Here is a 57,671-nt window from a genome sequence, read left to right as displayed (position 1 = left end):
GCTCACGCAGCTTGGCATAGCTGCGCTGAGAGTTGAGGTTGCTGAAGTAGGCGGCCATTCCCGTTTCAAGATTCTCGAAGCGACGGTATTCGCGGCCTGCTGCTCCGATACCACAGCCATGGCTGAAACAGCGCATGCCAAACAGATTGTTGGCATTGCGAGCATGCCCCGAGGTTCCCCAGCCAGATTCCTCGATTGCCTGCACCAGCACCATGTCCAGCGGCAGAGTATCAATACGCAACAGCAAGCGATTCCAGCTGACGCCGATGTCCTCACGCGTCACGTCACACGGCAGGTTGGCCTGATCACACAGCCCATTGAGGCGCTCCTGTTCGCGCTCGCTATAGTCCCGCCCGCCATCACCAGCACGCTTGCGCATCGCCAGCAGCCAATCACGTTGCTCCGCCAAGCGTTGATTTTCGGCAACGATCAAAGGAATCATCAGCTCGAAAAATGCCACCTTGCGCTTGGTGCCCGCGGGAAATACGCGCAGGTCTGGCATCTGCTGCGTACTGTCCTTGGCGACCAACTCATCATCCAGCCGCGCCGCCTGTGCTGCAGAGCCCATGCTTAACGCGATCATGAGCACAATGCCCAGCATCGTCAGCAGCCCTTGCCAGCCACGCACGCTTGCCCGCAACAGCGCACGTCCCCATAGACTCAACATCAAACGCTGCCCCGCGGCCCACTGCACCGGCGGCTGTGGCAAGAAATGGAGGTGCATCATACGCTGCGCTCGCAGTCAGAATGAGGGCATGAAGCAATGCCCAAAAAGAGACAGAGTTCGGAAAGAGGCGCTTGTCAGCGTAGCTCCGAGTGCTGTATGAAACCTCAAAAATACGCTATGGAAAAGGCTGTTTTGCTCATGAAACGCGGAAAGATATGTCAGACGCTGTCGCCAAGCGTCGACTGGAGAACAGGGGATCACAGCACTTGATAACAAAACGCCCCCACAGCCGAAGCTGCGAGGGCGTTTTACCATCAAGATGATGGCACTTTCAGCAATGATTATCTCATTGCAATGTCACGCACTGAGCATGCCATTCAGGCGACGCACATAGGCAGCCGGATCTTCCAATGCGCCACCTTCGGCGATGATGGCCTGGTCCAGCAGTACGTGGGCCAAGTCAGCGAAGTAATCACCCTCTCCACCTTCCAGACGACCAAATAGCGCGTGCTCAGGATTCAGCTCAAGAATCGGCTTCACTTCCGGCAGCGGCTGGCCCGCGGCTTCCATCATCTTGCGCATCTGATAACCCATCTCGTGCTCTGGTAGCACAACGCAGGCCGGGGAGTCAGTCAGACGATGCGTGATGCGCACTTCCTGAACGCTTTCGGCCAGTGCTTCCTTGACGCGCTTGACCAATTCTTCCTTGGACTTGGCGGTCTCTTCCTGTGCTTTCTTCTCTTCTTCGTTCTCGACATCGCCGAGATCGAGATCACCCTTGGCGACATCCGCGAAGGATTTGCCATCGAATTCGGTCAGGTGGCTCATCAGCCACTCGTCGATGCGATCGGTCAGCAGCAGGACTTCAAGGCCTTTCTTGCGGAAGATCTCGAGGTGCGGGCTGGACTTGGCAGCATTGAAGCTATCGGCGACCAGATAGTAGATCTTGCTCTGGCCTTCCTTCATGCGCTCGACGTACTGGGCCAGTGACTGGTCCTGCGTGGTGCTATCAGTATGAGTACTGGAGAAGCGCAGCAGCTCGGCAATCTTCTCGCGATTGGCGAAATCTTCTGCCGGGCCTTCCTTGATCACGGAGCCGAACTGGTTCCAGAAGGTCTGGTACTGCTCCGGGTCCTTGGCCAGCTTCTTGAGCATGTCCAGACCGCGCTTGGTCAGCGCTGACTTGAGCTTGTCGACCTGCGGGTCTTGCTGCAGCAGCTCACGCGATACGTTCAATGACAGATCATTGGTGTCCAACACACCCTTGATGAAGCGCAGGTACAACGGCAGGAACTGTTCAGCGTCATCCATGATGAAGACGCGCTGCACGTAAAGCTTGAGGCCACGTGCAGCTTCGCGCTGGTAAAGATCAAATGGCGCACGACCCGGTACGAACAGCAGGCTGGTGTACTCAAGCTTGCCCTCGACCTTATTGTGGCTCCAGCTCAGCGGATCAGAGAAGTCGTGAGACACATGCTTGTAGAAGTTCTTGTACTCTTCATCGCTGACCTCGGACTTGGAGCGCACCCACAGCGCCGTCGCGGAGTTGGCCGTTTCCCAATGGACCTGCTCATTACCTTCATCGTCTTTCTCGACACGCGGCATGCGCACCGGTAGCTCGATGTGGTCAGAGTACTTGGTGATCAAGCTGCGCAGACGGTGGTCGTCAGCGAACTCGACAGCATCATCCTTGAGGTGCAGCACGATCTCAGTACCACGCTCAGCACGCTCGATATCAGCCACGCTGAATTCACCTTCACCACGCGAGGTCCATTCGACGCCCTGGTCAGTTTCAAGATCAGCACGACGGGTACGCACGATGATCTCATCCGCGACGATGAAACCAGAATAGAAACCGACCCCAAACTGACCGATCAGGCGCGAGTCCTTCTGTTGATCACCGGACATGCTCTTCATGAACTCGGCAGTGCCGGAGCGTGCGATGGTGCCCAGGTTGGCAACCACATCGTCGCGGCTCATGCCAATGCCGTTATCACGCAACGTAATGGTCTTCGCGTCGGTATCGTGCTCGATCTCGATGCGCAGCTCGCTGTCGTTGCCGTAAAGGGCATCGTTGTCCAGCGCCTGATAGCGCAGCTTGTCACAGGCATCGGCAGCATTGGAGACCAGCTCGCGCAGGAAGATTTCGCGATTGGAGTACAGGGAATGAATCATGAGGTGAAGCAGCTGCTTCACTTCGGTCTGGAAGCCGTGCGTTTCAGTATGCGTTGCGGTCGTCATTGCAAGGGACCCCTCGTGGTAGATGCCTGATGTGGATACCCGCAGCCACCAACGTGGCAGCTGTAGCAGGAAAAATCGGCTCATGGTCGCCCACCTTTATCGGCGACAGGTCATACCAGAGCACTCGTGAACCTGATATGGGGCAAGGGTGAGCGATTTCAAGGCACTAGCGGTGGCTAAGGACAAATGAAAAACACCCCTTGGCGCTGTCGCAGCCAAGGGGTGTCGAGTCAATACAGGCTGCTTGATCAGCGGCCGGATCATAAATGCTGCCTCTCACAACACATCAGCCCTCCAACGACTCCAGTACAAAGTGCATGCGAGCACTGGCTACCAGCCTTCCCAGCGATCGCTGCCAAGCGCTGACGCGCACGTTGACCATGCGACGCCCTGCCCGAATCACCTCACACTCGATGCATGTCGCACTGTCACCACGCGCCGTCGCCAGGTAGTCAATGGAGAAGTCGATCAGCTTGGGCAGCCGCGCCTCTTGCCCGGCATGGCTGTAACGCCTGAGTACTTCTAGCGTGGCGGCTGTCTCCATCGCTGCTGCCAGTACGCCACCATGCACGGCGGGCAACAATGGATTGCCGACATTGTCCGGCATTGCTGCCATCTCGTAGCGCACCGCATGCTCTGGCGGTAACTCAGCATCGGCGGTGGGCGCCTCTTCAAGAGCACACAACCCAAGCCCGATCGCCTTTGCATACGGCAAGCTTGCCAGTAACGCCGCCAGCTGAGCATGCGTTCGCTGTTCTTCGACAAAGCGGCGCGCACTCAGCAACCCGCGGGCGTTCTGCTCAACATCAGAGGCAGTCGATGTTGTCTCGCCCAATGGGATATGCGCTGCTGCGCCAGTCGAAACCGCTGAGGAGGAGGCAGCAGTCATCTTGGCAGCCGCCAGTAGCGCCTCGGCAAAGCCAGAGGGAGTATTACGTTCACCCAGTCGCACGAAGTTACCAATGGCGCGGCACAGGAGTCGGCCTGGCTGCTGCCAGATCTGCGCCTCGGTAAACACCATCGATTCGGTCACCCGCAGCACTCGCGCCTCACCATATAGCGGCAGCCCTTCTATACCGGGGCGATAGTGATCAAGGCGCAGGTCCAGTGTCGGGCAGACTTCTGGCATCGGTAATCCAGTGAGCACTGCACTACCACACAGGGTGTCGGCAAACATCGTCAACACACCACCATGTACCAGCCGGCGGTGAGGATCGCCGATCAACGCGGGTTGCCACGGTAGCTGCATGCGTACCGCGGGAGCCTTTACTGTCTCTACCGTGACTCCCAGCCGTTGAGTATGCGGAATGAAAGCGACGAAACGTGACAGCGCATGCTGCCAGGCCACATCCTCCAGCTCACCACCCGCACATGGCACGTCGCGCAGATTGACCACCAGCGTCAGTAAGCTCTGGTGCGTATCTGCGGCCTCTGCCAGTGGCGTAGTACTCACATCCATAACGGCATTGCCATCAGCAAGATAGATACGATGAGGCCGACACCCCACAGCAAGGAACGCAGCAGCGCAATATTGGCCAGATAGCAGGCCCAGTAACCCAAACGCGCCAGCACGAAGATCACCGCAAGCGTAGTAGCAAGCGGGGCGCCAGGGGCGACGATAATGCTGACCAGCACACCAACGGCAAAGATCGGGAACGCCTCGATGCTATTGTGGTGTGCCGCCAACGCTCGTGCACCGAAGCCCTCAAGCATGCGCTGCTGAGCCCGCGGATCATGATTGTCATAACCTCCGGCACGGTGCTGTGCCCAAGCGACTGGCACCTTGGTGAACACCAGCATCAGAGCGGCAAACACCAGACAGGCATAGATAAGCATCGTAAGCTCCTTGGAGTTCATGAAGAGCAGGCAAGCCGGTGCAAGCACCTGACACATGACATTTCAAACTTACGTTTGATATATACCAAGCCGAGCATAAAGCAAAGTCATTGCTGACGGCCATGCGGCCAATGGATAGCGCCAGGCAGTACGGTATAGCGACTGGATGGTCAGACCTGTGGCGGTGTTTCACCCCGCCAGCAGCGATAATCTTCCAGCGCATCATCCAGCTTGCCGAGCAACCAGGTCACGATCACCAAGTCATCCAGCAACCCAAGGCCGACCAGGACATCGGGAATCAAATCCAGCGGTGATATCAGATAAATAAACGCCCCCGCCGCCAGTCCCAGCGCCTTCCACGGCACTGGACGATAACGACCGGAGACGACATCACGAATCAGCGGCCCTAACGTACGCAGTGCCGCGCTCGCCTTGCCCAGAATACGACGACGTCCAAACAGTCGCGTCAACCATAACGCCTTGCCCATACGGAAGACTCCTCGTACTTTCCACAGCATTTACTTTTCATGGCATTTTGCGGCCAGTATCAGATGGTACTGTTATTCAGCGCCATCGGCTGCCACGATGCATATCAACGGGTTCTGGATCGGCAACCCCAGATACCGAGAATCGGGGCACTGAGCCGCTACCACAAGGTCGCAATAGCATTTCGCCCCCTTACCGACAGTCGCAGGAGTCTACAGGTGACACCAGGCATGCTTTCTTCCCATACCGGCCGCGGCATACGCGCACTAGGCCGCCTCGCGACACTGCGTCGCTTGACCGGCCTTGGCCTTCTGCTGGGGTTGAGTCTGCCACTGCAGGCAGCCACTCCCAGCGACCAGAGCTTCCGCGATGCCTTCAATGATGCGCGGGCCAAGCGCTTCAATGAGATCCAGCAGACCGCCGTCAATGGTCACGTACTGGAAGGCTATATCGAGTATCACCAGCTCAAGGCACGCTTGCCCAATGCGACAGCCTCTGAAGTGCTGTCCTTCATCGAGCGTCACGCCGATTCACCGCTGGCAGAGTGGATGCGCGGCCAGGCCATTTCAGCCTACGGCAGTTCCGGACGCTATGATGCGCTACGGGAGGTCAGTGATGGTGAACCTGCAGGTGCCAGCCGTCAGTGTTACTACTACACGGCCCAGCTCTCCAATGATCTGGCAACCGCTTCCAAAGGCGGGCTGAAACTGTGGCACGTCTCGGGCTCTCAGGATTCAGCCTGTGATCCCCTGTTTTCGGCGCTGCGCTCGCGTGGTGTGATTGATGATCAGGCTATCTGGGAGCGCGCCATGCTGGCGTGGGCAGCTGGCCAGGGCAGCATGGTCAGCTATCTAGAGCGCCAATTGCCAAGCAGCTGGCAGCAGGCGATCTCTGCTCGCGCACAACTTGAAGGCAACTTCTCTGCCATCACGCGCATTCCGACCAATCTCGGCCACGGCGGCCATGCCTTTGCCAGCCTGAGCGTCGCCGCGATGCATGGCTTCATTCGCGCCGATACCGAAGCTGCGCTGGAAGCATGGCGCAAGATAAACCCACACATGCCGATGAGCGATGAACAGCGCCATGATGTCGAACGTGACCTGGCCTTCTATTCGCTGGTGCGTAACGTCCCCAATAACCAGGGCTGGGTAGATCAACGTCTAGCAATATTGGACGACGAAGAGCTGTTTGACCTACGCATGCGCAATGCCGTCCGTGAAGGTAACTGGACGGACGTTCGCAAGTGGGTGCTTAAGATGCCGGATCGCTTCAATTCCGAGGCACGCTATCAGTACTGGCTGGGCCGCGCTGACGCCAGCCTTGGTAATCAGCAAGAGGCGCAAGCTGCCTGGGCCCGTGCAGCAGGTGAGCGCAATTTCTTCGGATTCCTTGCCGCTGATCGTATTGGCAAGGCGTATGCGCTGAACCGTGATGACCAGGTCTTCTCCGATGCAGAGATGGCCAATATCGGTGAGCTTCCGGCGGTGAAACGCGTGAAGGCGCTGATGAACATCGACGAGATCGGGCTGGCTCGTTCAGAGTGGTTCAATGCTGCAGCCCAGGCCGATGACGCAGGGGCACGCCGACTAGCCGCCTACGCGCTCAAGCAGCAGTGGTACGACCTGAGTGTATTTGCGACCATTCGCGGCAAGCTATGGGACGGGCTGTCCTGGCGCTTCCCGCCCGCCTGGCAGCAGGACTTCCAGCGCTATGGTGCCAATGCAGGTGTCGATCCGTGGATGCTGATGGCGCTGGCGCGTCGCGAAAGCGCCTTCAATCCGACGGCAACCTCCCCTGTCGGCGCACGTGGTCTGATGCAGCTGATGCCGGGCACCGCAGCCAAGGTAAGTCGTGATCTGGGCCTGTCAGTGCCGAGCAATTCTGCACTGAATGATCCAGATACCAACATCCGCCTCGGCAGCACCTACATTCGTGAGATGATGGACCGCTATTCCGGCAATCGTCTTGCCGCTGCCGCTGCCTACAATGCAGGCCCAGGCCGTGTTGATCGCTGGCTGGCCAATACGCCGGACGAGTACGATCGCTTCGTCGAACGTATCCCGTTCAAGGAAACACGCGAATACGTCAAGGCAGTACTGGCCTACCGCGTTATCTTCGAAAGCCTGGCAAAAGGCTCAAGCGAAGGCGTCAAGGTCGTCAGTGAGCGTGAAGTCAGCCAACGCTATACCACCGCAATGGTCGACCGCCGCTGATTCACTGACGTCAAAAGCCATTGCTTGCAACACAAAAACGCCAGCCTCTCAGGGCTGGCGTTTTTGTGTTTGGCTGACAAAGCACTGATATCAAGCACTCCTATCCGGACCTAGCATGACCCACATCAGGAATCAGTCGTCACGTTGTGCGCGAATCCCCGAGAGCGGCGTAGCACCCTTGGCTGGCTGACTGTCAGCAAGCCGCGGAGAAGAAGGCACATTATTCTGAGGCGCATAACGTCCCAATGCTTCAGCGTAGCTAAGCGGGCGCTCATCACTCTCCCGTGGAGTCTTCTGCCCCTTGGGGGATGATACGCCAGTCTCCAACGGACTTCTGGCTGATAGACCATCACTGTGCTGAGTCTGCAGCGCCCCCGGCCCGCCTTGTGCGCCGGCACTCTGCGAAGAGCGCGGTGAGCGTAGTAACCGCCACGCCAGCAGGATAGCTAGCCCCCAGCTAATCAAGCCTAGCCCGCCGTAAGCAAGCATCGACCAGACATTACCTGGACGGTGCCCCGCATTGACGATAACGACGCGCGACAAATCAATCTCAGGCCAACGCTCCGATAACAGCTCACGCTCATCCCTCGGCAGGTCAGTCTCAGCATGCAGCACCGTCCCGAACAGGCCATCCGGGAATTCGATCAGCGGCGGCACATTTTCAAGACTCTGCACCGAGTCCGTGCGTATCAACACCCCCATCCTCTCGATACGCGGCCACTCGTCAGCGGGAATATTATCGATCCCCCCAAAGGCGCGTGACAGCCCCGCCAACTCCAACAGATAGGGATTCATGTCAGAAATGACCGGATAATACAGCGTCTCGATGCGCTGCCCTTCGCCACTCACGGCGTCCAGTCGGAAGGTCGCGACATGCTCACGATAGACAGCCCAGTGATTGCGCAGCGAGACAAACTGATTGACCGGCAGATTGCCCTGCTCGACCGTCTCCAGATTCAGTGTTTCTGGCCGTGTGGTTGCACGCCCGACCCAGCGTCCTTCATCAACAGCAAATAGCCAGGCAGCGATCCCTGCTACCGCCAGTATCAAGGCGATAAACCCGCCCAATTGGCGACGTAAGGCATGTGAAAGACTCATCCGATTGCATTCCCTGCCTGTGCCAGCCTTGAGGGGCCGGTCTCTGTGTTATGACAACATGACGAATATTCGCGGTTGTCGCTCGCGCCTTGCCAATCGCTATTGGCAATCACCCTGCGCCTTATGGCTTATTCAGCCGTGATGACAAGCGATTGCTCTCATTGCAGTAACGCTGTCGCAAGCGCAGCACTTCAAGCGAACTCGACGACAATGCATCGAGTACATAACGATTACAGGCATGCTCGGCACGTTGTTGGGCAGCCTCGAGCGACTTGCGCGCCTCACGCTGCGCGGCCGTCATGCCTGCGTAAGGGTCGCGTAGCGGCTTGTAGGTGGCGGCTGCCTTGCAGTACATGGTACGCGTCTCAATATGCGCTGCACGACCGCGCTGCTGTAATGCATGGCATGTTTCGACAAACAACCGACTAGCCATACGCGAGCATTTGCGCTGCTCACCAGGACTACCACTTCTACCGATACTCTCACATACGGAAGCACCATCAATACGCCATAACTGGTGGCGAAAATCGATGTTGTAACCGTAATAGAGCACCCGTAGCTGCTGCACACGCGAATCATAGACATCCACGATGTCGCGCGGCTCAAGGTGGGTGACAACCTTGAGAAAGGCCGCCAGGGTCAGTGTCACAGGATCCATGTGTCATGAGGGATACATGTTGTCATCCCTGCTCTCCGTCGCAATGATCGCTATCGCCCACACGGCCTAGCGGCTGAGCGCGAGACGCGCTCCGAGCAGTACCATCACCGAACCGGTGATGCCTTCCATCCAGCGCGACACGCGCGGTTTCGCCAACCAGCGCCCAGCACCGCCGACCATCAGCGTTATGCCAATCTGCCAGATATTGGCAATCACGAAGTGAATGCCAGCCAGCCATAAGGACTTGAGGACTGCGGGATCTGTCGGCGCGATGAATTGCGGCAGAAAGGCCATGTAAAACACCACGGTCTTGGGATTGAGCACATTGGAAAGGAACCCCTCCCGCAGCGGCTGCCAGAGTGACACGTACTGGCGGACGACACCGGCCTCGACCTCAAGCCCACGTGCGCGTCGCGCACTCAGCAAACTCTTCATGCCCAGCCAGATCAAATAGGCAGCACCGATGAGCTTGAGCGCGGAGAAGGCCCACGCCGATTGAAGCAAGATCAACGAGATGCCTGCCGAAGACACTAGTGCATGCACAAAAAGCCCCGCACAGATGGCCAGGCTGGTCAGCACACCATCGCGCAGCCCGCCACGCGAGGTATTGCGTATCACCAACAGCGTATCGACGCCGGGGGTCACGGTCAGCAGAGTAATAGCCACGACAAATGACCAGAAGGCGGTATCAAACTGGATGAAATCAAACATGAACAATGTCCTTCAGACAGATCCACCTCGCACCCCCACGGTACGGACAGACGACCAGTCTAGGCGAGCGAAGACAGCCTGAAAAGTCATCTGCAACATCACCGACTGCAAGGCCGCCAGCACGTAACACTCGTTAATCTGTTTGCCTGAGGGGCACTCACACCCACAGAGTACGCTTCATGATCATTGATGCTCCAACGCCAGGTTCAACCGACTAGCCAAACCCCAGCGGCTGCATCTGCCAGCATCACCAACAACGCTAGCAAGATAACCAGGCCATCCTCCCCAATCAGCCCCAACCCAAGTAGCAATAGCGTGACAGCCGGTAGCGCCGCCGCGAATGGCACTAATTCAAGCGGTACCATGGTCAGTGCCAGCGCGATGGCCAATATGGCAATGGCACGATAGGCAAAGCCCTGTGTCATGAATCTCAACCGCGGCTTGAGCAGGCGATCTATTCGTAGGGTCCAGGGGCGAACGCGCTGTACCCCATGTGTCAGGCGTGTGTGATCGAAGCTGAAATCCGCCAAGCGCTTGGGTAACCACGGTGTACGTCGCCCCAACAGCAGCTGACCGGCAATCAATACGATAAACAACGCACAGGTCGTCGGTACGCCAGGAATGGCACCTGTGGGCAACAACACCAGCAAGGCTGGCAGTACCACCAAGGGCCCAAAGCCGCGTGAATTGAAGTGTTCCAGAATGCTGCCCAACGAGATATCTCCCACTATCTCTCGATCCAACTCTTCCAGCAGTCCGGTAAGACCACTGTCTTTGGCATGCTCACTCATGAGATATCCGTCTCGGGAGAATGGTTTAACGGAGGGGCGCGATACTCGATTGGTACTGAGTCCGCCAGACCTGACGTGCTATCAGCCCACTAGGCGATCGCCCAGCATGCCAACCATAAAGCCTACTGTGGCCCCCAGCGGCGGGGACCAGTGATGGACAACTCGCACCTGAGGCGCAATGTCCTGGAAAATCAGATACAGGATGCCACCGGCAGCAAATGCCATCAGTCCACCCAATACGCCCGGGGCGTCCGCCAACCAGAGATGGCCGGATAAAGCGGCCAACGGTCCCAGCAAAGAGAGCAACAGAAAGGCACCGAGCCCCTGACGTGCACTGAGCCCTGCACCTTCCAGCTCCCGATAGGCATTGAAGCCTTCCGGTAGGTTCTGGGCAGCGATAAATAGCGCCATCAGCATGGCAGCGGCAGGTGATGCTGATGCCAAGGCCCCGAGCGCAATGGCCTCAGGAATGAAATCCATCAACATCGCCAGCAGTTGGCCCTTGGCACCACTACCACGGGCCAACCAGCGATCGACTTGCATGAAGCCGATCGCGCCCAGCAGGAATAACCCCAGCAGCGGCCATACTGACAGCGCTTGCATGGCATGCGGCACCAATACCAACGATACCGCCGCCAATAGAATGCCGCCCCCCAGTGCAGTGATACCGGCAAGCCAGCTGTGTTTGACGTGGCTCTCGTGGCTGCGCTCCAACTGAGCGATAACACCTCCTAACGGAATGCACAGCCCCGCGCCCCAGGCCAATGCTAGCATTCCCCAGGGAATATCCAGACTCACGATGACGCGCTGGATGCTTTGGCAGGCGTCTCACCGAACACACGCATCAATAAACTAGTCCCCACACCCCAGGCGCCGTTGAGTAAAAGTCCACCCACTACCATCGCCGGTGCGACTGCGATTCCTTTCAGCGGAAAGACAATAAGCATGGCAACTGCGGTCGGGCCGATGGCACCGAACAACAGGCTAATCAACCAGTGACTCACCCCCACACGACGACGTACCAATGCCCACAACGGCACGCCCCATAGGCCGCCCCAGAAGGCTAGCGAGATAACCGAAGGTATCCCCAATGGCCCGGTCGGCGTCATGTTGTAAGGTGCCTTGGGGATCAAATCGGTGAGATAGAACACGCCAAACAACCCTTGATGAAAGATCAGAGTCGCCAGAAATGCAGCAGCAAACGCTTTTAGCCAAATCATGTTCATTTCCTTGTTGTGATGGTCATGAGTGACGGGAATAGCCGTACAACTGACGGAACACTCCTTCGGTACTATTGAGTGGCCAAGAGATATCGTATTTAACGCTCATTGATAGACGTTTACTGCACGTTACGCTGTGATACCTGATCATTCAGTGTCCAGAAGTCATACAGCACACCGATAAGGAATAACCCACCAGTACATAGATAGACCAGCCCTGTCAGCCATTTACCCATGTACATGCGATGAATGCCGAAGACCCCAAGGAAGGTCAACAGAATCCAGCTGAGTGAATAATTGATGGGCCCTTCCTGGAAACGAAAATCCGCTTCACGATCCATAGCGGGGATCAGAAATAGGTCGATCAGCCAGCCGATACCCAGCAATCCGAAAGTAAACAACCAAATCGTGCCGGTGACAGGTTTACCGTAGTAAAAGCGATGCGCGCCGAGGAAACCGAAGATCCATAGCAGGTAGCCCATCGTCTTGGAGTGCGTGTCCTGATTCATGGGGGAATCTGTCATGAGTAACGCCTTAGCCGCTCAGCGGCACATGGTAATAATCGAATATTATCAAATGCGGTCTTGGGTCCCGTGAATCAAGGCTTCGGGGTATTGATAACGACACCAGACACGATAACGCCACCCACGCAGCCGCGGGGATGGCGTTGAGAACGACAAGACTTGGCTCAAGACATTATATGACGCCCAATTCACGCAGGCGTTCTTTGAGGTAGGAGTCTGCCGTGTGCTTCTCGGACAACACGACTTCCGGACGCGGGTGCAGGAAAAGCGGTAGCGATAGACGCGACTGGCTAGAGCCCTCCCCCGTGGGGTTGATGACACGGTGAGTCGTCGACGGGAAGTAACCATCACTGGCTTCCTGCAGCATGTCACCCACATTGATGACTAACTGACCCGGATCGCAAGGCACGTCCATCCACTCGCCATTGACATCCATTACCTGCAAACCAGGCTCATTGGCAGCTGGCAGTACGGTCAGTAGATTGATGTCTTCATGCGCGGCAGCACGTACTGCACCCGGCTCTTCGCTGCCGGTCATCGGTGGGTAGTGCAGCACGCGTAGCAGTGTCTGCCCGCTGTCCTTGATCATGTTGGACAGTGGTTCACGGTAAAGCGCAGCGACGTCTGCCGGCGAGTGAGCTTCTACCCAGCTCAAGAGTTCTGCAGCGAACGCTTCTGCCTGACGATAATATTCCATGGCATTGGCACGCAGGCTGTCCGGAATCTTTCCCCACGGGTAGATGTGATAATACTCCTTCAAATCACGTGCCGTGTGACCCTTGGCCGTCTCGGAGACATTCGCCGGGAACAAGCCGTCCTGCGTTTTTGGATCGAAGCGCCATTCAAGCTTGTCTGCACTGGCGAAGAATTCAGCCCATTCGGCGTAGATCTTCTCAACCAGTTCATGGGAAATCGGGTGATTCCTGATCACACCGAAGCCCGTCGTACGCAGGGATTCGACGAATTTTTCGGCGGCATCTGCCGAGCGGTAATCTACGTTCTGGACCTTCATGGCATTTCCATCTATGTTGGCTCTGTGTGAGCATCCTACTTGAGCAGGAAGAAGTCGCCAATACGACAACTGACTAATCGGTCAAGATGCGAACATATGCAGTTTTGGCTGCATGCGTAGGTCAAGCAGGAAAGGATGTCGTCGCAGGACGTAACACGTCTCTCTGGTGGAATTCCCCCTAGCCGCACCAACGCACTCCGGTCTGATGGGCAGACCACCAATATCATCACGTAAGCAAGGAAAGAATCATGGCAACTGGCACAGTCAAGTGGTTTAACGACACTAAAGGTTTCGGCTTCATTTCTCCTGACGACGGCGGCGACGACCTGTTCGCGCATTTCTCTGAAATTCAGTCAGAAGGCTTCAAGTCTCTGCAAGACGGCCAGAAGGTTACCTTCGACGTCACTCAGGGCAAGAAAGGCCTTCAGGCCGCAAACATCAAGGTAGCCTGATCTCCTGATCAGCCTATCCAGGCCGCCTTCAACGGCTGTCTGATGATGGCAAGTAGCATGCAATAGAAAAGCCCGCCGAAAGGCGGGCTTTTTGTGTCTGCAAGGCAGATGCAGGCAAAGCACCTGAAATATTGATCAACGCCAGATGCACAAACGCCAAAGCAGTTAGCCTCGGCGTTTGTATACTTCAAGAAGACATCAGATGGATGCCTTCATCACACCCGTGTCCTGCTGGACACAACTTTACTGGGCGCTATCAACAGATTCGTTGGCTTTCATCTGGGCTTCATCGACCTTGTCATTCGCGGCAGAAGCGGCGGAGTCGCCTGTCTGCTCAGCAGAATCGGTCATTTCAGCAGCCTTTTCCTTGGTGGAAGTATAGGCATCTTTAGCGGCATCGGCAGTTGCGTCAGCAGCGTCGTTCACGCCTTTCTTGGCAGATTCGTAGGTATCAGACGCAGCATTCTTGGTGGATTCGACAGCGCTTTCGCTCTTGGCGCTAGCGTCATCGCCCATCTTGTCAGCAGAAGTGGCAGCGTCGTCAGACATGCTGTCCGCCTTGTCAGAAGCATCGTCGGCCATGTTATCGACCTTGTCAGATGCGTCATCCATGGATTCAGAAGCTTTATCAGCGGCTTGATCCATTTCTTTGCCAGCAGCGTCAGTTGCCTTCTCAGCACTCTGCTGAGCTTGCTCTGCGGAGCTTTCTGCTTTCTGAGCGGACTTGTCAGCATCGCCGTTATCGCAGCCTGCGATGGCCAGAGACAGGCCAGCGGCCAGAGCGGGAATCATCCATTGCTTGAGTTTCATCGTCTTCTCCATGATAGGTGGGGAGTCGCCAACCCCTATTTCCTGCAAGAGGCATTGCAACAAAGGTCGAGTATTCATGCAAGCGAAAGCGTGATCAAACGCTTGGATGACAAAAACATGGTGCTCGATTGGCAGCTTTTCAAGTAATACGGCAAATTAACAGCATGAAAATGTTATCGAACACCATTTCTGATCACTCTCCGATATCTTCGTTCCATACTTCTGGCTGCTCACGAATAAAAGTCTCCATCAGCTCACGACATCGCGGGCTATCCATGACCTCGACATTGACCCCTAAACTGCGCAGATGCTCTTCCGCGCCCATGAAGGTGTGATTCTCACCGACCACGACATGCGGAATACCATATAACTGGATCGCGCCACTGCACATCGGGCACGGGGATAGCGTGGTATAGAGTACAGATTCACGATAGACACGGGCGGGCAGACGGCCAGCATTCTCCAGCGCATCCATCTCGCCATGCAGTACCGCACTGCCTTTCTGTTGACGCTGGTTGTGGCCACGCCCAATGATCTTGCCATCATGAACCAGCACAGAGCCGATCGGCACACCACCTGCCGCATGGCCCTTCTCGGCCTCTTCAATGGCTGCCTGCAGGAAGCGGGCATGATCAGCGTTCGGTTCAGTCATCGTCTTGCTCCGGTAAAGATTGAGAAAATACGGCGAGGAGATTTCGTGCTACCTCCCTGCAATTCGCATCATCAGATCAGATATGTCGTACCAAGAAATAATGCGAGGTACAACACGCGACTCAGCCGAGACCGGCTTCGCCCGTCATCATCTGACGAGCGCGTCGCAGACCTTCATTGCTGGCATTGGTGGGCTCGCCAACTTCACTGGCAAGCTCACGGAAGCTGCCCATCGCACCCAGTAGGGCTGACGCCTCGTAAGGGATGAAAACGCGATCGCCTTCACGCGCCATGTCCGGCAGCATCTGCAGATACTTCTGGCCCAGCATATAACCGATCACCAGCTGTGGGTCATCTGCACCAATGGCATCACGCAGCTGATAGATCGCCTGACGCTCACCTTCAGCACGCAGGACGGACGCTTGCTTGTCACCTTCTGCACGTAATATTGATGAGCGCTTTTCCCCTTCCGCTGTCGCAATCGCAGCCTCACGCTGGCCATTGGCTTCGGTGACGGTGGCACGGCGCTTACGCTCTGCGGCCATCTGCAAACGCATGGCGTCCTCCACCTCTGACGGCATGCTGATGTCCTGGATCTCGACTCGCGTGACCTTGACGCCCCACTTGTCGCCGACCTCATCCATCGTTACCTGCAAAGCGTCGTTGACCTCCTTGCGGCTCTCAAACAATTTGTCCAGCTCCATGCGGCCAATTTCGGAACGCAGACTGGTCTTGGCCAACACCTCGATGGCCTGGGTGAAGTTCTCGACTTCATAGACGGCGCGTTTGGGGTCAACGATCTGGAAATAGAGTGCGCCATTGACAGTGACGGTGACGTTATCCGTGGTCACCACACTCTGGCCCGGGAAATCCATGACGGTTTCACGGCGATCAATACGCGTCTCTTCGACGACGAGTGGCAGGTTGTCACCCTTGACCTGGCGATAGCGACGAATGGTGATGGAGCGTGGCTTGTCGATGAAGGGCACCACCAGATTGATGCCGGATTCCAGCGTACGGTTATAGCTGCCGAGGCGCTCGATCACGACGGCCTCCGACTGCTGCACTATCATCAACCCCTTGGCCAACAGGATGATGACCAGTGCAACGATGATAAGAATTATGACAAGTCCCGGACTGATGATCATGGTGCTTCACTCCCTTGAATGGGCCGCTACCGCGACCTTCATTGGTATCGATCACGTGAAAGGACGTCGTCTCAGGCCGTAGGCACGATACGCTCGACCCGCACCGTAATCCCTTCAATCCCTATGATTCTGACCGTCTCGCCGATCGTCGGCGCTACCTCTCCTTCCCAGCGTAGCGGAAATTCATTGCCCGATAGACGCACGGCAGGCTTGCCTGACACACCAGAGATGACCTGCGCCAGCTGTCCCGCTTCTGCCCCACTACCCAACGTGCCGTAACGCTTGTTGGGCAAGAGCCTAGGGTGAATCTTGCGTACGAACACTGGCACAAGCACCAGTGCCGTCGCGGCAGCACTGAGGAGCTGCAGATTGAGATCGGCACCCAATGCTGCCGCTACTGCGCCGCCGAGTGCACTGACACCCAGTGCCAACAAGATGAATTGGGCACCAAGTAATTCAAGTCCCGCCAGTATCAATGCGAGGATGACCCAGACATGCCAGCCGGCCAGATATTCCATGCAATGGCCTCCCTGAAATAATCAGAAACAAGATGTCGAGAGTAGGCAACAATATGCTGCCATAAACAGCACGAGCGCAGTCGAGTAAACCTCAGACTGCGCTCGTGTACCAGTGGTACGGCCTATGGAAGGCGGGGCTGCACGCTCGATCAGCGCGTCACTGCATTGCCTAACAGTGCTGTATTGTCCGGCGCGACCAGGCGAAGCGCGTTGGGGACGAGGCGAAATTCGCTATCCTCGATCAGGTAGCTCTCACCATCCAGATTCACCGGTAAAGGCTCGCCGCGATAGTGCAGTGAGTCTGTGCGTACATAGCGAACGAAGTCGCCGTTATCCGGCAGAGTTTCCAGCTCTTCGACGACTTCACCGACGCGCGCAATAGGAAAGTCACGAATCACCAGCACATCAAAGTAGCCATCATTCAGCAGTGCGCGCGGTGCCAACTCCTGCCCGCCACCAGCCTGTCGCCCATTGCCTATTGCCAACACGAACAGCGCCGCCTCCTCTTCACTACCTTGTAACGTGAGACGTCCGCGATAAGGCCGGAAGTCCCACGCCTTAAGCACTCCCATCAGGGAATAGGCACCGCCACCGAACAGCTTCTTGAGCCCACCAGGCGTAGAACGGGTCACTTCAGCACCAAAGCCGGCGGATGCCACGTTGATGAAATAGGCATCATCGACGCTCACGATATCTATCTCATGCGCCGAGCCCTCGCAGGCAAGCGCCAATGCCTCGGGTATCGTCAGAGGAACGCTGAGCGACGTGGCGAGATCATTGGCCGTTCCCAGCGGCAATATCGCAAACTCGGGGCGCTGTGCCACAGGATGCTGCATCAATGCATTGGTGACCAGGTTGAGCGTGCCATCTCCCCCGCCGATGACAAGCCGAGTGACCTGCTCGGCAACGGCCTCTTTCACCAGTCGAGCCACGTCCTCCCCTTCGAAGGTCAGACGAACCTCCAGCCCCGCCATGCGCTCACGCTGAGCGAAGATGGCCTCGCGCAGCTCCGGCTGCTGGGCCTTCTCGCCATTAAGTATCACCCGCACACGTGCCGCTGATTCCATGATGTCTCCTTGGCGACATGCAGATCGAGCCAACAGCATACGCTTGTCATGCCAGTTCAATGAACCATCTCGTCATGCTTTATTACTCGATCTGTATCAACTCGATATCAGACCTGACTCACGTACGCGGCACGCCCGGCTGATGACGAGCACCCAGCAACAAGAGCGGCAGAACCATTACCACACTGATCAGGAATAGTCCTTCCTGAGGCGCCAGTGGCGTACTCAAAAGCACGGTGGTCACGATGGCCGAGCCACCCAGCTGGATGCTGCCCAATAACGCAGCCGCCGTACCGGCACGCTCGCCAAAGGCTTCAAGTGCCAGGCTGGAGGCTGCACCAAGGGCAAGTGAGAAGCCGACCGACAGCACACCCACCGGCACCATGAAGGCGGCCGCCGAAAGCGGTAGCCAAGCCAGTGCAGCGCCCTGCATCAGTCCAGATAGCAGAATGATTGCCAGCCCCAGGCGCACCGTCGGCTGACGGCCAAGACGGCTGATAACGCGGGGGGCAAAGAAGAAGGTAATGATATTGATGACGGCATTACCGCCAAACAGTGCGCTGAACTCAAGTTCACTGTGGCCAAGTTGCTCGACCAGCAGCTCAGATGAAGAAGATACGTACAACAGAATGGCGCTCATGGCCGCCATCGCAACCAACGCCTGATACACAAAGCGCCAGCTGGTCAACACTGGACGGTAACGTGCCCAATTATAGAGCGGCCGCACCACGACAGTACTCTGCGGACGGGTTTCCGCGAACAAGCGCCATGCAGCCAGCCCGACACACAGCGCGAAGCCACCCATGAACAAGAAATTGGAGCGCCAGCCGAACTGCACCGCCAGCAGCCCACCGATCACCGGTGCAAGCGCAGGAATGATGCACAAGGCACCATTCAGATAGCTGTACATCTTGGCGCCTTGCTCCGGGGTATAGCAGTCGCGTACCGCCGCGAAGGCGACGGTGACGGTGGCACAGGCACCCAGCCCCTGAAGAATGCGGCCGAAATAGAGCATGCTGATGTCCTGTGCCAACGCACCGACCAGCGCCCCCACCAGATAGACGGTTGCGCCGCCCAGCAGTGCCGGACGCCTTCCATAGAGATCGGTCAACGGCCCCACGAGAATCTGACCAACGCCGACGGCACCTAAAAATAGCGTCACCGTCATCTGCATCACATCACTCGGCTGCGCGAACTCGCGTGCCATCGCTGGCAAGGAAGGCAAATAAATATCGATCGCCAAGGGCGAGAACATTACACAGCCGACCAACAATAGAAGTAGCTGGCGAGCACCAGGCATGGGCCGCGAAGCCGCGGCAGAGGACACAGACATGAGCAATCTCGTGGGTCAGGAATCGGAGCGTAAGCGTCAGGGGAGAGACTGGGAGTGATGGCAAAGCACCAGTCACAAGGCGAAGAGATTAGCGCCTGCGACTTATGCAGCAAAATGATAATATTTCAGGCAAGATATTCCACTGGCGAAAATCATGTCCCCAACGCACTCTCCCATCACAGGCCGACAGCCTCTCAAGCCTACAATGCCGATGGGCACACGTATCGACCTCAATCTATTGCAGGTACTGCAGATACTGTTGGAAGAATGCAGCGTGACACGCGCGGCAAGCCGACTGCATCTCTCACAATCCGCCGTCAGCAAGAGTCTGTCTCGCTTGCGCGCGATGTTTGATGATCCCCTCTTCATTCGTGAGCGCCACGGACTCCGCCCTACTCCACGTGCACAAGCACTGCGTGGCGAGCTGGCCGAGCTACTGTCACGACTGGAATCTCTGAGTGCGCCGCCCACCTTTGCACCCGCCACCAGCCAACGACGCTTTCAGATGGCAGTGCTGGAAAGTGCCTGGTCCACTCTAATGCCCTCTTGTACGCACGCGCTGACCAGCGCACTACCTCACGGCAGCTTTGAAATCAGTCGCTGGCAAGCCGACTGCCTGAGTTTGATGGAAAAGGGGCAATTGGATATTGGCTTGGCGGGTCATGATCACTCCGCCGACACGCCTGGCGAGCCGCCCACCCTGCCGGAAGGTTTCCACTCTCAGATTCTATGGCGCGATGACCATGTGATGCTGGTTCGGCGTGGCCATCCCGTGTTGAACCGCACAACGCCGCTGACGCTTGACGAGTTTGCCGCACTCGATCATGTGCAGGCGACCTGTGAGGGTCGCTCCCGCTGGTCGCTCGATGAACGCCTCGAGTACCATGGCACGCCACGTCGCATCAGTGTGCTGGTGCCCGATTTTCGTGATGCCCTCAGCATTGTGGCCCACAGTGAACTGGTATTCTGCGCCCCCCGTAGCTTTGCCAACGCCAGCAGCGTGCTGCACGGACTAGCCATCTGCGAACTACCCGTTCGCCTGCCAGCCCTCAGCTATCGGCTCATCTGGCACGCCAGTCATGAGCAGGATCCGGGGCATCGCTGGCTGCGCCAATCGCTGATAACACACATCCGCAACACACATGGGGCAGACGCCGCCGTCGCTGATCACTAGAATGGCCGCACGTCTTTTACGTCCGTATGCCCGCGAGGATTTACCGATGCGCTCCATCATCCGCCTGTTCTTCCGCACTCTACGTCTGGTGCTGGCCCCTTTTATGCTGATCAGCGAGAAAATGACGCGGGGCAGCGCTCTTGAACGTAGCCCTGCCGAGCAGGCCAAGGTTGATGCAGAAACGGCCAACCTGGCACTGTATCAATTCTCGACCTGCCCATTCTGCATCAAGGTTCGCAAGCGTATTCATCAGCTGAGCTTGAATATCGAACAACGTGACACCCAGCACAATGCAACACATCGTCAGGCGCTCGAACAGGGCGGCGGTCGCGTCAAGGTGCCGTGCCTGTTGATCACGCACGACGATGGCCGTGAGGAGTGGATGTACGAATCCGACACCATCAATGCCTATCTCCAGCAGCACTTTGGCAGCTCAGTCTGAGCTGACTTTTAAGCCTCAAGCTAACAAAAAACAGCACAGCGCCGCTTATGGGAGCGGCGCTGTGCTGTTTTTCGTCTGAGTCATTATCTCTCTGACGGTTATCGTGCTACATCGGACGGTGCCTCTATCCAGGACTTTCGAGACTCATACACCCCCAATACCACCGCACCGGTCAGTGCCACGGCGCCCATTGTGTGCGCCAATGCCAGATCCAGTGGCAGCCACCACAGTACATTGGCAATACCTAGTCCTGCCTGTAACCCCCAGCACACAAGCGCCCAGCGCCACGGATTGTGTGGTCGCGCTGGAGAGTGCCGCAAAGCACCATTGAGATACTCAGCTTCTCTACGCGCTGACACTTGCCACTCTCGTCGTCCATAGCGACGCTGACGCCAATAAAGCCCCATCAGTACGCCCCCCAGCAGCAAGGCACCACCGCGATGCGCCATGTGAATCGCAGTGCGCGCCTCACCATGCAGTTGGCCATGTAAATAACTGGGGCCAACATCCTGTGTCAGGTGAAAACCTTCCCCCCAATCCATGGTCGGCCATAGGCTGTCATTGCAGCTGGGGAAGCCCGTGCAGGCGAGGCCTGCATAGTTGCTGGAGGTCCAACCGCCCAGTGCCAGCTGCACGATTAGCGCCACCACCGCTGCTGCCACCAACCAGGGCTGATGCAGACGAGTGCGTGGCAGCGCCAGCTCGGCTGAGGCGGTAGACACCAGGTCGTGTAATCGCCGTCGCAAGACCAACCACAATACGCCCAGTAGACTCATGACCGCCAAACCGCCGAGCAAATGAAGTGTCACGACCTGCGGCCACAGCTTGAGCGTCACCGTAAAAGCACCGAAGGCGCCCTGCAGCATCAGCATACCTAGCAATGCCAAGCTGAGAGTGACCGGAAAGCGTGCTCGGGAGTTGTAGTTCACTTCGTTCGAAAATTGCGATGATATCGACACAAGACGCTTCACGCGCCATCCGATGACAACCAGCGCCATTGCCGCCAACCCCAGCAAACTTGCCGCATAGCGGTGAATCATCTCAGCCCAGGCTTTATAGCGCTCAAGAGGATGATGTGGGCTATGCAGATTGGCCGTCTGCGCATCCGGCACCACCAATGCCCCATAACAGCCTGGCCAATCAGGGCAGCCTAGACCGGCGTCCACCAGCCGCGTCCATGCGCCTAGCGCAATGACACAGACAACCAACACCAGCATGACGCTAGTCAACATCAGACTTGCACGCCACGTGCGATACAACTGCCGCTGGACAGATTGCGTATCAAAATGGAGTGAGGGAGACACTGACAAGCGGGAGCGCTTATCGTCCAGGATGAAAGGCGGAGGAGGCACTAACGCTGTACCACGCTGTCCGGAGCGTGCGGAGGAGAGAGAAGAGAGAGAGGGCATGGCACATCTCCTTACTCACAAGACAATGTCTTCAACAGTAGGACATAACCAGTATGGCGCGATCAGCATGACTCAATCAGCGCGGCGCCGCTGGATTACGCTTGAGCAGACGACGCACATCCGTCAGTACTGCCTTGGGCGTTACGTCTGCTCCATACGCCAACACCACTCGCCCCTGCGGATCGATCAAACGCAGGCTCTCTGGCAACGTCGCATCACTCTCGGGTGTCGCGGCAGAATGAAGATCAGCCACTGGCCACTCTCCTAGCGCCCGTTGCTCACCCGGCACTTGGGCATGCTGGAACTCCTGGGCAGCAACGACCAATCGACCGAGTCGCGGCGCCTCCTTGCCTAACGCGCGATGCAATCGCCACCAACGCTCCGCCTGGACCTCAGCCTGCCGAGAATCTTCTGACTCCGGCCAGCTCAGCCAAAAACGCTCTTCATCAGCACCGCGCGCTATCTGTGGTGGCATACCGGTCTCTACAAGCGACGCATCTTGCTCTTCGCCGATATAACGCAGCGACCACTCAGGCAGCGGCGCGACCGCTGGCAGCAACGCACCATTGGCCACTCGTCCATCAGGAATGCCGACTTGTGCGTTGAGCATTGCCCACGCAAGGGGCAGAGGTGCAAATAATAGCCCTAGCAGAGCGACTAGCTTGAGACGCTGGCGCATCACATATGTCATTCACACACCTCCTTCGTGTTAAATGCCACTACTACCATGTTAAACACCACTACTACGCTCAAGCATGACGGGGTATTCAAGGCATGACCGAACATTTATGACCAAGCCTCTCAGACATGATGCTGGTGCAGTGATGATGAACGTTGGCGGCGTGCACCCAGCACCATGACGACAGCCGCTCCCAGACTCAGCCCCAACCACTGCAGGGCATAAGCGTAGTGACGTTCCGGCGTCATGTTGCCGGGCTGCCACCACGGCGCAAACTGCCCAATGCCACTGACCTGATGCAGCACGCCGGCATAGGCCGGTGGACCCAATGCTTGCCACGCGCTCAGGTCTATCTGCTGCAGGCGCTGCCCTTCTCGATTAGGGCCAAATAACGGTCCGCCACTAGTGCCACGACTATCTAGCCACTGCCAACGTCCCCGGATCGCACCTGGCTCCAGCGGCGTGACAACATCCGGATCGACGCGCGGTGCTGGCGTGGGAACGAATCCACGCTCAACCAGCCACCAACGGCCATCCTCTGCTTTGAAAGGCGTTAGCACAGCGACACCGTGGCGCTGGTCAAGCGTGCGGTTATCCAGTAACAGGCTGTGCTGAGGTAACCATTCCCCCCGCAATTCGATCAGGCTGGCACTGGCTGGCGGTGCATCAGGCATTACCAGCTCAGGAGCGCTGGCAGCATCTTCAAGATGCTGGGCGCGTGCCTGACCGCGATTGATCTGCCAGGTACATAGACACAGGCCCAGTACGATCAGCGCACTCCAGAATAGCCACCAGCCACGCCCGACGCGTCGCTCACCAATGGTGGCTGACGCTAACGCATTGCCAGTCGCTGACGATTCTTGAACAGACAATGTATGAGCAGACGACAGGGACGACTTGCGCTCAGGCTCTACGTGGTCTCGACTAAGCGGTAGCGTGTTACGTTCTTTATAGCCCTCTGAAAAGTGCCCTGCCGCCACCTGAGACTCATCCCCAGGCAAAGGAGTTGTCATGTTGCTCAAGTCGCTTATTGCACTGGTCTTCATCGGTATGCTGGCCAGCCTTGTCGCCGGTGCTGGTTTTCTACTTCGTGATGGCAGCCGCAGTCGACGTCTGCTGACTTCTCTCAAGTGGCGAGTGGGTCTCGCTGTCTGTCTGGTAATCCTGCTAGTCATGGGCTTCTCCACCGGAATGCTTGATTAGCACTGGCGATACACGACGTCAGAACACGCATCAAAACACATAGACGAACAAGAACAGGCCAATCCACACGGCGTCGACAAAGTGCCAGTACCAGGCCGCCGCCTCGAAGGCAAAGTGGTGCTCGGTGGAAAAGTGGCCGCGGATCACGCGCACCAGCATGACGGCGAGAATCAATGTGCCAATCGTGACGTGCAGGCCATGAAACCCCGTCAGCAGGAAGAAAGTACCGCCATAGACGCCGGCCTGAAGCGTCAAACCAAGGTGATGCCACGCTTCGTAGTACTCGATGCCCTGCAGCGTCAGGAAGCACACGCCCAGCCCGACCGTACCCGCTAGCCAGTTACGCGCTGTGCGCCGATAGCCCATTTTCAATCCTTCGTGCGCCACCGTCAGGGTGATGCTGGAGCTGACCAGCAGCAATGTATTGGCCAGTGGTAACTGCCAGGGCGACAACACCTCTTTCGGCCCCGAGATAGACGCATCCGGTGGATTCATCAGCGGCCAACTGGCCGTGAAATCTGGCCATAGCAGTGCGGTAACACCCTTGGCACCTTCGCCGTCCAACCACGGCAGTGCGAAGGTACGCACATAAAACAATGCACCGAAGAAGGCAGCAAAGAACATCAGCTCCGAGAAAATGAACCAGCCCATCCCCCATCGGAAGGAGCGGTCCATCTGGTCATCATAAAGACCACTCATCGATTCATGAATGACATCACGAAACCAACCGGCCATCACCAGCATGACCGCCAACAGTCCAATACCCGATAGCCATGCTGCACTGCCATGCACCATCCAGATACCAGTGCCGACCATCATGCTGCCGACCGCCAGCACCCCAAGGATGGGCCAAGCACTATGCGCCGGTACGTAATAGCTGCCACTGCTCATGCATCACCTCCTACGTGCATTATCCTGCCGCACCGCCATGACGCGAAGACCGACCAGCGCCTCTAAGCGTTACACATCATCGTCGTTATCACTTGCTGCCAAAGCCACCGGGTAGAGGGTATATGCCAGTGTCAGATCACGAATGTCTTCGGGGAGGTCAGAGTCGACCTGAAATACCAGTGGCAGCTCACGTCGCTCGCCAGCAGCTAGCGTTTGTTCCTGAAAGCAGAAGCATGTGATCTTCCTCAGATGTAGCGAACCCTCTGACGGGCTGACACTGGGAACTGCTCGACCGCGCACCGCTCTGTCCGCGTGATTGATGAAGACGAAGCGCGCGCTGTACTGCCCGCCAGGATGAATGCGAAAACTCTCATCAAGCGCTTCAAGCGTCCACGGCAAACCCTGCCCTTGCTGAACGATGAAGCGCACTGATATCCAGCGACTCTCATCAATTTCCATGGCGACGGCAGCCTTCGCCTGACTGGCCGCCTTGCCATTCAGCCCCGTTAGATTGCAGAAAACGTCGTAGAGCGGCACCAGCGCGAAGGCAAAACCCAGCATGCCCGCGAGCGCCAGTAGCGTGCGCCGCACAGTGCGCATGACCCCTGCCTGCTGATCAACTCTTCTGGCACTGGCATGCTCATCCGATGTCATGCGCCCCTCCTTCTCTGGCCCACGAGTTCCTGTTTGCTCTTGCCTACCACCTATCATTCAAGGCCTGACAATCTGTCCATCACGAGTTTGCGGCGGTACCTCGAAGGTATGTAATGGCGCCGGGCTTGGCACACTCCACTCCAGGTCCACCGCACCCTCCCAGGCGCACGCAGGAGCCCTGACGCCACCCCGTGCACACTTGATGATCACGACCAGAAACAACAGCTGTGAGAATCCGAACAGGAAGGCACCGAGGCTGGAGAGCATGTTGAAATCAGCGAACTGCAGGGCGTAGTCCGGAATACGGCGCGGCATGCCGGCCAGCCCCGAGAAGTGCATCGGGAAGAAGGTCAGGTTCACGCCCACCACCGACAACCAGAAATGCCACTTCGACAGCCCCTCATGGGGGTAAAAACCGGTCCACTTCGGCAGCCAGTAATAGACGCCTGCCAGAATCGCGAACAACGCACCCGGCACCAGTACATAGTGGAAGTGTGCGACCACGAAGTAGGTATCGTGATACTGGAAATCAGCTGGCGCGATAGCCAGCATCAGTCCCGAGAAGCCACCAATGGTGAACTGGACGATAAAGGCGATGGCAAACAGCATCGGCGGTTCGAAGCTGATGGAGCCGCGAAACATGGTGGCGATCCAGTTGAAGACCTTCACGCCCGTCGGCACGGCGATCAGCATTGTCGTGTACATGAAGAACAACTCCGCCACCAGCGGCAGGCCAACGGCAAACATGTGATGTGCCCAGACCAGAAACGACATGATCGCAATCGATCCCGTGGCGTAGACCATCGAGGCGTAGCCGAATAGCCGCTTACGCGAGAAAGTCGGCACGATGGCGGACACGATCCCGAACGCCGGCAGAATCATGATGTAAACCTCAGGGTGGCCGAAGAACCAGAACAGATGTTGGAACAACACTGGATCACCGCCACCGGCGGCATTGAAGTAGCTGGTGCCGAAATTGATATCGAACAGCATCATGGTGATGGCACCCGCCAATACCGGCATGACGGCAATCAACAGGAAAGCGGTGATCAGCCAGGTCCACACGAACAGCGGCATATCCATCATGCGCATGCCCGGCGCACGCAGATTGAGTATGGTCGCGATGATGTTGATCGCGCCAAGAATCGAACTGATACCGGCAATATGCAGCGAGAAGATGAAGAAGCTGGTGGAAGGTGGTGCATAGGTAGTGGAGAGCGGGGCGTAGAACGTCCAACCAAAGTTAGGACCGCCGCCTTCCATCAATAGCGTGGACAGCAGCAGCAGGAAGGCGACCGGCAGCAGCCAGAAGCTGAAGTTGTTGAGGCGAGGCAGCGCCATGTCCGGCGCACCGATCTGGAGTGGAATCATCCAGTTTGCCAACCCCGTGAAGGCCGGCATGATGGCGCCGAATACCATGATCAGGCCGTGCATGGTGGTCATCTGATTGAAGAACTCGGGCTGCACCATCTGCAGACCCGGCTGGAACAATTCCGTACGAATCACCAACGCCATGATGCCGCCGATGAACAGCATCGTCAGTGAGAAGATCAGATAAAGCGTGCCGATATCCTTATGATTGGTGGTCAGTAACCAGCGCATCATGCCGCGCGGAGCGGCGCCATGACCTGCATGCTGGCTGGCAGAGGAGTATTCGCCGCCTGACGTACCGCCTTCGCTGGCCTGGAGCACTGCCTTGTGTGACTTGTCACTGGCCATGATGCCTCTCCTGAGTGAGCATCCCTTGCCGGAACCGGTACCGGAGCCGGATGCGAATATCCTGATGTCTATCTGATTCCCTCAACCTCGAACGCCACCTCTTAGATAGCGATGCGTCATTGCGACAGCTGCTCTTTGATCACCGCAGGCTGCACCAGCTCGCCCGTGTCATTGCCCCAGGCATTGCGTTCGTAGGTAATCACCGCTGCCAGTTCCACCGGACTGAGCACATCGGCAAAGGCCGCCATCGGTGTACCTGCCTTGCCGTTTATCACGATGTCGATATGCGCCTGCATATCACCGGTAACGATGGCGCTACCCACCAGTGACGGGAAGGCCGGGGGCATCCCCTGGCCATTCGGTTGGTGGCAGGCAGCACAGATGGTGGCGTAGGTCTTCTCGCCCTTCTCCATCAATTCTTCAAGACCCCAATCGCGACCAGCATCGCTCAGCGAAGCCTCTGCCTCTGCCTTGCGAGCGACCAGCCACTCATCGAACTCGGCTTCCGGCAACGCCTGTACCACGACTGGCATGAAACCGTGGTCCTTGCCGCATAGCTCAGCGCACTGGCCACGATAGGTCCCGGGAGTGTCGATGCGCGTCCATGCTTCATTGATGAAGCCTGGAATGGCATCTTTCTTGACGCCAAAGTCCGGCACCCACCAGGAATGGATGACATCGGCTGAGGTGGTCAGAAAGCGCACCTTGCGATTGATGGGCAGCACCAGTGGATTATCCACTTCCAACAAATAGTGTTCCCCCTTCTCGGAGGTGTTGTTGATCTGCTCACGCGGGGTCGCGAGGCTTGAAGTGAAGGCAACATTCTCGCCCAGGTATTCGTACTGCCAACGCCATTGATGACCCGTGACCTTGATATCGAGTGCCGATTCGGAGGCGTCGTACATGTCCTTGAGAGTGGCGGTCGCCGGCACGGCCATCACGAATAGAATGACGAGCGGAATGATTGTCCACAGGATTTCAATGCGCGTGTTCTCGTGGAAAGTGGCCGGAATAGCACCACGCGATTTGCGGTGACGAATCATGGAGTAACCCATGATGCCGAACACCACGACACCGATGATCACGCAGATCCAGAAGATGGTCATGTGCAGCGAGTGAATATCACGCTGACCGCCGTGACTCCGACCGGCATGTTGTATTCAATCGCCAGCGCTGGAGTCGCGACACCACCCGCGAGGAACAGCATTCCTCGCGGCAGGAACAGAGACAGGGACAGAAGGCGCCGATATCCGCGCACAGACCCAGTGAGGCGAGAAAGTCTTTCCGCGATCCATAACATCGGCCCCTCCTTGTCATTGTTATCGAGAGTGAATCCACGACGCCCTCGCACCACGACTTCCTCCGAGTATAGAAGAGCCCTGCGGAACGCAAGGTCGCGTAGATCAACCCACTGTGTCTCCTTGGTCGCAAGGCAAAGATGAGCAATAACGGCTACGCGCCGCATGACAGCGCCTATCGTCAGGGATCTGTCTGCTAGCGCACATCCAATCAAGGGGGGTATTGAGGCTCGAGGACATACCAGATGGGACGACCAATGGCCAAGTTATGTGCATACATTCGGATGTTATCTTCGCAAGGCTCTTTTCCTTCCCCACATCATGCCCTTCGGAGCTTTCCATGAACGCCATCTGGCTTGCCTTGTTCGGCTGCCTCGCCTTCGCCTTCGGCTACCGCTTCTACTCACGCTTTCTGGCCGAGCGTATCTTCCGTCTGGACCCTGATTTCGTGACACCGGCGCATGCATTGCGCGATGACACAGATTATCTGCCGACGAATCGCTGGGTACTGTGGGGACATCATTTCACGTCGGTAGCGGGCGCTGCACCGATCGTCGGGCCTGCGATTGCGGTCTATTGGGGCTGGCTACCGGCCGTACTGTGGGTAGTACTAGGCAGTCTATTTGCGGCGGGTGTGCACGACTTTGGCACTTTGACGCTATCTGCGCGTCATCGCGGACAGTCTATCGGCACTCTGGCTGACAAGCTGATTGGCAAGCGGGCCAAGTTACTGTTTCTTTTCATCATTCTTATTCTAGTACTGATGCTTAACGCGGTATTCGCGTGGGTGATCGCCAATCTATTCATCAACTTCCCTGCCAGTGTGCTGTCGGTAGTGATCCAGATCCCGTTAGCGGTATGGATCGGTCATCGTGTTTATCGACGCGGTGGCAAGATGTTGATCCCCTCGATTCTGGCGCTGATCGTGATGTATGCCACCGCTCTGCTGGCGGGACAGTTCGAATTCTTGCAGATTGATTTGGCAGGCACCTTTACAGCCATGGCCGGCGGTGAAAACGGCACGCTACTGTTTGGTCTCTCCCCCATCTCCAGCGCCTTCCTGGTCTGGATCATCGCATTGATGGTGTATGTCTATGTGGCCTCGGTACTGCCCGTCTGGAAGTTGCTCCAGCCGCGCGACACCATCAATTCCCATCAATTAGTGGTGGGGCTAGTACTGCTGTATCTGGGCCTGGCCGTGGGGGGGCCGCACCTGACAGCACCGGCTTACAACGCCGATGCCGAGATGTCCTTCTATCCGTTGCTATTCATCACCATAGCTTGTGGTGCAATCTCCGGTTTCCACGGGCTGGTCGCTTCCGGCACTACCTCCAAGCAACTAGCGTATGAGCCAGATGCCCGCATGATTGGCTACTCCGGGGCGCTGGGTGAAGGCATGCTAGCGCTGATTTCCATCATCGCCGTGGCGACGCTATTCGGCAGTCAGGCCGATTTCAGTGCCACCTATTCAAGCTTCGCAGCGGCGGGCGCCAATGGTCTCTCAAGCTTTGTGCAAGGGGCGGGTCAGCTGATCTCGCATCTTGGCCTGCCCGCCAGTGTCGGTAGCACGCTGGTCGCCGTCATCGTGGTCAGCTTTGCGGCCACCACACTGGACTCTGCCGTACGCCTGATGCGCTACATCATTGCGGAGCTGGGCAGCGAATACGGTATGCCGGCGCTCAGCCACAAGCACGTCGCCACCAGCATTGCGGTGGTCGCCAGCGCGGCATTGGTCATTCTCCCGCAAGGTCCGAAAGGCTTTGGCTCCGGTGGCTATCTGCTGTGGCCGCTGTTCGGCACCAGCAATCAGCTGCTGGCCGGCATTTCGCTGATGCTGATTTCAGTCTGGCTCAAGCGCCAGGGGCGTCCTGTCATCTACACATTGGCGCCGATGGTCTTCCTGATGATCATGACGCTGTGGGCAATGGTGCAGCAGGTCGTGCTGGACTGGTCTGGCATGGGCAACAATGACCCGCAATGGCTGTTGTTCACCTTTGGCAGTCTGATCATGGTTTTCGCACTGTGGATTCTGCTCGAGGCAACACGCAGCTTGAAAGCACCGATGCCGGTCACTGCACATGAAGGCTGACGGCGGGCAGAGACTGGCATTGCCACACTCCGCCCTACGCGCACTGATAACGCGTGCAGGACAGTTACGTGAAGGCTGGGAGGCCATGCTGCGCGTCAACCAGCAGCGTGACCTCGCCCAGCTGGCACGTGAGGAGGAAGATATCTTCATGATGCTGAGCTTCGCCGAGATGATGGGAATACCGAACCCGGCACCTGCCGTGTCATTGGAGATGCTGCCACTAATGCTGGAGCGCATGCATGACTGGCATCTCCGCCAAGGGCTTGAGCACTCGCCGCTGGAGGGCATCAAGTGCTGCTGAGGGGGTGGTGGAAGGGCCGGCGAGCCAGCAAGACGCAGACAGCCTCTGTCGCGATGGCATCAACGTCAGGCGATACCTCACGAAAGGAGGTTCATGAGCCGCCGCCTGAAGTGTGGTTCTTTGGCGGCAAGGGCGGTGTCGGCAAGACCAGCTGCGCCGCCGCTCAGGCATTGGCACTCGCTGAGGCCGGTGAAGCGACGCTGTTGGTCTCCACTGACCCCGCACACAATCTGGGTGATCTGTTCGGGCCATTGGACGGCCATCCACGCACCATCGCTCCCCAGCTTGAGGTGATGGAGCTGGACCCCGAACAGGAATGTGAGCGTTATCTAGCAGCCGTGCGTCAGCGAATCGCCCCACTCGTCAGCGGCGAGCGCAGCGCGACCGTGATGCGTCAGCTGGCATTGGCGCGTCATGCACCCGGCACCAGTGAGGCGGCGCTCTTTGATGCGCTGGTGGAGATCATCCTGACACCGCCTGCGCCGCTGGCCACAGACAGTCGACAATATCGACATATCATCTTCGATACCGCCCCCAGCGGGCACACCATTCGCCTGTTGAGCCTGCCGGAGGTGCTTGGAGGATGGCTGGAGGGCATGCTCGGGCAGCGCAAGCGCGCTGTCGCCGAACGCAGCCTGTGGCTAGATAGTCAGGATGCCGCTACGACTTCATCCACGAAGGGCCCCTCAGCAGCAGATGACCCTATCAGTGAAGCGCTGGAGCAACGGAGAGCCCGTTACGCAGCATTGCGTACTCGGCTGACAGAGGGCCAGTACGCACGAGTAATATTGGTCAGCACACCCGAGAAGTTGCCTTGCCTCGAAACAACGCGTACGCGTGAAGCATTGGAAGCACATGGCATGACCGTCGGTGGTTTGATCATCAATCAGTGCCTGCCTGATGATGCGCTTGAGGGCCGTCAAGACTGGATCGCGCGTTGGCATGAGCAGCAGCAACACTGGACTGCCGAGCTATACAAGGCCTTCCATGACCGCCCTTGCCTTCGCTTGCTTCGCCAGCCGCAGTTACCGGAAGATCGTGCAAGTCTCACCCCTTTGATCACGGCGCTGACGGGCTTTGCCCCTTGGCAACCTCGTGATACCTGCCAAGCCTCCCCTCGCTGTCATCTTCATGACAGCGACACCTGCCATACTTCCCCCACCTGACCCTTTGAGTGGCCACGCGACAGCATCGCTATCGTGGCCACCGGCATTGTCTGTGAGATGAGCCTGGACGAGCAGTGCTGATGATCTGGCGCTGACGACCCGAAACGGCAATCAGTGCTGACAATCCGGCGGCCATATTCGATAGACTGTCACGATAGGCGGGCCCGCACCTCTGTTCGTTCACTCGAGCATGTCCACGCGGGCCCGCCAGGTTGCACAAACAATGCATACAGTCATCACATCATTCCGATAGAATAGCCGGCTAAATATATTCGTTAGCCTCCCGCTGCCCCATGAAGCAACGGTTTGCTGCTCAGCTTTCTGACCACTGCAAGGACTCCCCAATGGCCCCGACTTCCCCAGGTCACCCCCGTCGCTCGGCGAGACAGACCAGAACCACCAGCATCGGCCGCTTCCCAGCAGGCCTGTTGTTGCTCGGCGCTCTACTGGCCGGTTGTAGCGACGACAAGGAAGCTGCAGGCCAGAGTCCTGCAGGAGCCAGCCAGGCACCTCAAGTCGAAGTAGTCACAGTCACCGCTAGTGACGTGCCGCTTACCACTGAGCTTCCCGGCCGTACGCGTGCCTATCAGATCGCTGAAGTGCGCCCGCAGGTCGGCGGCATCATCGAGTCGCGTGATTTCAAGGAAGGCAGTGACGTCGAGGAAGGTCAGGCGCTGTATCACATTGATGCCCGCACCTATCGTGCGGATGTTGCAAGTGCCAAGGCCAGTCTCGCCCGCGCTGAAGCAAGCCTGCACACTTCCAACCTGCAGGCCAAGCGCTTCAAACAGTTGGTCGCTCGCAAGATGGTCAGCCAGCAGAACTACGATGATGCCGTCGCCACTGTCGGTGAAGGTCGTGCTGACGTCGCTTCAGCCAAGGCCTCTCTGACCAGCGCACAGATCAATCTGGATTACAGTGTGGTGACGTCGCCAATCAGTGGACGTATAGGTAAATCAAGCGTCACCAAAGGCGCGCTGGTCACGGCCAGTCAGGATACGAGCTTGGCTACTGTACAGCAGCTGGACCCTATCTATATCGACGTGACCCAGTCCGCTAGCGAGGTGTTGCGTCTTAAGCGTGAGCTGGCCGAAAATCGTGATGCTTCCGCGGCGCCGGAGCAAGCACCAGTAGAGCTGGTAATGGAAGATGGCAGTGTCTACGCCGCCAAAGGCAAGCTTCAGTTTGCCGATGTTAGCGTCGATGAAGGTACCGGAATGGTGACCCTGCGCGCCCTGTTCCCCAACGAAGACGAGCTGTTACTGCCTGGCATGTTCGTACGCGCACGTCTGACAGAAGCAGTAGCGAAAGATGCCATCCTAGTCCCGCAGAAAGCCGTGAGCCGTGATAATCAGGGCAATGCCAACGTGATGGTAGTCAATGCTGAAAGCAAGGTGGAAGCCAAGCAAGTGGTGATCGGTCAAGCCATCGACAATCAGTGGCTGGTGACCAGTGGCCTCAATAGCGGCGACAAGGTCATCGTCAGTGGGCTTCAGAAGATCAAGCCGGGAGCTGCCGTTCAGATCGCCAACAGCGAAGAGTCTGTCGAGCAAAATACATCCGCTCAGCCGTCAGCGACTGAAGATGACTCCTCGGAGAATGATCAAGCCAAGGCTGGCAATAACCAGTAAGCCTGACGCCCCTTTCCGCACCACTGCCACCAGGCCAGTGGAGGTACAAGCCTCTACTCACACTGGTAGCACGTCCCGAACGACGTTCCAGGAGCATTAAACGTCATGGCCAGATACTTTATCGATCGCCCTATTTTCGCCTGGGTGCTCGCCATCATCGTGATGCTGGGGGGTATCTTCAGCATCCTCAAGCTACCCATTGAACAATATCCCTCGCTGGCACCTACCAGCATTACCATTCAAGCAACTTATTCCGGTGCCTCTGCCCAGACAGTAGAAGATACGGTGACCCAGGTCATTGAGCAGCAGATGAACGGCATCGACAATCTGCTGTACATGAGCTCTTCTTCAGACTCTGAGGGCAATGCCAGCATCGAGCTGAGCTTTGACACCGGCACGGACCCTGATATCGCTCAGGTTCAGGTACAGAACAAGCTGCAATTGGCGACACCGCGGCTGCCTCAGACGGTTCAGCAGCAAGGAGTATCCGTCACCAAATCTTCTGGTAGTTTCTTGATGGTCGCTGCCTTCGTCTCTGACGACGGCAGCATGACAAAACAGCAGCTGACTGACTATGTGGCCTCGGACATTCAGGATGAAGTGGCCCGCGTACAGGGTATCGGCGAGACTCAGTTATTCGGTGCGCCGGGTGCCATGCGTGTGTGGTTGGATCCACAGAAGCTCAACAACTTCAAACTGACTACCAGTGACGTCACCAGTGCTATCAGCACCCAGAACAATCAGATCGCCTCTGGTCAGTTGGGCAATCTACCGGCCGAAAAAGGGCAGCAACTCAATGCCACCATCGTTGCCCAGACGCTCTTCGAGACGCCTGAGCAATTCGGCAATATCCTGCTCAAGACCCAAGAAGACGGCTCCCAGGTTTACCTGCGCGATGTAGGCCACGTCGAGAAAGGCGCTGAAACCTACAGCACCGTCAGCCGCTATAACGGCAAGCCGGCTGCCGGCCTGGGCATCAAGCTAGCATCCGGAGCCAATGCGCTGGATACCGTTCAGGCCGCCAAGGACCGTCTTGATGAGCTGTCGGCCTACTTCCCGCAAGGTATGAGCTACAAGGTGCCTTACGACACCTCACCCTTCGTCAAGATTTCCATCGAAGAAGTGGTAATAACGCTGCTGGAAGCCGTGGGCTTGGTTTTCCTTGTCATGCTGCTGTTCCTGCAGAACTTCCGCGCCACGCTTATCCCGACCATCGCGGTACCGGTAGTCTTGCTGGGCACGTTCGGCGTATTGGAAGTCCTCGGTTACTCGATCAACACCCTGACCATGTTTGCCATGGTACTAGCGATCGGACTGCTGGTAGATGACGCCATCGTGGTAGTGGAAAACGTCGAGCGTGTCATGCATGAGGACAAGCTCACCCCGCTGGAAGCGACACGCAAATCGATGGGGCAGATTACCGGCGCCCTGGTCGGTATCGGTCTGGTGCTATCGTCGGTCTTCATTCCGATGGCCTTCTTCCCCGGCACTACTGGCGCGATTTTCCGACAATTCTCGGTCACGATAGTGTCAGCCATGACACTCTCTGTACTGGTCGCTCTGATCCTGACGCCAGCGCTGTGTGCGACGCTGCTCAAGCCCACCAAGGAGAAGACCACCGGCTTCTTTGGCCTGTTCAACCGTACCTTTGACCGCTCCAATGCCAACTATCAGAAAGGCGTGAGTGGCATGCTCAAGCGCACCGGCCGCTCCATGCTGGTCTATGCACTGATCATCGTGGGTTGCGGTGTGCTATTTACTCGCATTCCGACCGGTTTCCTGCCGGACGAAGATCAGGCTACCTGTTCAACCAGGTCATTCTGCCAGTGGGCTCCACCCAAGAGCAGACCCTCGAAACCCTCGCCAAGGTCGAGCATCACTTCCTCGTCGACCAAGGGGATGCCGTCCAGGAAATGTTCGACGTTGCCGGCTTCAGCTTCGCTGGTCGCGGTCAAAACATGGGACTGGCCTTCATCAACCTGAAGCCTTGGGATGAGCGCGAGCGTGACTCTTTCGATGTGGTCGGCAAGGCACAGAACTACTTCAATAGCATCAAGGAAGCGGTAGTCTTCGCCATCAATCCGCCACCGATCATGGAGCTAGGTAATGCCAGTGGCTTCGACATGATGCTGGTCGATCGCGGTGGCATAGGCCATAAATCACTTACCGACACTCGGAATCAGCTGTTGGGCATGGCCGCTCAGAACCCTGCAGTGACTGGCCTGCGCCCCAATGGCCTGGAAGATAGCCCTCAGTTCACGTTGAATATTGATGAACTCAAGGCAACTGCCATGGGCGTCTCGCTATCAGAGGTATACTCGACACTGTCTACTGCGTGGGGGTCAAGCTATGTCAATGACTTCCTCGATAATGGTCGTACCAAGAAGGTTTATGTGCAGGCAGTCGCCAGTGCGCGTATGCAGCCAGAAGACTTGAAGAAGTGGTATGTGCGTAACAGTAGTGGCGAAATGGTACCGCTGAGCGCCTTCATCCACGGCGAGTGGACCTACGGCTCACCACAGCTGGAGCGTTACAACGGCGTTTCCTCGATGGAGCTACTGGGCCAGGCAGCTCCGGGCTACTCTACGGGGCAGGCCATGCAGGCGATGGAAGAGATGGTCAATCAACTCGATAACGGTGTCGCACTGGAATGGACCGGGATTTCGCTGCAGGAATCCCAGAGCGGCGGTATGGCACCCTATCTTTACGCCATCTCCTTGGTGTTCGTCTTCCTGTGTCTCGCCGCCCTTTACGAGAGCTGGAGTATTCCATTCTCCGTGATGCTCGTCGTGCCACTAGGGGTACTGGGTGCACTATTGGCAACCTGGCTGCGCGGACTGGATAACGATGTCTACTTCCAGGTAGGTCTGGTGACGACCATCGGACTCTCGGCCAAGAACGCCATCTTGATCGTCGAATTCGCCAAGGACCTTGAGGTGCAGGGACGCTCGCTGATCGATGCCACCATGGAAGCGGTGCGCATGCGTTTGCGTCCTATCCTGATGACCTCACTAGCCTTCACCCTAGGTGCCGTACCGCTGGCCATTTCCTCAGGCGCCGGTGCCGCCAGCCGTCATGCCATCGGTAACGGCGTGATCGGCGGGATGATCTCGGCCACGGTACTGGCGATCTTCCTGGTGCCGGTCTGCTATGTAGTGGTCCGTCGCCTGTTCGGTGAACCCAAGGACTTGAAGCATGCTCACGAAGCAGCCAACAGTGAGGATGACTTGGTCTAACTAGCGTTCTATGCACCGTTCTCCACGCCGTCCTCTTGGGGCGGCGTGTTTGTTTGCAGATAAGAAACCTTGGCATGAATGACCACCTGCCCATGCGCTCAAGCATTGAGTGCCACGAGGCTTTTGCGGCATCATGCTATGATCGAACACTGTTTGCCTGATATCGAAGACACACGACATCGCGCTGACACACTACCGCCGGGGCAGGCTAACGCACCATTTCCCGCCTGCTGTCTCAGCCCATTACCCTCGGCAGTGCATCGCATCCCCCGATCACTCTGGAGTGATATGCCTCGTCCCTTTGACGCACTACGTCGTTTTACTCGGCGTACCTTTGAAACCCGAGACCCGCCCCGCATGTTTGCGCCAGTGACTGCTAGTGTCTCGCGCAGACGACTGCGAGCCTGCGAGTGCTGTGATCTTGTGGTGGCGCTGCCCGCACTCAGGCCGGGCGAACGTGCACGCTGCCCGCGTTGCGATCATGTCTTTGCTCAGCGCCATGCGCATGCCGTGCAACGTACCTTGGCACTGGCCACCGCTTGCCTGATGATGCTGGTGCTGACGCTGCCTTTCGAGTTCATCGCCTTTGCTACGCATGGCATCTCGGCCAGCTTGAGTCTGGTCGATGCTCCGACAGCACTGACAGCAGAGTCTTATCCTTCGCTGGCAGTTCTGCTGATTCTGACCATCGTGCTGCTACCTGCGCTATATCTCATTGGCGTGATCTACACCCATGCTGCCATTGGCCTGAAACTGCCACTGCCCGGCATGCGCGGCATTGCTCGTACTCTGAGTCACTTGCGACCGTGGATGATGGCAGATGTTTTTCTGGTTGGCGTAATGGTGAGTCTGGTCAAGATCGCTGGCATGGCCGATATCAGTTTTGGGCCATCGTTCTGGGCGTTCTGTGCCTTTGCCCTGCTGATGACGAAGACACTCGCCAGTATTGATGTCGACAGGATGTGGTTTGCCCTGGCTGGCGAGCCATCTGCGCCAACAGGGACGTTACCCGGCATGGGCGCCGCATTGCAGGGCCTTGGCAGCTGCCATAGCTGCGGGTTGATCAATGCCTGCACTGCACATGAGGCTCATGTTGCCTGTCGTCGTTGTGGCGATCCGGTGCATCAGCGCAAGACGGCCAGCCTACAGCGCACCTGGGCTTGGCTAGTGGCTGCACTGATACTCTACGTGCCCGCCAATGTCTTCCCGATCATGAGTACCGTGAGCCTCGGCGAGAGCGACCCGCAAACCATCGCAGGCGGTATCGTGCTGTTGTGGTCGCATGGTGACTGGCCGATTGCGCTTGTCATCTTCGTTGCCAGCATTCTGGTACCCGCCTCAAAGATGATCGCCATCGCATGGCTATGTATCAGTGCGCAGCGCCCTGATGTACAGCATGCTCGCGCACGCGTGGCGCTGTATCGCATCACGGAATATATCGGTCGTTGGTCGATGGTCGACGTGTTCGTGGTGGCCTTGTTAGCCGCACTGATTCAGCTGGGCGCATTGATGTCAGTACATCCCGGACCAGCAGCGCTGTCTTTTGCCGTGGTAGTCGTACTGACCATGCTGTCAGCGCAGAGCTTTGATCCACGTCTGGTATGGGACACGCCTGAAGAGGCACAGCTGGCTTCAAAGCCTCTCTTTCAGGCGCCGGCTCAAACATCAGCCTCCCACGAGTCGCCAGCCATGCCAGGTCCAGTATCTTCTGGCTCTACTGCTTCTTCCCCTACCGTTTCTCCGTCACAGGATGACTTATGAGTGATGACTCTCGTGCACGTCGTGAAAGTCGGCGCCGCCTTTCCCCGATCTGGATAGTGCCGATAGTGGCGCTATTGATAGGGGCCTGGATGGTCTGGCACAACATTGCTAGCCGTGGCCCGCAAATCACCATTGAGATGGAGACGGCTGAAGGTATCGAGGCCGGCAAGACATTGATCAAGACGCGGAATGTCGAGGTCGGCAAGGTGGAATCTGTCCGCCTGTCAGACGACCTCGACAAGACTATCGTGACCGCCCGCATGTCCAAGGACAGCGAGCGTATGCTCAACGAAGATTCTCGCGTGTGGGTGGTCAAGCCACGTATCGGCCGTGAGGGAATCAGCGGCCTGAATACCGTGCTCTCGGGCGCCTACATCCAGTTGCAACCCGGAGGTAGCCGCACGGAAGAAAACCATTTCGTTGCACTCGAACAACCCCCGGTAACGACACAAGATGCCAAAGGCTTGCGCATCGACCTGACCAGTAACGATGGCAGCGTGCTCTCGGATGGTGATCCGGTGACCTATGAAGGGGTCGTGGTCGGCCGGGTGGAAGCGAGTGAATTCCGTACCAGTGAAAAGGAAATGCACTACACCCTCTACATCGATTCGCCCTATGACGAGCTAGTGACCTCTACCACGCGTTTCTGGTCGACCAGTGGCGTCAGCTTGCGTCTGGATTCACAGGGCCTGCAAGTCGATATCGGCTCGCTGGAAAGCATACTGAGTGGCGGCGTCGCCTTTGGCATCCCTGAAGATCTGCCGCGCGGTCGCCCAGTGGTTGAAAACACCTCATTCATGCTCTATTCCGACCAGGAAGAAGCACGCGAAGGTAGCTTCCATCAAGCTATCGACTACGTGATCATGGTCGATGACACCGTGCGGGGCCTGTCGCGTGGCGCACCAGTGGAATTCCGCGGTGTGCGTCTCGGCACCGTGGTCAGCGTGCCCTATCGTCTGACACACCAGCGCGTACGCACCCTCTCGAGCTTCGAGATTCCGGTGCTGATCCGCATCGAGCCTGAACGCCTCGAAGGTCAGGTGGATGATGAGGGTGTCGCACAATGGAAGAAACGTCTGGAGCGTCTGTTCAAACGTGGCATGCGCGCGACATTGAAGTCCGGCAATCTTCTGACCGGCGCTCTGTTCGTGGATCTCGACTTCTACGATAACCCACCGCCCTACAAGCCAGATGACTTCGACGATATCGAAGTCATGCCGAGCGTGTCTGGGGGTCTGGCACAAATGGAAGCCAAGTTGAACGCCTTGCTCGACAAGCTCAATGCACTGGATGTAGAGCCCGTGTTGAACAACCTCAACAAGACGCTTTCTGCCTCCGAGAGCCTGGTGAAACGCCTCGACAAGACCGCGGGCCATGTCGATAGCCTGCTGGGATCCGATGCGATACAGAAATTGCCTGGCGACATCAGCGCCAGCATCGACAATCTGAATCGTACGCTTAACGGGCTAACACCTGACTCCTCAGCGTATCGCAAGCTGGAAGGTGACCTGGACAGACTTGATCGCGTACTCAAGAAGGCCGAGCCGCTGCTCGATACGCTGGAGAAGAACCCTTCCAGCCTGATCTTCGACAAGCCGACGACGCGTGATCCGATACCGAGGGCTCAGTAATCATGGGGACTGCAATGAAGACAGTAATAGGGGCAATGTTAATGACTCGCCGCCGCACAGCCACCTCTTCGGCGCTGGTACCCTCACTCGCTCGCAGCAAGAGTCGCGCAAGCAATCTGCTGATTGGCCTACTCGCCATGACCACCCTCGCCGGCTGTGCGACAGCGCCGACGGGGGGCGCATATCTACTGCCTCAGACAAGTGATACTGCCAGCCGTAGCGTGCCGCGTGATGCGCCACTCCTGGAAGTAATGCCAGTCAAACTTGCCAGCTACCTGGAAGGCGGGAGTCTGGTCTATCAAACAGATGACATCACCCTCGTGCAGGCAAGTCAGAACCACTGGGCGGATGACCTTCAAGCCATGCTGACACGCCAGCTACTGGAACAACTCAAGGCCAGCCCGGCAATACCACTTAGCAGTTATCGCATCGCAGACACGCGCTTAAGTGGATTGGAGGGAGCACGCTTGAGCGTCAGTCTTGATCGCTTCATCGGCCGTCATGATGGCCAATCCGTGATTACTGGCCGCTGGCGTCTGCGTGATTCGGACGGTAGTGTGCTGGACGAGGGCGATATCCAAACGCTGACACCACTGGCCGATGATGGCTATCCGGCTCTGGTCAAAAGTCTGGGAGAAGGCTGGAATGTCGTGGGTGACCAGCTAGCCCGTGAGATCGCAGAGGCATTACCTGCTCGCTGATGATGATCACGCTGCTATATCAAGAGTGTCCACAATCGCCCTTTAATCCCGTGTGCACTGGGCTAAAGGGCGATTTTCCAGCGTTTATCTTTATCTTGTCTATATTTGATGTCGGCTGAGAGATTCCATGAATCAACCTATCATTCTTATCACAGGCGCCAGCCAAGGAATTGGTGCTGCGACAGCAAAATTAGTCGCTGAAGAAGGCTTTATTGTCATTATCAATTATCGGACCAATGCCAAAGCTGCCCTAGACGTCGAAAAAGATATTCGAAAGAAGGGCGGCATAGCACACTGTATTCAAGCCGATATCAGCCAGCCAAAACAAGTTGTCGACCTGTTCAAGAAAATCCAAACGAAGTGTGGTGCGATTAGCGCCTTAGTGAATAGTGCAGGCATCTTGAGTACTCAATCACGCTTCATTGATACCGAACCAGAGCGCTGGAAGAAGATTTTTCAGACGAATGTTTTTGGCACCATGCACTGCTGTCAAGAAGCCTTCAAGCACATGGCCATTAGCCAAGGCGGTAGCGGCGGTACTATTGTGAATCTATCCTCTTTGGCTTCAATATATGGCTCACCGAACGAATATGTGGATTATGCCGCCAGCAAAGGCGCCATCGACTCGTTTACAAAAGGCTTTGCTCTTGAAGTGGCAGGAGACGGTATTCGTGTGAATGCGGTTCGTCCTGGATTGATCTATACAAAGATGCACGCAGAGGGTGGTGAAGCTAGACGTGTAGATCGCCTTGGTCCAAATCTCCCGCTCAAACGTGGCGGCCAGCCAGAAGAGGTGGCTCAAGCGATATTATGGTTAGTCAGTGATAAATCCAGCTACACAACTGCAGGGTTCATTGATGTAGGTGGTGGTCGATGAGCCGTCAAGACAGCCTGCCATTGCAAATATAGAGTATTATTTCACCCAGAAGATGATTGAACTGCTTCCCTTGACTGGCGATAGCAACGCTAGAATAAGGGTAGAAAAATGCCCTGAACTCAATTTACATGATCCAAATACAAAAAGCCCCGACGGTAACCCGTCGAGGCTTTTTCATGTGACAGTGTATCTATCGTGATGGCGCTTCAACTCAGCACTTCAGACTTAACCCTGGCCCGGTAGCACCAGCTCACCTTCGCGGATCTCGAAACGCTTCACGTCAGGCTTCTGCTCAAGACGTACAGTGCGAGTTTCTCCGCCCATATCAACCTTGACGTCATATCCGATTACCTTGTCACTCGCTTCCTGAACCGTCTCACAGCGCTGCTCAGTGGTGGTATAGGTGTCACCTTTTTTCATCTGACCCTGAATCTGGTTACCGGCGTAACCACCACCCACAGCACCTGCCGCTGTCAGTACTTTCTTGCCATTGCCACCACCAAATTGATTGCCGACCACACCTCCGACAATAGCACCAACTGCTGTGCCGACAATATTGTTGGAATCCTTGCTAGGGGCCTGGTGGGTCACAGTCTCGTTGTGACAGACCTGGCGCGGGGTAGTCACCGTTTCAGTGGCTGCATCGACAGCAACGATATCAGCATAATCAGGGCCAGAATTGCTGGCGCTGTAGCTACCGATTGCCACGCCACCACCAATGCCAAGCGCGGCGACGATAGCGCCAATCAGGACAGACTTATTCATGTGCGTTCTCCTTACCAAACTGGTGTCGCAGCTCGGCTCGTTGGCCGATGAGTAAAGTATAGATGGCGTAGGCCTATCAACACTTCCTGCTACGTTTCAGGAGTAATATAACACTGTTCGATAAGTTGAGTAATGTAGCATCTTCACCACCCTCCTGTCTCGATATAGCTACATATCGCTCAATACAGGCATCATGGCGATAGATCATGTCATAAATTAGCATTTACTAAGCATGGCTAGATTACAGTACCGAGATTGGAACGTGGAAGGAGAAATGCTAGTCCAGCCGGGTCGCCGTGATCGAGACAGCTTCATCATTGCAGAACTGCACACGAACATCTTCCCACCAGCTCAACAAACGGCAAGACGTATTGTCGGCGATCGTTTCACTGACATCGCTAGGATTACCCAATAGCGACACAGCCTGTGACTCGCTCATACCCTGCACCAGATAACCGTCATCGATAGCAGAGCGAATACGATATTGGCGTTGACTCTCCTCCCGTGCAGCCAATGCACGCTGCTTTTCACGCTCCAATCGCTGTGCTGTCGGATCCTCCTCACCTACCGATGCATCGCTGTCTCTTGCGGGCACGACTGTCAGTGAGTCATCCAACGTGACCGGCGCATCCCCCTGATGGCAGGGCTGTTGCTGCCAGGTCTGCACGCCATTCTGCACACAACGATAGATACTATTGTCAGCCTTGGCGGCCGGCGGTAGCTTAGGTGCTGATGGGGAAGATGAAAGTTTCACGGAGGGTGCTGCGCTCGTAACAACTTCCTGCCTGCTCACACTCCCCTCAGCCATCACGAGAGATGCGCTCATGACACTAGTGATCACCAGGCTCGCACTCAGCAGAAGCACGCGTGGCAAGCGCCGTGAAAAATCCCCGCAAGAATCCATCATCGACATGAACCTCCACATAATGGCTACGTGTTACATCACGCAAGCCGCGACCCAAAACGGGCATGAAATGCAGGGGGCCAGTAAGGCCGCCCTACCGCTTCAACAGATAAATCTCCCTGGCACTTCGCTGCTCATCAGTACTATTGCGTGGCGCAAGCTGTAATGCCGAGGCACCTGGCCCTGTCATATCCGACTCAGAAGTGTTCGACGATGAAGCGCTGGGGACAATAGTACTGGATACTGCAGAAGTCCCTGCATTCCAAGCAGACACAACACGATTACGCCCCTGGCGCTTGGCACTATACATTGCCTGATCTGCGCGATGCAGGAGGTCCGGCAACAACGACGCCGCAGAAGACGCAGGCCCTCCCTGGGCGACACCAATACTGATGGTAACGCGCAATAACTGCCCATTACTCAGCGTAAAGGCTCGACTATTGATGGAAAGCAGTAGGCGCTCCGCTGCATGACGCAGCCCTCCTCTATCATGACTAGGGCATAGCGCCACAAACTCCTCACCGCCTTGTCGACAGAGCTGATCGCTGCCGCGCAGGTGATGACGTAAGCGCTGCGTCAACTCCACCAGCACCTCATCACCGATAGCATGCCCTTGAGTGTCATTGATCGCCTTGAAATGATCGACATCAATCATCAGCACGCCAAGCCCACCCTGCTTGAGCATACGCGCGCCCTCTTCCTGCAAGGCAAAGCGCGAGAGTGCACCAGTGAGTTGGTCATGACGTAAATCTCGGCGATAGCGCTTTTCACGCTGCTCTGCCTCCCAGCCAATCTGTACGGCCACAACCGCAATAAAGGTTGCCGAGATAACCAGATTTACGATACTGGCCAATGACATGAAATCGTAGGAAACAAAATATATCGGACTCACAAAGTATTGTGTCCCCATATAGAAGAGCAGCAGAAGCCCGCTAAACACCAGTCGATTAAATCGAGACATTGGGGCAATACAAATAAAGAAGACTGCCACTATATGAAAATACTCAAAGCCACCTCCAGCCCCTAACTGATATTCCCATAATGCTGCCTTGATCGACATCGGCACGGCTAGCATGAGTAGCCCGGCATTCAAGAAGCCCTTACGATGCAGCACAATGGCTAACACGTTAGCCAAGGTACCGAACACGTTAATCACGACGGGCTGTGGGTAGGGCTGCAGACTCAGCAGAGCAAAGTAGCCTACGTGGCACCCAAGAGAGCTAATGTAGACCCACATGAAAAGCTGATAAAGGCTGGCATGGCGCTCGGCCAGTCGCAATGGAACAGGCCAGCGCCATTTCAACAACGCCGTATGAAAGATGCCTTTCGGCCTTTCAACAGTACGACGGCGATCAGATTTCGCCATGTTCCCTTCCTCGTTGAACGGGCACTTTCCGTGTGCCTCATGTACGCGCCTCATGCTGACTGAACATGATAAGTTTACCTGACGTTTCAGCGGTAAGCGTGGTGCCAGTCACTTTTGCGTATCACTTAAAGCATGCAGCGACTCAATATTGCCCATCTAGAAAATAATGCGTAAATTGAGGCCGCCAGTAAGGCAACAGCATTAGATGGCAATATGGTCCGGCACTTTAATCAGGTACGAATATTATCACGATGTGCCCCCACAGCCCCTCAAGAGCCTTGATGAGCGAGGCATTCGGTGTACACCATGTTGCTACGCCTCCTCCGCTGTTCCCAAGCACGAGCCATCCGTAAACATCTATGCATCTCAGAGAACAGTCTTGTAGAGAATCTCACAGACTTTCACATGACGAGTACTCCGGCACACCCATTACATGGCCTATTTCGCGGTAATTCATGCGACATGATGATGCCCATGAGATAGTCGCGTTACTACAGAGTGGTACTCCTGTACGTCTGATGACTGGCTGACAGCATCGGAATGGACGTGATAGCGCTAATCCACCCAGAGCAGCACAGCAGCAGGAACCTTCTACAGGTTTGAGCGTCCATCTTGGCAACACAGATGAGATTAGAGATGATGACATTCATCAACAACATGCATCATTTCTGTCAGGTCAACGGTAGCCTTCTACTGACATCTTCACGCAGAAAGAGTGCATACCTGTACGCCCTCATGACGACATCCGTTTGGATATGACGGTGTCAGCCCCTTATTCAAGAAGAGAGAATGCAATGGACGCGACCACTTTGACCCACGATTTCCACCTGTGGCAGCGTTTTTCCAAGCAAGACCGCCTCGAGCGTGAACACCGTGCTGCCCGCCGCAAGATTGCAGAGGTGGGCACCATGGCCACGCGCATGATAAAGGCCTACGAGAGTATGGCTGCCAAGGGTGTTTCAGAAAATGCCTGTTACCGCACCATCTACAAACAACGCGATGCTCAAGGCGAAACCATGATTCGCGAGGGCTGGCTCAAGGTGCGTCGCATCGTCGCCGAAGGCGGTACCACACGCCTGCGCGGCACCTTGATCACTACCTTCAGTTTGGCCAATGGTGAGCAGGAGCCTGTCAATGCAACTGTCGAGAAGCTCACATTGGAGGTTTACGACGAGATCGTGGCCGGCACCAAGATGAAATTGGCGTGCAAGGTCGATCGTTGCGATGGCGATGACCAAACAGACTTCATCACCTTTCTTGACTCTGTCCGCGGCGATCTCAAGGAATGGCTGTAATGCTCCCATTGAAAGACAGTATCTGATCAGACAAGTCCCATGCGGGCCTCATCTTCTCAAGATGATGTGATTCAGTTAGACGCAATAACGCCCGCCAGCAACCCTGGCGGGCGTTATTGCGTCTGGACACCCTTTCTCCGTCGCTTCGGTAGCAGATGCCAGAATTTTCTATTCGAACAGACCGTCAATGTTGCAATAAGAGCAACCTGACGTTACTCACCTTGTAGGAAACTCCCGACCAAGAGATGACTCACAATAGATAGAATTTCATCGTTTATTGGTTACAGGAGCTAGTCCATGAATGCCATCGCCCCGTCGGCCTACCATACCCTCACGGTCGATAACCTTGCTCAGGTCAGTTCTGCGCGCCTGCCACTTCAGCCCCTTGGCGATATCACGATGGATAGCCCAGCCAGCGAGCTAGTTACTGACTTCGCCGTTACAGCAGGGCGCAGTATCCAAGGCAGCGCCTCCATTGGGCAGGCACTAGCGACCATGAAGCAGGCAGGTGTTCGTCTACTGCTGGTGCACGATCATGACGGTACCTTCACCGGTGTCGTGACCTCCCGCGAGCTGCAGGGTGGTCGTGTGGTAATGCGTGCCATGACGCGCTTCGATGTCCAGCGCGATGAAATCACCGTCGACATGGTGCAGATGCCACGCGCTGAGCTACACGGTATTCCGCTTGTAGATCTCAAGCGAGCACGAGTAGGTGACTTGGTCGAAACACTGCGTCAGAGCGGAGAGTCTCACCTGCTGGTAACAGAACGGGATGAGCATGGTCAGCACAGCATTCGTGGGTTGATCGCAGCCTCACGTGTCGGTAAGGCATTAAGCATAGACCTGGAACATCCGCCTGAAGCGCGAAACTTTTCCGACATCTGCCGTGCAGTATTAGGCAAGTACGAGTAACTCTTTCTCAAGATATTGATAACTTTATATATTTGCGCTCAGGCTCAGTATCTGGGCCAAATGTATAAGTCGTAAATCCCCTCATCTGAGATCGAGATTCAGGAAACCTGCCTCGAAACGACGTATGATGAGCCTGTCAGCACAGGATATCGTTCAGTCCGGTGGTACGGAGCAACTAGTTAGTAGGCGTCATGCCCACCGTTTGCGCTCTGACAAGCAAGCCCAGCCATCGGATGGCGTCGAAGAGGATTTCAGCCATGCCATTACGCTCGTTGCGTAACCATCTTTTCAAGCAACGTCACGTCGAAGTGCTTGTCATCAAGCAAATCGATGGCGAGCTGGTGCATGTGTGTGGCGCAGGTGTACTTGAAGGTGCCGGTAGCGTCAGCCATAAGCGACGTGAGTTGATGCATGATAATCATGCATTCCCGGTACGGATGCATGATGGTAACCAAGTGCTTGAACCAAACGATTTCAATCGTTTGGTTCTCTTGGAAGACGTCACGCTCCACCCTGCCGGCTGCCGGCTCAAAGAAGCAATCTCATTGGAAGTGAGTGGACATCGTTATCGTGTCGCTCACACTCCAATGCGTTGTTGGCGCTTCACAGGCCACCTTATTCTGGAGCGTACCCCTCAGGGGATGCTGCTCAGTACCGAAGACATGACCATGATTCGCGCCAAGGCACATCGTCAACCTAACGTGTGCATTACGCCGTCAAGCTCGGAGCGCATTCATAAAGCGTCATCATGGCGTGGCATTGCCACCAAAAACCACGAAGGCTTGCGTAGCGTGAATGCACCTTCGCGTAGCATGAATAATCAGACAGCAGAACGCCAGGTGCGTGAACTAGAGCTAGAACCCAAATATTGACCTGAATCTGAAGGTTTATAGTGAATCCCTGTTCTCTCCAAAACGTCCGGCATCTGCTGGGCGTTTTCGCATATACGGTTTCACTGATATAAAGCATAGTGTGCCAACCCGACTCAATGCAGACAGTCCAATGTGATGCCGGCATCCTCGCACCACTGTCCACTTGCTCAGGATCCCCTGTCCAATGCGCCGAATGCCCGTCCCATTATTTCTGCTTGTGCTGATACTGGTTGCGCTCAACCTGCGTCCGGCGCTGTCTTCTCTGGCTCCCCTGCTGGATCGTATCACCCAAGACCTTGGCCTGAGCACACTCGCAGCCGGGTTACTGACCACCCTACCCGTTGTCTGTTTGGGGCTTTTCGCACCGCTGGCACCCCGCCTTGCCAATCGCCTGGGGGCAGAACGCACTCTGAGCCTGGCACTGCTCATGCTGGGCTTCGCGCTATGGCTACGCGCCAGCGATCTCACCGTACTGCTCTATCTCGGGACATTACTGTGCGGCGGCAGTATTGGTGTGGCCGGCACTCTGCTGCCTGCCATCGTCAAACGCGAACATCCCGAGCGAGCAGACCTGTTCACGGGCGTCTATACCATGGCGCTCTGTCTGGGCGCGGCACTAGCAGCAGGCCTCAGTGTACCGCTGGCCAATCTTCTGGATAGCTGGCAAGCCTCACTGACCTGCTGGGTGCTACTCGTGGTCGTGGCACTGTCAGTGTGGCGGATCAGCATGCCGCATCCGTGGCCAGAGCAGACTTCTACCGCCCACAACACCGCGCCGCGCCTGTGGCATCTACCACTGGCGCGTCACATTACGCTCTTCATGGGCTGTCAGTCATCACTGGCATATATCGTCTTCGGTTGGCTGCCCTTTCTGCTTCAGCAACGCGGGCTTGGTGAGGTCGAGGCCGGCTGGCTGATGGCCGCCTCAGTGATGTCTCAGGTACTGACTGCTCTACTCGCACCAGTGATAGGCCGTATGGGCCGCGATCAGCGCCCTGCTATATTGCTGTTGCTGACGTGCACCGCCATTGGACTGCTGGGGCTCATGATCGGCCCCTTGTCGCTACGCTGGGTCTTCGCCGTACTACTGGGCTTCGGCCAAGGCGGCAGCTTCTCCATGGCTCTCACACTACTGGTGCTTCGCACTGCCGATGCTCGTCTCGCTGGGGCTCTATCCGGCATGGCACAAGGCACTGGCTACATGCTCGCGGCACTCGGGCCATTGGCAGTCGGTATCCTGCTGCAAGTCACCGATGACCTACGTGTCATCGCCGCCCTCTTCGCACTGATCCTGCTCGCCGCCGCCATCCTCGGCCTCAAGGCAGGACGTCGTCTACGTATTCAGGCACACCCAACCACAGGTGCTGAAGTCGTCGAGGGTTGATCTGCTCGCGACGTGTCTGAGTACTGGTTCGTCTGATTGCCATTACCCAAAAGGCCTCAAGGGCCCGCCATGAAGCGGAGCCTTGAGGCCTTTTCTGTGTTGTGCAGTGCAGCTTTTCTCATGCAGAGCAGAGACGCGAATATCAGCCATTAAAGACAGCCTTCAAGGGTAATCTACTGCCTTTTCGATAGGCTATGCCAATAATTTAGTTCAGGTTAATTTATATATTCCGAATGTCTCATTTGGATAACGACCTGCTGCGCCTACTCTCTGACAAGGCACGCTCCAGCAACGTGCCTACTCCCTCTGCTACAACACATGAATAAAACAATAAGAGATCTTCCAATGAGACTCACAGCTTGTCTTTTTCAGACTCCGAGGAGTCGCCAATGCTGTCGCTAATCGGTGTCGTCGTCATCGTCGTCGGCCTGGCTCTGCGCTTGAATGCATTGCTCGTCGTACTCGTCGCGGGTTTCTGCTCTGGCTTGGTGGCAGGCATGACCCCCACGGAAATTCTGGAGGCGCTGGGACATGCATTCACACAGAATCGTGCCGTATCTCTCTTCATCATCACTCTCCCCGTCATCGGGCTACTCGAGCGTAATGGCCTGCGCGATCAGGCTGAACGTCTTGTGCAAAAATTCCGTGCAGCGAGTGCCGGACGCATCACCTTAAGCTATCTCGTGCTGCGAAAGCTGACCAATGCCTTTGGCCTGCAGCTGGGCGGCCACCCGGCCATGATTCGTCCGTTGATCGCTCCCATGTCCGTCGGTGCCGCTGAGCGAGACCTCTCCAGCGCAGCCATCGCCTCGCCCCGCTTTCACTCTCTAAGCCAGCGCATTCGTGTGCTGAACGCTGTCAGTGAGAACTTCGGCAACTTTTTCAGTCAGCTGATCTTTGTCGCCTCCGGTGGCCTGTTGCTGATCAAAAGCGTTCTGGACAAAAGTGACGCCAGTGTCAGCCTTGCCGATATGGCGCTATATGCCATCCCAACCGCCCTTATCTCGCTACTGGTGATGTTCGTCATGTGTCGCCGGTTGGACAGGAATATCCGCCGCGAGCAGCGCCTGTTGCGCGAAGAATATCCTGACTTGTCATATGAAGGGGGTGTAAAAGAAAGTGCGGATAGCGGCTCGGACACTCATTCCATCTCAGTACGGGAGAGTCAGTCATGAGCGGTATCGACATTCTGTATCTGATCACCGGCCTCGCGACCATGGCCTTTGCCGTACTGACGCTCACTGATCGTGATCACCCGCGTCGCCTGGGCACAAGTGCCTTCTGGATGATCTTTGGCATCAGTCTGGCCTTTGGCGGCTGGCTACCCGATGCGGTGGTAGGTCTGGCCATGTTGGCGCTCGCGCTACTGGCGGCTGCCGGACAACTCGGCCTTGGGAATTATGGCCAGCTGAGTGACACGGTCCGCAAGGCACGCATGCAGCGCTTCGGCTCACGGCTCTTCATTCCGGCGCTCCTGATTCCGGCTGGCACCTTCATTTACACCCTGACCACTGGCCAGAGTGCGCTGGTAGGACTTGGAGTGGCTACCTTGCTGGCCTTTGCCGTGGCCTTGTTGATGCTACGCGAGCGCCCTACCACCGGGCTTCAGGAAGGGCGGCGCCTGGCAGATTCCATTGGCTGGGCCGCGATTCTTCCTCAGTTTCTGGCAGCACTGGGACTCTTGTTTGATCAGGCCGGCGTAGGCCAGACCATCGCCGAACTCGTCTCAAGTGTCGTCCCGGATACCAGTCTGGTGGCGTGTGTCATCGCCTATTGCCTAGGCATGGCGATCTTCACCATGCTGATGGGTAACGGCTTTGCTGCCTTCGCCGTCATCACCTCGGGCATCGGGTATCCGCTGGTCATCGCCCTGCATGGCGGCAATCCGGCCATCGTCGGCGTGCTGGGCATGCTGTCTGGCTATTGCGGCACGCTGATGACGCCCATGGCCGCCAACTTCAATATCGTACCGGCTGCCCTGCTGGAATTGGATGATCGCTATCACATCATTCGTACCCAGATCGTACCGGCACTGGTCATGCTGACCGCCAATATCAGCCTGATGTTACTGCTGGCGTTCTAATCCAGACTCCGACCATCTCGCCTGCCACCTCATGATTATCAGCCCTGAGGTGGCGCAGGCCACCGCCATGGAAATATCACCATGCCTCGTCTTCTGCTTTGTGGTTTCGAGCCCTTTGGCTCCGACAGCGTCAATCCCGCCCTCCATATCATCGAAGCACTTGATGGTCAGAGGCTGGCACTGCCTGACCGGGAGCACGGTTCAGTAGAGATCATCGCGTGTCGTGTCCCCGTCACCCGTTTCGCTGCCATCGACAGTGTCGTCGAGGCCATCGGTGTGCACGCGCCCGATGTGGTCATCATGCTGGGCCAGGCCAGTGGCCGCAGTGCTATCACTCCAGAGCGGATCGCCATCAATCTCGATGACTATCGCATTGCGGACAATGGTGGGCATCAGCCGGTGGATGAGCCCGTCGAACCAGGCGGCCCTGATGGCTGCTTCACGACGCTCCCCATCAAGGCCATGGTCAGTGATCTTCAGGCTGCCGGACTCCCCGCCAGCGTGTCCTATAGTGCGGGCACCTTTGTCTGCAATCATCTCTTCTACGGGATCCAACGTCACCTGGCCGATAGCCCCATCCGCTCAGGCTTCGTGCACATCCCCGCCCTACCCGAGCAGAGTCTCGATGGCCGTCTGCCGACCATGAGCCTCGACAGCCTGTTGGAGGGTGTGCGCACCCTATGCCTCAGTGCCATGTCACATCACGAAGACGTGCGCATCGGTGGTGGCAATATCAGCTAACGCTTTGCTTTAACTTTTGCATATCCCCCCTCCCGCTGCAGCCGACCAACTGACAGGCACGTGTGAGCCGGCATACGTTATAATGCCGGCTTTCTTATTTTCGGCAGGTGGACGTGATGACTCCCGAGACACATATTCTGGTGCTCTATACCGGTGGCACGCTAGGTATGGTGGAGAGTGAGCAGGGGTTGGTGACCGCCGGTGACTTTGATCAGCGCTTGCGCAAGGCATTGGACCAACTCTCGCCAAGTCGTCGTAGCCGCCTGCCTATCTTCACGCTGCGCGAATTTCCTCAGCTGATCGACTCCTCGTCAGCCACCCCTGCCGATTGGCAGACGATCGCCGCCGAGATCGCCGATGCCTACGATAGCTTCGACGGCTTCGTGGTGCTGCAAGGCACCGATACATTGGCATGGACCGCCTCAAGCCTGGCCTTCCAGCTCAAGGGAACCGCGCGCCCCGTGATCGTCAGTGGTGCCCAGCTTCCGCTTGAGGCAGCTGGCAGTGATGCACTGACCAATGTCGAGTTGGCACTGGCTGCGGCAGCTCAGCCGATGCTCAACGAGGTGGTCGTCGCCTTCGGTGGCCAGCTACTGCGCGGTGTCTGCACCCGCAAGTGGTTCACACAGGACCATCGCGGCTTCACCACGCCCAATGCGCCACTGCTGGGAGAATGGGTGGATGACCGAGTGGTGCTTTATGCCGGGCGTCTGCTGGATGATCAAGGCCCCGCGTTTGAATTGCCGGATTACGCGCGACTCGGTCAGGACGCCATCATTCGCCTGCCGCTTTATCCCGGCATCAGCGCCGAGAGCGTGCGTGTCCAACTGATGCGCACACAGGTAAAGGGCGCCGTACTGGAGCTATGGGGCAGTGGCAACCTGCCCGAGGATGCCGAGCTTCTCGGCGTGCTGGCCGATGCCCGTGGCGAAGGAAAATTGCTCGCCGGTATCAGTCAGTGCCCACATGGCCCGGTGAGCATCGGTCATTACGCGGCAGGTGCGGGGCTCGCCACCATCGGTGTGCTCTCTGGAGATGATATGACGTTAGAGGCAGTCTTCACCAAACTCCTGCATCTGGTAGCACTCAATCAAGATGAGGCATGGCAACGTGAGCGCTTTTTGATGCCGCTTGTCGCAGAGCGTGCCAGTGGCCTTCTCTGAACCTATTGTTTTAGCGTCATGACAAAAAAATCCCCCACTAGAAAGCCTCTAGTGGGGGATTTTTCATTCACGCTCTAGCCAAACGCTATTGGATGCTAACCCGCCGGAACGGCCTGACAGGCGCAAGCCAACAAAAGCCGGTCAGTTCAATCATCCCGATCCCATCAGCCTGTATTGCGCAAGCCTGCTGAAATCCCGGCCATCGTGACCATCAGGGCACGTGTCAACTCTGCGGAAATGGCACCATCAGCATCCCGATTACGTTGCAGAAGTTCAGCCTGCAAGCCATGCAACGGATCAATATACGGGTTGCGTACGTCGATTGCCTGGCGAATCAACGGCATGTTTTCGAGCAATGCCTGCTGATCGCGAATTTCCAGCACCACTGCCTCCAGACGCTCCAGCCGGTCGCGCAGAGATTTCCCCAGCGCCTTGAGTGCTGGCTCGTCGACTAGCCGCTGCTCATAGTAGGCAGCCGTGGACAGATCGGCCTTGGCCAGCAGCATCTCCAGCATGTCTACGTAGGTCGAGAAGAATGGCCAGTCATTCATCATCTCGCGCAATACTTCAAGCCCACCGTCCTGATCCAAGCGCTTGGAGAAGGCTTCGCCGCTACCCAGCCAGGCTGGCAGCATCAAACGAATCTGGGTCCAGGCGAAGATCCACGGAATCGCACGTAGTGTCTCAACCCCCCCATCCTGGCGACGCTTGGCAGGGCGCGAGCCGAGTGGCAGACGCGCCAGTGCCGTTTCCGGCGTGACGGCACGGAAGTACGGTACGAAGTTCGGATCTTCACGCACGACACCCACGTAGGCCTTGTGAGCCACCTCGGCCAGACGAGTCATCTCATCACGCCATTCCTGCTTGGGCGCAGGCGGTGGTAACAGACTGGCCTCCAGTACGGCGCACACGTAGATCTCCATGGAGCGACTGGCGATATCCGGCAGACCAAACTTGAAGCGAATCATCTCGCCCTGTTCGGTCACGCGCAGAGAGCCTGTCACCGATCCCGGCGGCTGGGACAGGATGGCCGCATGCGCCGGACCGCCCCCACGGCCCACCGTGCCACCACGGCCATGGAACAAGGTCAGCTCGACGCCATGATTGCGTGTAATCTCGACCAGCGTCTCCTGAGCACGATATTGCGCCCAGGCAGCGGCCAGTTGGCCGGCGTCCTTGGCGGAATCGGAATAGCCGATCATCACTTCTTGACGATTACCGGCATGCTCGCGATAAATCGGCATACCCAACAGATCATCCACCACTGGACCTGAGCGATCCAGGTCATCCAGCGTCTCGAAGAGTGGTGCGATGGGCAGACGCGCATCTCCTCCCGCTTCCTTCATGAGCAGCGCCACTGCCAGCACATCCGATGCCTGACCGGCCATGGAGATGACGTAGGTGCCCAGTGCCTCACGATGCTCGCGAGCGATAACCTTGAAGGTATCCAGGACTTCACGAGTATCAGTGGAACACTCCCAGTGATGCGGAATCAGCGGACGACGGTTACTCAGCTCACGGACCAGGAAGTCGCGACGTTGCTGCTCATTCCAATCAAAATAGCTACCGAGGCCCAACGATTGGGTCAGCTCATCAAAGACCTGTGAATGGCGAGTGCTTTCCTGGCGAATGTCGAGCTTGGTCAGCGTCACACCGAAGCAGGTGACGCGACGCAGGGTATCAAGGAGCGCGCCATTGGCAATGGTGTCGAGTCCGACATCACACAGCGAGCGATAGCAAGCCAGCAGCGGCGTATAGAGCTGCTCACGGGTTTCGATGATATCGACACCCTCGTGGCGCTTGCCGTCCAGACCCGCCTTGGCCCAATCGCGGGTGCTTTCCATACGCAGAATCAAGCGACGCAGAATTTCACGATACGGTTCTGCCACGTCACCAGCCTCAGCGCGCAGTGCTGCGGAGCACTTCCACATCGACAACTCTGACTTGAGCTGCTCAAGGTCACGCAGATAAAGGTCTGCTGCCATCCAGCGCCCCAGTAACAGCACGGTACGTGTCACGCGCGCCGTCACGTTGGGATTGCCGTCGCGGTCACCGCCCATCCAAGAGGCAAAGCAAATTGGCGCAGCGTCCAGCGGCAGACGCTCACCGGCCGCTTCCAGCGTCATCTCATCCAGCTGACGATGGAAGTCAGGCACGGCCTGCCACAGCGAGTTCTCGATGGTCGCGAACCCCCACTTGGCCTCATCTACCGGCGTCGGACGCTCGTGACGAATCTCGTCGGTATGCCAGGCCTGGCTGATCAGCTCACTCAGACGAGCACGGGCAAGCGTGGCCTGTTCAGGGCGATCACAAGCCCCTTCCATCTGCGTCAGACAGCCTTCGATGGCATCGTATTTTTGAATCAGCGTACGGCGGATGACTTCCGTCGGATGAGCGGTCAGCACCAGATCAACCCGCATCGCCGAGAGTTCTTCGACGATTTTCTGGGGGCTGAAGCCACGGGCACGAATACGCGTGATCAGCTCACCCAGGTCCGGCTGGCTACCAGGGCGATAGTCTTCAACGCGCTTGAAGCGGCCGCGATAGTGCTGCTCAGCAATGTTCGATAAATTGAGAAACTGATTGAACGCGCGCGTGACCGGGAGAAGATCACTGTCCGGCAGGTCGCGCAGATAGTCGATCAGCTCATGACGCGCCGCCAGATCGCCCTGTTGGCCCCGTTTGGCCAGCGCGCGAATCAGCTCGATACGCTCAACGAAATCATCGCCGAGGTCGGCTGCGATAGTCTGTCCTAGGTTATCGCCGAGAATACGCACATTGTCGCGCAGCGATTCATGCAGATCGTGACTCATGAAACCCTCCTTGGGAGTGACGGTGCTGCTACGGTAAAAAATTTCTCGCGTCTTCTGCGCGTGGCAAAGAAACGAAAATGGCCCGCAGCGCAGCAGACTGGAAGCAGGACATGATAATTATCCTGATCGCTTCCCTTCAGCATACGTCCACGGGCCACTACGTCACAATCCGACCATCGCGTAAATTTACTACATTTCAGCTACGCGCCTCACGTTGCTTGGCAGCCTCCCAGTGGAGGTCCATTTCAGCCAGTGTCGTCTGCTTGAGGGAGCCCCCCTGGGCTGCAATTGCGGCTTCCACATGACGAAAACGTGATTCGAAGCGGGCGTTAGTGCCTCGTAACACCTGCTCAGGGTCCGCCTTGAGCGTGCGTGCGAGATTGACAACCGCAAACAACAGATCGCCCACCTCTTCACGCGCATGAGCTTCATCACCTTCGTCCAGCGCCTCTTCCACCTCCCCCAGCTCTTCACGAATCTTGGCCAGCACACCACTGACATCGGGCCAGTCAAAGCCAGACCGCGAGGCCTTTTTCGATAATTTCATCGCACGCGTCAACGCCGGCAGCCCGAGTGGTACGCCATCCAGCACGCTAGCGTCGTCACGCGAACCCTCAACAGCTGAACGCTCAAGAGCGGGAGACTCAGATGTTGCAGGCTTTTCCTGCTGTTTTATCTGCTCCCAACGCGTATTGACAGCACGCTCATCCACTTCGTGAGGCAGCACGCCTTCACGTCGTGACAACAGCGTGCCATCAGGAAAGACATGCGGATGACGCCGCAACATCTTGGTCGTCAGCACATGAATGACATCATGGAAATCGAAACGCTGCTGCTCACGGGCAATCTGTGCGTAGAACACACCCTGAAACAGCAGGTCACCTAACTCGGCCGCAGCTCAGACAGCACCTCATCCCGATTCTCGGTAGCGTACGCCGCTCGCTCGATGACATCAGCGACCTCATATGCCTCCTCCAAGGTATGCGGTACCAGACTTGCGTAGTCCTGACTGAGATCCCACGGACAGCCGTACTGCGGATCACGCAGTACGGACATCAGCGTCAGCAGGTCATCG

52 protein-coding genes and 2 pseudogenes (1 of these 54 running past the window's edge) are annotated in these 57,671 nt (G+C 56.9%); 22 read left to right on the top strand and 32 right to left on the bottom strand.

Annotated features, from left to right (window positions below; all coding sequences use genetic code 11):
• From BF12_RS18025 to BF12_RS18010, 5 genes are all read right to left on the bottom strand, one after another.
• On the bottom strand, positions 1 to 727 hold the 5' portion of the coding sequence (locus BF12_RS18025) for a glucosaminidase domain-containing protein (protein WP_024950547.1). 182 nt of this gene lie to the left of the window's left edge; 727 of the gene's 909 nt are visible here — the first part of the coding sequence; its start codon is at positions 725 to 727; the stop codon falls past the left edge of the window.
• A 297-nt stretch (positions 728 to 1,024) separates the two neighbouring features.
• On the bottom strand, positions 1,025 to 2,908 hold the full coding sequence (gene htpG / locus BF12_RS0100490) for a molecular chaperone HtpG (RefSeq protein WP_024950546.1): 1,884 nt from the start codon (positions 2,906 to 2,908) through the stop codon (positions 1,025 to 1,027).
• A 286-nt stretch (positions 2,909 to 3,194) separates the two neighbouring features.
• The gene (locus BF12_RS22545) at positions 3,195 to 4,367 is read right to left on the bottom strand and encodes a PaaI family thioesterase (RefSeq protein ID WP_248623580.1); all 1,173 of its coding nucleotides are present in this window, start codon (positions 4,365 to 4,367) and stop codon (positions 3,195 to 3,197) included.
• Positions 4,358 to 4,744: an MAPEG family protein gene (locus BF12_RS0100475; protein WP_024950545.1), complete on the bottom strand. Its 387-nt coding sequence runs from the start codon at positions 4,742 to 4,744 to the stop codon at positions 4,358 to 4,360. Before BF12_RS0100475 ends, BF12_RS22545 begins: the two co-directional genes overlap by 10 nt.
• 170 nt (positions 4,745 to 4,914) lie before the next feature.
• Positions 4,915 to 5,262 (bottom strand): YkvA family protein, encoded by a 348-nt coding sequence (locus BF12_RS18010; RefSeq protein ID WP_246116404.1) that lies wholly within the window; start codon positions 5,260 to 5,262, stop codon positions 4,915 to 4,917.
• A gap of 198 nt (positions 5,263 to 5,460) precedes the next feature.
• Between BF12_RS18010 and BF12_RS0100465 the strand changes: the two genes are divergently transcribed.
• Entirely contained in the window at positions 5,461 to 7,443 is a 1,983-nt protein-coding gene (locus BF12_RS0100465; protein WP_084487895.1) for a transglycosylase SLT domain-containing protein, read from the top strand.
• 132 nt (positions 7,444 to 7,575) lie between these two features.
• On the opposite strand, the gene BF12_RS0100460 is transcribed toward BF12_RS0100465, so the two are convergent.
• From BF12_RS0100460 to BF12_RS0100425, 8 genes are all read right to left on the bottom strand, one after another.
• On the bottom strand, positions 7,576 to 8,541 hold the full coding sequence (locus BF12_RS0100460; RefSeq protein ID WP_024950542.1) for a hypothetical protein: 966 nt from the start codon (positions 8,539 to 8,541) through the stop codon (positions 7,576 to 7,578).
• 121 nt (positions 8,542 to 8,662) lie between these two features.
• Positions 8,663 to 9,199 carry a hypothetical protein gene (locus BF12_RS0100455; RefSeq protein WP_024950541.1) on the bottom strand — a complete coding sequence of 179 codons (537 nt, stop codon included), beginning with the start codon at positions 9,197 to 9,199 and terminating at the stop codon, positions 8,663 to 8,665.
• Between the two features lie 66 nt (positions 9,200 to 9,265).
• On the bottom strand, positions 9,266 to 9,910 hold the full coding sequence (locus BF12_RS0100450) for a LysE family translocator (RefSeq protein WP_035158400.1): 645 nt from the start codon (positions 9,908 to 9,910) through the stop codon (positions 9,266 to 9,268).
• 206 nt (positions 9,911 to 10,116) lie between these two features.
• Positions 10,117 to 10,701, bottom strand: coding sequence for an exopolysaccharide biosynthesis protein (locus BF12_RS0100445; RefSeq protein ID WP_024950539.1), 585 nt, complete (start codon positions 10,699 to 10,701; stop codon positions 10,117 to 10,119).
• Between the two features lie 81 nt (positions 10,702 to 10,782).
• On the bottom strand, positions 10,783 to 11,499 hold the full coding sequence (locus BF12_RS0100440) for a ZIP family metal transporter (protein WP_246116405.1): 717 nt from the start codon (positions 11,497 to 11,499) through the stop codon (positions 10,783 to 10,785).
• Complete coding sequence (locus tag BF12_RS0100435) at positions 11,496 to 11,921, bottom strand: hypothetical protein (RefSeq protein ID WP_024950537.1); 426 nt, start codon at positions 11,919 to 11,921, stop codon at positions 11,496 to 11,498. The genes BF12_RS0100440 and BF12_RS0100435 overlap by 4 nt, the downstream gene beginning before the upstream one ends.
• Before the next feature lie 119 nt (positions 11,922 to 12,040).
• Positions 12,041 to 12,445 (bottom strand): NINE protein, encoded by a 405-nt coding sequence (locus BF12_RS0100430; RefSeq protein WP_088742509.1) that lies wholly within the window; start codon positions 12,443 to 12,445, stop codon positions 12,041 to 12,043.
• Between the two features lie 172 nt (positions 12,446 to 12,617).
• Positions 12,618 to 13,457, bottom strand: a complete 840-nt coding sequence (locus BF12_RS0100425) for an isopenicillin N synthase family dioxygenase (protein WP_024950535.1) — start codon at positions 13,455 to 13,457, stop codon at positions 12,618 to 12,620.
• Positions 13,458 to 13,705: 248 nt separating this feature from the next.
• Here BF12_RS0100425 and BF12_RS0100420 point away from each other — a divergent pair, with 248 nt between their 5' ends.
• A complete protein-coding gene (locus tag BF12_RS0100420; RefSeq protein ID WP_024950534.1) occupies positions 13,706 to 13,909 on the top strand; it encodes a cold-shock protein in 204 nt (67 codons plus the stop codon).
• A 243-nt stretch (positions 13,910 to 14,152) separates the two neighbouring features.
• On the opposite strand, the gene BF12_RS0100415 is transcribed toward BF12_RS0100420, so the two are convergent.
• The 6 genes from BF12_RS0100415 to BF12_RS0100390 all read right to left on the bottom strand — a co-directional run bounded on the left by BF12_RS0100415 (position 14,153) and on the right by BF12_RS0100390 (position 19,436).
• Complete coding sequence (locus tag BF12_RS0100415) at positions 14,153 to 14,719, bottom strand: hypothetical protein (protein WP_024950533.1); 567 nt, start codon at positions 14,717 to 14,719, stop codon at positions 14,153 to 14,155.
• Between the two features lie 193 nt (positions 14,720 to 14,912).
• The gene (locus BF12_RS0100410; RefSeq protein WP_024950532.1) at positions 14,913 to 15,371 is read right to left on the bottom strand and encodes a nucleoside deaminase; all 459 of its coding nucleotides are present in this window, start codon (positions 15,369 to 15,371) and stop codon (positions 14,913 to 14,915) included.
• 121 nt (positions 15,372 to 15,492) lie between these two features.
• On the bottom strand, positions 15,493 to 16,518 hold the full coding sequence (locus BF12_RS0100405; protein ID WP_024950531.1) for an SPFH domain-containing protein: 1,026 nt from the start codon (positions 16,516 to 16,518) through the stop codon (positions 15,493 to 15,495).
• Positions 16,519 to 16,589: 71 nt separating this feature from the next.
• Complete coding sequence (locus BF12_RS20955; RefSeq protein ID WP_024950530.1) at positions 16,590 to 17,036, bottom strand: NfeD family protein; 447 nt, start codon at positions 17,034 to 17,036, stop codon at positions 16,590 to 16,592.
• A gap of 149 nt (positions 17,037 to 17,185) precedes the next feature.
• Complete coding sequence (yegS, locus tag BF12_RS0100395) at positions 17,186 to 18,103, bottom strand: lipid kinase YegS (protein ID WP_024950529.1); 918 nt, start codon at positions 18,101 to 18,103, stop codon at positions 17,186 to 17,188.
• 118 nt (positions 18,104 to 18,221) lie between these two features.
• A complete protein-coding gene (locus BF12_RS0100390) occupies positions 18,222 to 19,436 on the bottom strand; it encodes a multidrug effflux MFS transporter (protein WP_248623579.1) in 1,215 nt (404 codons plus the stop codon).
• A gap of 154 nt (positions 19,437 to 19,590) precedes the next feature.
• On the opposite strand from BF12_RS0100390, the gene BF12_RS0100385 reads away from it, so the two are divergent.
• The gene (locus BF12_RS0100385; protein WP_084487884.1) at positions 19,591 to 20,610 is read left to right on the top strand and encodes a LysR family transcriptional regulator; all 1,020 of its coding nucleotides are present in this window, start codon (positions 19,591 to 19,593) and stop codon (positions 20,608 to 20,610) included.
• A gap of 46 nt (positions 20,611 to 20,656) precedes the next feature.
• On the top strand, positions 20,657 to 21,052 hold the full coding sequence (locus BF12_RS0100380) for a glutaredoxin family protein (protein ID WP_024950526.1): 396 nt from the start codon (positions 20,657 to 20,659) through the stop codon (positions 21,050 to 21,052).
• Between the two features lie 98 nt (positions 21,053 to 21,150).
• On the opposite strand, the gene BF12_RS18000 is transcribed toward BF12_RS0100380, so the two are convergent.
• The 3 genes from BF12_RS18000 to BF12_RS0100360 form a co-directional block, all read right to left on the bottom strand.
• Positions 21,151 to 22,461, bottom strand: a complete 1,311-nt coding sequence (locus BF12_RS18000; RefSeq protein ID WP_345917321.1) for a COX15/CtaA family protein — start codon at positions 22,459 to 22,461, stop codon at positions 21,151 to 21,153.
• Positions 22,462 to 22,537: 76 nt separating this feature from the next.
• Positions 22,538 to 23,152 (bottom strand): redox-active disulfide-containing membrane protein, encoded by a 615-nt coding sequence (locus tag BF12_RS0100365; protein ID WP_024950523.1) that lies wholly within the window; start codon positions 23,150 to 23,152, stop codon positions 22,538 to 22,540.
• Between the two features lie 110 nt (positions 23,153 to 23,262).
• Entirely contained in the window at positions 23,263 to 24,153 is an 891-nt protein-coding gene (locus BF12_RS0100360; protein WP_084487882.1) for an SURF1 family protein, read from the bottom strand.
• Between BF12_RS0100360 and BF12_RS0100355 the strand changes: the two genes are divergently transcribed.
• Positions 24,152 to 24,343: a DUF2909 domain-containing protein gene (locus BF12_RS0100355; RefSeq protein ID WP_024950521.1), complete on the top strand. Its 192-nt coding sequence runs from the start codon at positions 24,152 to 24,154 to the stop codon at positions 24,341 to 24,343. The genes BF12_RS0100360 and BF12_RS0100355 overlap by 2 nt on opposite strands.
• Before the next feature lie 30 nt (positions 24,344 to 24,373).
• Here BF12_RS0100355 and BF12_RS0100350 read toward each other — a convergent pair whose 3' ends face one another.
• The 5 genes from BF12_RS0100350 to BF12_RS23275 form a co-directional block, all read right to left on the bottom strand.
• On the bottom strand, positions 24,374 to 25,234 hold the full coding sequence (locus BF12_RS0100350) for a cytochrome c oxidase subunit 3 (RefSeq protein WP_024950520.1): 861 nt from the start codon (positions 25,232 to 25,234) through the stop codon (positions 24,374 to 24,376).
• 69 nt (positions 25,235 to 25,303) lie between these two features.
• On the bottom strand, positions 25,304 to 25,888 hold the full coding sequence (locus tag BF12_RS0100345) for a cytochrome c oxidase assembly protein (RefSeq protein ID WP_024950519.1): 585 nt from the start codon (positions 25,886 to 25,888) through the stop codon (positions 25,304 to 25,306).
• Between the two features lie 57 nt (positions 25,889 to 25,945).
• Positions 25,946 to 27,607 (bottom strand): cytochrome c oxidase subunit I, encoded by a 1,662-nt coding sequence (gene ctaD, locus BF12_RS0100340; protein WP_024950518.1) that lies wholly within the window; start codon positions 27,605 to 27,607, stop codon positions 25,946 to 25,948.
• A 116-nt stretch (positions 27,608 to 27,723) separates the two neighbouring features.
• The gene (gene coxB, locus BF12_RS17995) at positions 27,724 to 28,713 is read right to left on the bottom strand and encodes a cytochrome c oxidase subunit II (RefSeq protein WP_345917320.1); all 990 of its coding nucleotides are present in this window, start codon (positions 28,711 to 28,713) and stop codon (positions 27,724 to 27,726) included.
• On the bottom strand, positions 28,710 to 28,907 hold the full coding sequence (locus tag BF12_RS23275) for a hypothetical protein (protein ID WP_345917319.1): 198 nt from the start codon (positions 28,905 to 28,907) through the stop codon (positions 28,710 to 28,712). Before BF12_RS23275 ends, coxB begins: the two co-directional genes overlap by 4 nt.
• Positions 28,908 to 29,245: 338 nt before the next feature.
• Here BF12_RS23275 and BF12_RS0100330 point away from each other — a divergent pair, with 338 nt between their 5' ends.
• The 9 genes and pseudogenes from BF12_RS0100330 to BF12_RS0100290 all read left to right on the top strand — a co-directional run bounded on the left by BF12_RS0100330 (position 29,246) and on the right by BF12_RS0100290 (position 42,298).
• Positions 29,246 to 30,994 (top strand): carbon starvation CstA family protein, encoded by a 1,749-nt coding sequence (locus BF12_RS0100330; protein WP_024950517.1) that lies wholly within the window; start codon positions 29,246 to 29,248, stop codon positions 30,992 to 30,994.
• 19 nt (positions 30,995 to 31,013) lie between these two features.
• Positions 31,014 to 31,295 (top strand): cory-CC-star protein, encoded by a 282-nt coding sequence (locus BF12_RS0100325; RefSeq protein WP_084487892.1) that lies wholly within the window; start codon positions 31,014 to 31,016, stop codon positions 31,293 to 31,295.
• Positions 31,286 to 32,461 carry an ArsA family ATPase gene (locus tag BF12_RS17990; RefSeq protein ID WP_024950515.1) on the top strand — a complete coding sequence of 392 codons (1,176 nt, stop codon included), beginning with the start codon at positions 31,286 to 31,288 and terminating at the stop codon, positions 32,459 to 32,461. The genes BF12_RS0100325 and BF12_RS17990 overlap by 10 nt, the downstream gene beginning before the upstream one ends.
• 344 nt (positions 32,462 to 32,805) lie before the next feature.
• The gene (locus BF12_RS0100315) at positions 32,806 to 34,092 is read left to right on the top strand and encodes an efflux RND transporter periplasmic adaptor subunit (RefSeq protein WP_024950514.1); all 1,287 of its coding nucleotides are present in this window, start codon (positions 32,806 to 32,808) and stop codon (positions 34,090 to 34,092) included.
• Between the two features lie 105 nt (positions 34,093 to 34,197).
• Positions 34,198 to 37,328: pseudogene (locus tag BF12_RS23505) on the top strand (efflux RND transporter permease subunit).
• A 288-nt stretch (positions 37,329 to 37,616) separates the two neighbouring features.
• Positions 37,617 to 39,089, top strand: coding sequence for a paraquat-inducible protein A (locus BF12_RS0100305; RefSeq protein WP_084487880.1), 1,473 nt, complete (start codon positions 37,617 to 37,619; stop codon positions 39,087 to 39,089).
• Positions 39,086 to 40,720: an intermembrane transport protein PqiB gene (pqiB, locus tag BF12_RS0100300; protein ID WP_024950512.1), complete on the top strand. Its 1,635-nt coding sequence runs from the start codon at positions 39,086 to 39,088 to the stop codon at positions 40,718 to 40,720. The genes BF12_RS0100305 and pqiB overlap by 4 nt, the downstream gene beginning before the upstream one ends.
• Positions 40,721 to 40,761: 41 nt before the next feature.
• Positions 40,762 to 41,421 carry a PqiC family protein gene (locus tag BF12_RS0100295; RefSeq protein ID WP_024950511.1) on the top strand — a complete coding sequence of 220 codons (660 nt, stop codon included), beginning with the start codon at positions 40,762 to 40,764 and terminating at the stop codon, positions 41,419 to 41,421.
• 127 nt (positions 41,422 to 41,548) lie between these two features.
• Positions 41,549 to 42,298 (top strand): SDR family oxidoreductase, encoded by a 750-nt coding sequence (locus BF12_RS0100290; protein ID WP_024950510.1) that lies wholly within the window; start codon positions 41,549 to 41,551, stop codon positions 42,296 to 42,298.
• Between the two features lie 225 nt (positions 42,299 to 42,523).
• On the opposite strand, the gene BF12_RS0100285 is transcribed toward BF12_RS0100290, so the two are convergent.
• From BF12_RS0100285 to BF12_RS20950, 3 genes are all read right to left on the bottom strand, one after another.
• A complete protein-coding gene (locus BF12_RS0100285) occupies positions 42,524 to 43,063 on the bottom strand; it encodes a glycine zipper 2TM domain-containing protein (RefSeq protein WP_024950509.1) in 540 nt (179 codons plus the stop codon).
• 277 nt (positions 43,064 to 43,340) lie between these two features.
• Entirely contained in the window at positions 43,341 to 43,817 is a 477-nt protein-coding gene (locus tag BF12_RS0100280; protein ID WP_141103615.1) for a hypothetical protein, read from the bottom strand.
• A gap of 244 nt (positions 43,818 to 44,061) precedes the next feature.
• The gene (locus tag BF12_RS20950) at positions 44,062 to 45,333 is read right to left on the bottom strand and encodes a GGDEF domain-containing protein (protein WP_024950507.1); all 1,272 of its coding nucleotides are present in this window, start codon (positions 45,331 to 45,333) and stop codon (positions 44,062 to 44,064) included.
• A gap of 794 nt (positions 45,334 to 46,127) precedes the next feature.
• Here BF12_RS20950 and BF12_RS0100270 point away from each other — a divergent pair.
• The 8 genes from BF12_RS0100270 (at position 46,128) to BF12_RS0100230 (ending at position 53,783) form a co-directional block, all read left to right on the top strand.
• Positions 46,128 to 46,628, top strand: a complete 501-nt coding sequence (locus tag BF12_RS0100270) for a hypothetical protein (RefSeq protein WP_024950506.1) — start codon at positions 46,128 to 46,130, stop codon at positions 46,626 to 46,628.
• Between the two features lie 297 nt (positions 46,629 to 46,925).
• On the top strand, positions 46,926 to 47,540 hold the full coding sequence (locus BF12_RS0100265) for a CBS domain-containing protein (protein WP_024950505.1): 615 nt from the start codon (positions 46,926 to 46,928) through the stop codon (positions 47,538 to 47,540).
• 257 nt (positions 47,541 to 47,797) lie between these two features.
• Positions 47,798 to 48,412: a hypothetical protein gene (locus BF12_RS0100255; protein ID WP_024950504.1), complete on the top strand. Its 615-nt coding sequence runs from the start codon at positions 47,798 to 47,800 to the stop codon at positions 48,410 to 48,412.
• A 184-nt stretch (positions 48,413 to 48,596) separates the two neighbouring features.
• Complete coding sequence (locus BF12_RS0100250) at positions 48,597 to 49,796, top strand: MFS transporter (protein ID WP_024950503.1); 1,200 nt, start codon at positions 48,597 to 48,599, stop codon at positions 49,794 to 49,796.
• Positions 49,797 to 50,185: 389 nt separating this feature from the next.
• Positions 50,186 to 50,971: a DUF969 domain-containing protein gene (locus BF12_RS0100245; RefSeq protein ID WP_024950502.1), complete on the top strand. Its 786-nt coding sequence runs from the start codon at positions 50,186 to 50,188 to the stop codon at positions 50,969 to 50,971.
• A complete protein-coding gene (locus tag BF12_RS0100240; protein WP_035158396.1) occupies positions 50,968 to 51,879 on the top strand; it encodes a DUF979 domain-containing protein in 912 nt (303 codons plus the stop codon). Before BF12_RS0100245 ends, BF12_RS0100240 begins: the two co-directional genes overlap by 4 nt.
• Positions 51,880 to 51,960: 81 nt before the next feature.
• Positions 51,961 to 52,620 (top strand): pyroglutamyl-peptidase I, encoded by a 660-nt coding sequence (gene pcp, locus BF12_RS0100235; RefSeq protein ID WP_024950500.1) that lies wholly within the window; start codon positions 51,961 to 51,963, stop codon positions 52,618 to 52,620.
• Positions 52,621 to 52,736: 116 nt separating this feature from the next.
• Positions 52,737 to 53,783: an asparaginase gene (locus BF12_RS0100230; RefSeq protein WP_051510617.1), complete on the top strand. Its 1,047-nt coding sequence runs from the start codon at positions 52,737 to 52,739 to the stop codon at positions 53,781 to 53,783.
• A gap of 164 nt (positions 53,784 to 53,947) precedes the next feature.
• Here the strand turns inward: BF12_RS0100230 and ppc are convergent, their stop codons facing one another.
• Both ppc and mazG read right to left on the bottom strand, forming a co-directional pair.
• Positions 53,948 to 56,596 carry a phosphoenolpyruvate carboxylase gene (gene ppc, locus BF12_RS0100225; protein ID WP_024950498.1) on the bottom strand — a complete coding sequence of 883 codons (2,649 nt, stop codon included), beginning with the start codon at positions 56,594 to 56,596 and terminating at the stop codon, positions 53,948 to 53,950.
• A 196-nt stretch (positions 56,597 to 56,792) separates the two neighbouring features.
• Positions 56,793 to 57,671 (bottom strand): annotated as a pseudogene (gene mazG / locus BF12_RS17975) (nucleoside triphosphate pyrophosphohydrolase); the annotation flags it as partial.

It is taken from the genome of Cobetia crustatorum (assembly GCF_000591415.1).
GTDB classification, from domain to species: domain Bacteria; phylum Pseudomonadota; class Gammaproteobacteria; order Pseudomonadales; family Halomonadaceae; genus Cobetia; species Cobetia crustatorum.
The sequence above is the reverse complement of the archived record's forward strand: the minus strand, read 5'-3'. Positions and strand labels throughout refer to the sequence as shown.

Coding starts and splice junctions, on each gene's coding strand:
- htpG (WP_024950546.1), bottom strand. CDS start 2,908: ATGACGACCGCAACGCATACTGAAACGCACGGCTTCCAGACCGAAGTG.
- BF12_RS22545 (WP_248623580.1), bottom strand. CDS start 4,367: ATGGATGTGAGTACTACGCCACTGGCAGAGGCCGCAGATACGCACCAG.
- BF12_RS0100475 (WP_024950545.1), bottom strand. CDS start 4,744: ATGCTTATCTATGCCTGTCTGGTGTTTGCCGCTCTGATGCTGGTGTTC.
- BF12_RS18010 (WP_246116404.1), bottom strand. CDS start 5,262: ATGCTGTGGAAAGTACGAGGAGTCTTCCGTATGGGCAAGGCGTTATGG.
- BF12_RS0100465 (WP_084487895.1), top strand. CDS start 5,461: ATGCTTTCTTCCCATACCGGCCGCGGCATACGCGCACTAGGCCGCCTC.
- BF12_RS0100460 (WP_024950542.1), bottom strand. CDS start 8,541: ATGAGTCTTTCACATGCCTTACGTCGCCAATTGGGCGGGTTTATCGCC.
- BF12_RS0100455 (WP_024950541.1), bottom strand. CDS start 9,199: ATGGATCCTGTGACACTGACCCTGGCGGCCTTTCTCAAGGTTGTCACC.
- BF12_RS0100450 (WP_035158400.1), bottom strand. CDS start 9,910: ATGTTTGATTTCATCCAGTTTGATACCGCCTTCTGGTCATTTGTCGTG.
- BF12_RS0100445 (WP_024950539.1), bottom strand. CDS start 10,701: ATGAGTGAGCATGCCAAAGACAGTGGTCTTACCGGACTGCTGGAAGAG.
- BF12_RS0100435 (WP_024950537.1), bottom strand. CDS start 11,921: ATGATTTGGCTAAAAGCGTTTGCTGCTGCATTTCTGGCGACTCTGATC.
- BF12_RS0100430 (WP_088742509.1), bottom strand. CDS start 12,445: ATGACAGATTCCCCCATGAATCAGGACACGCACTCCAAGACGATGGGC.
- BF12_RS0100425 (WP_024950535.1), bottom strand. CDS start 13,457: ATGAAGGTCCAGAACGTAGATTACCGCTCGGCAGATGCCGCCGAAAAA.
- BF12_RS0100420 (WP_024950534.1), top strand. CDS start 13,706: ATGGCAACTGGCACAGTCAAGTGGTTTAACGACACTAAAGGTTTCGGC.
- BF12_RS0100415 (WP_024950533.1), bottom strand. CDS start 14,719: ATGAAACTCAAGCAATGGATGATTCCCGCTCTGGCCGCTGGCCTGTCT.
- BF12_RS0100410 (WP_024950532.1), bottom strand. CDS start 15,371: ATGACTGAACCGAACGCTGATCATGCCCGCTTCCTGCAGGCAGCCATT.
- BF12_RS0100405 (WP_024950531.1), bottom strand. CDS start 16,518: ATGATCATCAGTCCGGGACTTGTCATAATTCTTATCATCGTTGCACTG.
- BF12_RS20955 (WP_024950530.1), bottom strand. CDS start 17,036: ATGGAATATCTGGCCGGCTGGCATGTCTGGGTCATCCTCGCATTGATA.
- yegS (WP_024950529.1), bottom strand. CDS start 18,103: ATGGAATCAGCGGCACGTGTGCGGGTGATACTTAATGGCGAGAAGGCC.
- BF12_RS0100390 (WP_248623579.1), bottom strand. CDS start 19,436: ATGTCTGTGTCCTCTGCCGCGGCTTCGCGGCCCATGCCTGGTGCTCGC.
- BF12_RS0100385 (WP_084487884.1), top strand. CDS start 19,591: ATGTCCCCAACGCACTCTCCCATCACAGGCCGACAGCCTCTCAAGCCT.
- BF12_RS0100380 (WP_024950526.1), top strand. CDS start 20,657: ATGCGCTCCATCATCCGCCTGTTCTTCCGCACTCTACGTCTGGTGCTG.
- BF12_RS18000 (WP_345917321.1), bottom strand. CDS start 22,461: ATGCCCTCTCTCTCTTCTCTCTCCTCCGCACGCTCCGGACAGCGTGGT.
- BF12_RS0100365 (WP_024950523.1), bottom strand. CDS start 23,152: ATGACATATGTGATGCGCCAGCGTCTCAAGCTAGTCGCTCTGCTAGGG.
- BF12_RS0100355 (WP_024950521.1), top strand. CDS start 24,152: ATGTTGCTCAAGTCGCTTATTGCACTGGTCTTCATCGGTATGCTGGCC.
- BF12_RS0100360 (WP_084487882.1), bottom strand. CDS start 24,153: ATGACAACTCCTTTGCCTGGGGATGAGTCTCAGGTGGCGGCAGGGCAC.
- BF12_RS0100350 (WP_024950520.1), bottom strand. CDS start 25,234: ATGAGCAGTGGCAGCTATTACGTACCGGCGCATAGTGCTTGGCCCATC.
- BF12_RS0100345 (WP_024950519.1), bottom strand. CDS start 25,888: ATGACATCGGATGAGCATGCCAGTGCCAGAAGAGTTGATCAGCAGGCA.
- ctaD (WP_024950518.1), bottom strand. CDS start 27,607: ATGGCCAGTGACAAGTCACACAAGGCAGTGCTCCAGGCCAGCGAAGGC.
- coxB (WP_345917320.1), bottom strand. CDS start 28,713: ATGACCATCTTCTGGATCTGCGTGATCATCGGTGTCGTGGTGTTCGGC.
- BF12_RS23275 (WP_345917319.1), bottom strand. CDS start 28,907: ATGTTATGGATCGCGGAAAGACTTTCTCGCCTCACTGGGTCTGTGCGC.
- BF12_RS0100330 (WP_024950517.1), top strand. CDS start 29,246: ATGAACGCCATCTGGCTTGCCTTGTTCGGCTGCCTCGCCTTCGCCTTC.
- BF12_RS0100315 (WP_024950514.1), top strand. CDS start 32,806: ATGGCCCCGACTTCCCCAGGTCACCCCCGTCGCTCGGCGAGACAGACC.
- BF12_RS0100305 (WP_084487880.1), top strand. CDS start 37,617: ATGCCTCGTCCCTTTGACGCACTACGTCGTTTTACTCGGCGTACCTTT.
- pqiB (WP_024950512.1), top strand. CDS start 39,086: ATGAGTGATGACTCTCGTGCACGTCGTGAAAGTCGGCGCCGCCTTTCC.
- BF12_RS0100295 (WP_024950511.1), top strand. CDS start 40,762: ATGACTCGCCGCCGCACAGCCACCTCTTCGGCGCTGGTACCCTCACTC.
- BF12_RS0100290 (WP_024950510.1), top strand. CDS start 41,549: ATGAATCAACCTATCATTCTTATCACAGGCGCCAGCCAAGGAATTGGT.
- BF12_RS0100285 (WP_024950509.1), bottom strand. CDS start 43,063: ATGAATAAGTCTGTCCTGATTGGCGCTATCGTCGCCGCGCTTGGCATT.
- BF12_RS20950 (WP_024950507.1), bottom strand. CDS start 45,333: ATGGCGAAATCTGATCGCCGTCGTACTGTTGAAAGGCCGAAAGGCATC.
- BF12_RS0100270 (WP_024950506.1), top strand. CDS start 46,128: ATGGACGCGACCACTTTGACCCACGATTTCCACCTGTGGCAGCGTTTT.
- BF12_RS0100265 (WP_024950505.1), top strand. CDS start 46,926: ATGAATGCCATCGCCCCGTCGGCCTACCATACCCTCACGGTCGATAAC.
- BF12_RS0100255 (WP_024950504.1), top strand. CDS start 47,798: ATGCCATTACGCTCGTTGCGTAACCATCTTTTCAAGCAACGTCACGTC.
- BF12_RS0100250 (WP_024950503.1), top strand. CDS start 48,597: ATGCGCCGAATGCCCGTCCCATTATTTCTGCTTGTGCTGATACTGGTT.
- BF12_RS0100245 (WP_024950502.1), top strand. CDS start 50,186: ATGCTGTCGCTAATCGGTGTCGTCGTCATCGTCGTCGGCCTGGCTCTG.
- BF12_RS0100240 (WP_035158396.1), top strand. CDS start 50,968: ATGAGCGGTATCGACATTCTGTATCTGATCACCGGCCTCGCGACCATG.
- pcp (WP_024950500.1), top strand. CDS start 51,961: ATGCCTCGTCTTCTGCTTTGTGGTTTCGAGCCCTTTGGCTCCGACAGC.
- BF12_RS0100230 (WP_051510617.1), top strand. CDS start 52,737: ATGACTCCCGAGACACATATTCTGGTGCTCTATACCGGTGGCACGCTA.
- ppc (WP_024950498.1), bottom strand. CDS start 56,596: ATGAGTCACGATCTGCATGAATCGCTGCGCGACAATGTGCGTATTCTC.